At 63.2% G+C, this 56,684-nt stretch carries 54 protein-coding genes (1 of these 54 running past the window's edge); 19 read left to right on the top strand and 35 right to left on the bottom strand.

The annotated features are described in order from the left end of the window. Window positions 1–1,864 carry the 3' portion of an ArnT family glycosyltransferase gene (locus tag ACN0X9_RS10545; protein ID WP_417487558.1) on the top strand. It extends 32 nt beyond the left edge of the window, so the window shows 1,864 of its 1,896 coding nt (coding positions 33–1,896); its start codon lies beyond the left edge, outside the window; it ends in the stop codon at window positions 1,862–1,864. Next, the gene (locus tag ACN0X9_RS10540; RefSeq protein WP_417487557.1) at window positions 1,848–2,759 is read left to right on the top strand and encodes a hydroxymethylglutaryl-CoA lyase; all 912 of its coding nucleotides are present in this window, start codon (window positions 1,848–1,850) and stop codon (window positions 2,757–2,759) included. Before ACN0X9_RS10545 ends, ACN0X9_RS10540 begins: the two co-directional genes overlap by 17 nt. On the opposite strand, the gene ACN0X9_RS10535 is transcribed toward ACN0X9_RS10540, so the two are convergent. From ACN0X9_RS10535 to cysS, 7 genes are all read right to left on the bottom strand, one after another. Further along, window positions 2,722–3,795 (bottom strand): glycosyltransferase family 2 protein, encoded by a 1,074-nt coding sequence (locus ACN0X9_RS10535; RefSeq protein ID WP_417487556.1) that lies wholly within the window; start codon window positions 3,793–3,795, stop codon window positions 2,722–2,724. The two genes, ACN0X9_RS10540 and ACN0X9_RS10535, sit on opposite strands and share 38 nt — an antisense overlap. Beyond that, window positions 3,720–4,946 (bottom strand): O-antigen ligase family protein, encoded by a 1,227-nt coding sequence (locus tag ACN0X9_RS10530; protein ID WP_417487555.1) that lies wholly within the window; start codon window positions 4,944–4,946, stop codon window positions 3,720–3,722. Before ACN0X9_RS10530 ends, ACN0X9_RS10535 begins: the two co-directional genes overlap by 76 nt. Window positions 4,947–4,961: 15 nt before the next feature. Beyond that, window positions 4,962–6,896, bottom strand: a complete 1,935-nt coding sequence (thrS, locus tag ACN0X9_RS10525) for a threonine--tRNA ligase (RefSeq protein WP_417487554.1) — start codon at window positions 6,894–6,896, stop codon at window positions 4,962–4,964. 2 nt (window positions 6,897–6,898) lie between these two features. Continuing rightward, window positions 6,899–7,267: a membrane protein insertion efficiency factor YidD gene (gene yidD / locus ACN0X9_RS10520; protein ID WP_417487553.1), complete on the bottom strand. Its 369-nt coding sequence runs from the start codon at window positions 7,265–7,267 to the stop codon at window positions 6,899–6,901. A gap of 148 nt (window positions 7,268–7,415) precedes the next feature. Continuing rightward, window positions 7,416–7,880: an iron-sulfur cluster assembly scaffold protein gene (locus tag ACN0X9_RS10515; RefSeq protein ID WP_417487552.1), complete on the bottom strand. Its 465-nt coding sequence runs from the start codon at window positions 7,878–7,880 to the stop codon at window positions 7,416–7,418. 69 nt (window positions 7,881–7,949) lie between these two features. Next, window positions 7,950–8,219, bottom strand: a complete 270-nt coding sequence (locus ACN0X9_RS10510; protein WP_417487551.1) for a hypothetical protein — start codon at window positions 8,217–8,219, stop codon at window positions 7,950–7,952. 4 nt (window positions 8,220–8,223) lie between these two features. After that, entirely contained in the window at window positions 8,224–9,609 is a 1,386-nt protein-coding gene (cysS, locus tag ACN0X9_RS10505) for a cysteine--tRNA ligase (protein ID WP_417487550.1), read from the bottom strand. A 233-nt stretch (window positions 9,610–9,842) separates the two neighbouring features. Between cysS and folE the strand changes: the two genes are divergently transcribed. The 5 genes from folE (at window position 9,843) to ACN0X9_RS10480 (ending at window position 13,450) form a co-directional block, all read left to right on the top strand. After that, the gene (gene folE, locus ACN0X9_RS10500; RefSeq protein WP_417487549.1) at window positions 9,843–10,460 is read left to right on the top strand and encodes a GTP cyclohydrolase I FolE; all 618 of its coding nucleotides are present in this window, start codon (window positions 9,843–9,845) and stop codon (window positions 10,458–10,460) included. Between the two features lie 208 nt (window positions 10,461–10,668). Beyond that, window positions 10,669–11,205, top strand: coding sequence for a ubiquinone anaerobic biosynthesis accessory factor UbiT (gene ubiT / locus ACN0X9_RS10495; RefSeq protein WP_417487548.1), 537 nt, complete (start codon window positions 10,669–10,671; stop codon window positions 11,203–11,205). Next, entirely contained in the window at window positions 11,206–12,207 is a 1,002-nt protein-coding gene (ubiU, locus tag ACN0X9_RS10490; protein ID WP_417487547.1) for a ubiquinone anaerobic biosynthesis protein UbiU, read from the top strand. It begins immediately after the preceding gene. After that, complete coding sequence (gene ubiV / locus ACN0X9_RS10485) at window positions 12,204–13,103, top strand: ubiquinone anaerobic biosynthesis protein UbiV (RefSeq protein ID WP_417487546.1); 900 nt, start codon at window positions 12,204–12,206, stop codon at window positions 13,101–13,103. The genes ubiU and ubiV overlap by 4 nt, the downstream gene beginning before the upstream one ends. Beyond that, window positions 13,100–13,450 (top strand): chorismate mutase, encoded by a 351-nt coding sequence (locus ACN0X9_RS10480; protein WP_011644340.1) that lies wholly within the window; start codon window positions 13,100–13,102, stop codon window positions 13,448–13,450. The genes ubiV and ACN0X9_RS10480 overlap by 4 nt, the downstream gene beginning before the upstream one ends. Here ACN0X9_RS10480 and ACN0X9_RS10475 read toward each other — a convergent pair. Beyond that, window positions 13,413–15,113, bottom strand: coding sequence for an alkaline phosphatase D family protein (locus ACN0X9_RS10475; RefSeq protein ID WP_417487545.1), 1,701 nt, complete (start codon window positions 15,111–15,113; stop codon window positions 13,413–13,415). The two genes, ACN0X9_RS10480 and ACN0X9_RS10475, sit on opposite strands and share 38 nt — an antisense overlap. Window positions 15,114–15,271: 158 nt before the next feature. After that, the gene (locus tag ACN0X9_RS10470; protein WP_417487544.1) at window positions 15,272–17,632 is read right to left on the bottom strand and encodes a TonB-dependent receptor; all 2,361 of its coding nucleotides are present in this window, start codon (window positions 17,630–17,632) and stop codon (window positions 15,272–15,274) included. Window positions 17,633–17,796: 164 nt separating this feature from the next. On the opposite strand from ACN0X9_RS10470, the gene ACN0X9_RS10465 reads away from it, so the two are divergent. The 4 genes from ACN0X9_RS10465 to ACN0X9_RS10450 all read left to right on the top strand — a co-directional run bounded on the left by ACN0X9_RS10465 (window position 17,797) and on the right by ACN0X9_RS10450 (window position 21,624). Beyond that, complete coding sequence (locus ACN0X9_RS10465; RefSeq protein WP_417487543.1) at window positions 17,797–18,804, top strand: RluA family pseudouridine synthase; 1,008 nt, start codon at window positions 17,797–17,799, stop codon at window positions 18,802–18,804. A 4-nt stretch (window positions 18,805–18,808) separates the two neighbouring features. Next, the gene (locus ACN0X9_RS10460; RefSeq protein ID WP_417487542.1) at window positions 18,809–19,465 is read left to right on the top strand and encodes a TetR/AcrR family transcriptional regulator; all 657 of its coding nucleotides are present in this window, start codon (window positions 18,809–18,811) and stop codon (window positions 19,463–19,465) included. Between the two features lie 97 nt (window positions 19,466–19,562). Next, complete coding sequence (locus tag ACN0X9_RS10455) at window positions 19,563–20,324, top strand: cupin domain-containing protein (RefSeq protein WP_417487541.1); 762 nt, start codon at window positions 19,563–19,565, stop codon at window positions 20,322–20,324. 106 nt (window positions 20,325–20,430) lie between these two features. Further along, the gene (locus ACN0X9_RS10450; protein ID WP_417487576.1) at window positions 20,431–21,624 is read left to right on the top strand and encodes a M24 family metallopeptidase; all 1,194 of its coding nucleotides are present in this window, start codon (window positions 20,431–20,433) and stop codon (window positions 21,622–21,624) included. Here the strand turns inward: ACN0X9_RS10450 and ACN0X9_RS10445 are convergent. The 16 genes from ACN0X9_RS10445 to ruvC all read right to left on the bottom strand — a co-directional run bounded on the left by ACN0X9_RS10445 (window position 21,621) and on the right by ruvC (window position 35,589). After that, window positions 21,621–21,959, bottom strand: coding sequence for a DMT family transporter (locus ACN0X9_RS10445; protein WP_417487540.1), 339 nt, complete (start codon window positions 21,957–21,959; stop codon window positions 21,621–21,623). The two genes, ACN0X9_RS10450 and ACN0X9_RS10445, sit on opposite strands and share 4 nt — an antisense overlap. 5 nt (window positions 21,960–21,964) lie before the next feature. Beyond that, window positions 21,965–22,606 carry a glutathione S-transferase family protein gene (locus ACN0X9_RS10440; protein ID WP_417487539.1) on the bottom strand — a complete coding sequence of 214 codons (642 nt, stop codon included), beginning with the start codon at window positions 22,604–22,606 and terminating at the stop codon, window positions 21,965–21,967. After that, entirely contained in the window at window positions 22,607–23,437 is an 831-nt protein-coding gene (gene folP, locus ACN0X9_RS10435; protein ID WP_417487538.1) for a dihydropteroate synthase, read from the bottom strand. Window positions 23,438–23,626: 189 nt separating this feature from the next. After that, a complete protein-coding gene (gene ftsH / locus ACN0X9_RS10430; RefSeq protein ID WP_417487537.1) occupies window positions 23,627–25,513 on the bottom strand; it encodes an ATP-dependent zinc metalloprotease FtsH in 1,887 nt (628 codons plus the stop codon). 103 nt (window positions 25,514–25,616) lie between these two features. Then, complete coding sequence (gene tilS / locus ACN0X9_RS10425) at window positions 25,617–26,969, bottom strand: tRNA lysidine(34) synthetase TilS (protein ID WP_417487536.1); 1,353 nt, start codon at window positions 26,967–26,969, stop codon at window positions 25,617–25,619. Between the two features lie 2 nt (window positions 26,970–26,971). Beyond that, window positions 26,972–27,853, bottom strand: a complete 882-nt coding sequence (gene ybgF / locus ACN0X9_RS10420) for a tol-pal system protein YbgF (RefSeq protein ID WP_417487535.1) — start codon at window positions 27,851–27,853, stop codon at window positions 26,972–26,974. Window positions 27,854–27,961: 108 nt separating this feature from the next. After that, the gene (pal, locus tag ACN0X9_RS10415) at window positions 27,962–28,483 is read right to left on the bottom strand and encodes a peptidoglycan-associated lipoprotein Pal (RefSeq protein ID WP_417487534.1); all 522 of its coding nucleotides are present in this window, start codon (window positions 28,481–28,483) and stop codon (window positions 27,962–27,964) included. A 133-nt stretch (window positions 28,484–28,616) separates the two neighbouring features. Beyond that, a complete protein-coding gene (locus tag ACN0X9_RS10410) occupies window positions 28,617–29,978 on the bottom strand; it encodes a Tol-Pal system protein TolB (protein WP_417487533.1) in 1,362 nt (453 codons plus the stop codon). Between the two features lie 27 nt (window positions 29,979–30,005). Next, the gene (locus ACN0X9_RS10405) at window positions 30,006–30,821 is read right to left on the bottom strand and encodes a hypothetical protein (protein ID WP_417487532.1); all 816 of its coding nucleotides are present in this window, start codon (window positions 30,819–30,821) and stop codon (window positions 30,006–30,008) included. Between the two features lie 13 nt (window positions 30,822–30,834). Further along, window positions 30,835–31,269: an ExbD/TolR family protein gene (locus tag ACN0X9_RS10400; protein WP_417487531.1), complete on the bottom strand. Its 435-nt coding sequence runs from the start codon at window positions 31,267–31,269 to the stop codon at window positions 30,835–30,837. Between the two features lie 4 nt (window positions 31,270–31,273). Next, complete coding sequence (gene tolQ / locus ACN0X9_RS10395) at window positions 31,274–31,942, bottom strand: protein TolQ (protein WP_417487530.1); 669 nt, start codon at window positions 31,940–31,942, stop codon at window positions 31,274–31,276. Window positions 31,943–32,112: 170 nt separating this feature from the next. Next, complete coding sequence (locus ACN0X9_RS10390; RefSeq protein WP_417487529.1) at window positions 32,113–32,667, bottom strand: hypothetical protein; 555 nt, start codon at window positions 32,665–32,667, stop codon at window positions 32,113–32,115. A gap of 221 nt (window positions 32,668–32,888) precedes the next feature. Further along, window positions 32,889–33,341 (bottom strand): tol-pal system-associated acyl-CoA thioesterase, encoded by a 453-nt coding sequence (gene ybgC / locus ACN0X9_RS10385; RefSeq protein ID WP_417487528.1) that lies wholly within the window; start codon window positions 33,339–33,341, stop codon window positions 32,889–32,891. Beyond that, window positions 33,338–34,396, bottom strand: a complete 1,059-nt coding sequence (ruvB, locus tag ACN0X9_RS10380; RefSeq protein WP_417487527.1) for a Holliday junction branch migration DNA helicase RuvB — start codon at window positions 34,394–34,396, stop codon at window positions 33,338–33,340. The genes ybgC and ruvB overlap by 4 nt, the downstream gene beginning before the upstream one ends. Before the next feature lie 54 nt (window positions 34,397–34,450). Beyond that, on the bottom strand, window positions 34,451–35,092 hold the full coding sequence (gene ruvA, locus ACN0X9_RS10375) for a Holliday junction branch migration protein RuvA (RefSeq protein ID WP_417487526.1): 642 nt from the start codon (window positions 35,090–35,092) through the stop codon (window positions 34,451–34,453). After that, window positions 35,089–35,589 (bottom strand): crossover junction endodeoxyribonuclease RuvC, encoded by a 501-nt coding sequence (gene ruvC, locus ACN0X9_RS10370; protein WP_417487525.1) that lies wholly within the window; start codon window positions 35,587–35,589, stop codon window positions 35,089–35,091. Before ruvC ends, ruvA begins: the two co-directional genes overlap by 4 nt. Window positions 35,590–35,918: 329 nt before the next feature. Between ruvC and ACN0X9_RS10365 the strand changes: the two genes are divergently transcribed. The 5 genes from ACN0X9_RS10365 (at window position 35,919) to ACN0X9_RS10345 (ending at window position 40,154) form a co-directional block, all read left to right on the top strand. After that, on the top strand, window positions 35,919–36,254 hold the full coding sequence (locus ACN0X9_RS10365) for a hypothetical protein (protein WP_417487524.1): 336 nt from the start codon (window positions 35,919–35,921) through the stop codon (window positions 36,252–36,254). A 101-nt stretch (window positions 36,255–36,355) separates the two neighbouring features. Further along, complete coding sequence (locus ACN0X9_RS10360) at window positions 36,356–36,916, top strand: hypothetical protein (RefSeq protein WP_417487523.1); 561 nt, start codon at window positions 36,356–36,358, stop codon at window positions 36,914–36,916. 62 nt (window positions 36,917–36,978) lie between these two features. Continuing rightward, window positions 36,979–37,545, top strand: coding sequence for a hypothetical protein (locus ACN0X9_RS10355; protein WP_417487522.1), 567 nt, complete (start codon window positions 36,979–36,981; stop codon window positions 37,543–37,545). 143 nt (window positions 37,546–37,688) lie between these two features. After that, entirely contained in the window at window positions 37,689–38,873 is a 1,185-nt protein-coding gene (locus ACN0X9_RS10350) for a cupin domain-containing protein (protein WP_417487521.1), read from the top strand. A gap of 132 nt (window positions 38,874–39,005) precedes the next feature. Then, the gene (locus ACN0X9_RS10345) at window positions 39,006–40,154 is read left to right on the top strand and encodes an SMP-30/gluconolactonase/LRE family protein (RefSeq protein WP_417487520.1); all 1,149 of its coding nucleotides are present in this window, start codon (window positions 39,006–39,008) and stop codon (window positions 40,152–40,154) included. A gap of 22 nt (window positions 40,155–40,176) precedes the next feature. Here the strand turns inward: ACN0X9_RS10345 and tkt are convergent, their stop codons facing one another. The 10 genes from tkt to metF all read right to left on the bottom strand — a co-directional run bounded on the left by tkt (window position 40,177) and on the right by metF (window position 52,958). Continuing rightward, window positions 40,177–42,159 carry a transketolase gene (gene tkt / locus ACN0X9_RS10340; RefSeq protein ID WP_417487519.1) on the bottom strand — a complete coding sequence of 661 codons (1,983 nt, stop codon included), beginning with the start codon at window positions 42,157–42,159 and terminating at the stop codon, window positions 40,177–40,179. Between the two features lie 27 nt (window positions 42,160–42,186). After that, entirely contained in the window at window positions 42,187–43,740 is a 1,554-nt protein-coding gene (gene pgi / locus ACN0X9_RS10335; protein ID WP_417487518.1) for a glucose-6-phosphate isomerase, read from the bottom strand. Between the two features lie 54 nt (window positions 43,741–43,794). After that, complete coding sequence (locus ACN0X9_RS10330) at window positions 43,795–44,955, bottom strand: AGE family epimerase/isomerase (protein ID WP_417487517.1); 1,161 nt, start codon at window positions 44,953–44,955, stop codon at window positions 43,795–43,797. A gap of 23 nt (window positions 44,956–44,978) precedes the next feature. Next, on the bottom strand, window positions 44,979–45,740 hold the full coding sequence (locus ACN0X9_RS10325; RefSeq protein ID WP_417487516.1) for a YebC/PmpR family DNA-binding transcriptional regulator: 762 nt from the start codon (window positions 45,738–45,740) through the stop codon (window positions 44,979–44,981). A gap of 92 nt (window positions 45,741–45,832) precedes the next feature. After that, a complete protein-coding gene (locus ACN0X9_RS10320; RefSeq protein ID WP_417487515.1) occupies window positions 45,833–46,915 on the bottom strand; it encodes a mannose-1-phosphate guanylyltransferase/mannose-6-phosphate isomerase in 1,083 nt (360 codons plus the stop codon). 37 nt (window positions 46,916–46,952) lie between these two features. Further along, window positions 46,953–47,222 (bottom strand): hypothetical protein, encoded by a 270-nt coding sequence (locus tag ACN0X9_RS10315; protein WP_417487514.1) that lies wholly within the window; start codon window positions 47,220–47,222, stop codon window positions 46,953–46,955. 205 nt (window positions 47,223–47,427) lie between these two features. After that, window positions 47,428–48,243 carry a TIGR00282 family metallophosphoesterase gene (locus ACN0X9_RS10310; protein WP_417487513.1) on the bottom strand — a complete coding sequence of 272 codons (816 nt, stop codon included), beginning with the start codon at window positions 48,241–48,243 and terminating at the stop codon, window positions 47,428–47,430. A gap of 82 nt (window positions 48,244–48,325) precedes the next feature. Beyond that, window positions 48,326–50,983: a methionine synthase gene (metH, locus tag ACN0X9_RS10305; RefSeq protein ID WP_417487512.1), complete on the bottom strand. Its 2,658-nt coding sequence runs from the start codon at window positions 50,981–50,983 to the stop codon at window positions 48,326–48,328. 11 nt (window positions 50,984–50,994) lie between these two features. Continuing rightward, window positions 50,995–52,053: a homocysteine S-methyltransferase family protein gene (locus ACN0X9_RS10300; RefSeq protein WP_417487511.1), complete on the bottom strand. Its 1,059-nt coding sequence runs from the start codon at window positions 52,051–52,053 to the stop codon at window positions 50,995–50,997. Beyond that, complete coding sequence (gene metF, locus ACN0X9_RS10295) at window positions 52,050–52,958, bottom strand: methylenetetrahydrofolate reductase [NAD(P)H] (protein ID WP_417478924.1); 909 nt, start codon at window positions 52,956–52,958, stop codon at window positions 52,050–52,052. The genes ACN0X9_RS10300 and metF overlap by 4 nt, the downstream gene beginning before the upstream one ends. A gap of 249 nt (window positions 52,959–53,207) precedes the next feature. On the opposite strand from metF, the gene metK reads away from it, so the two are divergent. The 3 genes from metK to ACN0X9_RS10280 all read left to right on the top strand — a co-directional run bounded on the left by metK (window position 53,208) and on the right by ACN0X9_RS10280 (window position 56,450). Next, on the top strand, window positions 53,208–54,374 hold the full coding sequence (gene metK / locus ACN0X9_RS10290) for a methionine adenosyltransferase (RefSeq protein ID WP_417487510.1): 1,167 nt from the start codon (window positions 53,208–53,210) through the stop codon (window positions 54,372–54,374). A gap of 72 nt (window positions 54,375–54,446) precedes the next feature. Then, a complete protein-coding gene (gene ahcY, locus ACN0X9_RS10285) occupies window positions 54,447–55,856 on the top strand; it encodes an adenosylhomocysteinase (protein ID WP_323761766.1) in 1,410 nt (469 codons plus the stop codon). A gap of 111 nt (window positions 55,857–55,967) precedes the next feature. Then, window positions 55,968–56,450 carry a hypothetical protein gene (locus ACN0X9_RS10280; RefSeq protein ID WP_417487509.1) on the top strand — a complete coding sequence of 161 codons (483 nt, stop codon included), beginning with the start codon at window positions 55,968–55,970 and terminating at the stop codon, window positions 56,448–56,450. Window positions 56,451–56,684 lie beyond the last annotated feature (234 nt).

Below are 56,684 nucleotides of genomic sequence, written 5' to 3'. Positions count from 1 at the left end.
GTGGATTGTCGGCCTGTTGGCAGCGCTCTCGGCCCTGGCCGGCGTCTTCACCCTGCCGCCCATTGACCGGGACGAAAGCCGCTACGCCCAGGCCACGGCCCAGATGCTGGAGACGGGTGATTTCGTCGAAATCAATTATCTCGACGAACCGCGCAACAAAAAGCCGGTCGGAATCTACTGGCTGCAGGCCGCCGCCGTCGCGCTGACGTCTGACGCCGGTGACCGCCAGATTTGGGCCTACCGCCTGCCATCGGTGCTCGGAGCGATCCTGGCCGCATTGGCCACCTTCTGGGCCGGGCAGAGACTGGTCGGCCGCGAAGCCGCTTTTGCCGGTGCCGCCCTGCTGGCGACCACGGTCCTGTTGGGCATAGAAGGCGGGATCGCCAAGACTGACGGGGTGTTGGCCGGCGTCACGACGCTGGCGATGGCCGCCCTGGCCAATGCGCGCAGCGGTGATCGGCCCGGCTGGCGAACGGCGCTCCTGTTCTGGTCAGCCATCGGACTGGGCGTTCTGATCAAGGGCCCCGTCACCCCGATGGTGGCCGGCGTGACCGCCCTCACCCTGGTCGTCTGGGAGCGCAAGATCGCCTGGCTGAAACCGGTCCTGGTCTGGTGGGGACCGATCCTCGCCGGCCTGATTGTCCTGCCCTGGCTGGTCTCGATCCAGATCGCGACCGATGGCCAGTTCCTGCGCGATGCGCTGGTCGGAGATCTCGGTCCCAAGCTGGTGTCAGGCCATGAGCGACATGGGGGTCTTCCCGGCTATCATCTTCTGGTTCTTCCCATCGTCTTCTTCCCGGCGACGCTTTTCCTGATCCCCGGCGTTGGACGCGTTGTGGCGGCGCTTCGTGGTCACGACAACCGGATGGCCGGCGCCGCCCGTTTCCTGATCGCCTGGGCGGTCCCGACCTGGATCCTGTTCGAGCTGCTGCCGACCAAACTGCCTCACTATGTGCTGCCGCTCTATCCGGCGTTGGCGCTGGCGGCGGGCTGGGGGCTGGTCGAGCTGGGCAAGGCCGCGCACTGGCAACGTTGGGCTGGCTGGGCCCTGTTCGCGATCGGCGCGGGCGTGTTCGCGATCTTTCTTCCCTATGTCTTCATCACCTATGGCAATAATGCCAGTTGGGACGCCATCCGCCTCGCCCAGGCCGGCTTTGAGGGCGGTTTCCAGCTGGGACTGGACCCATATGCCGCCGCCTGGGTGTTCGGATCGGGCGCGCTCTTCCTGGCCCTGTCAGCTGCGACCCTGACCACCGACCGCCTGCGCCCCGGCGCCCTGGCGCTGGTCTTCGCCGTCCTGTCCGGTCTGGGCTGGCATGTTGCGGCGCGTTCGGGGGCGTTCGCCGAAGCTTATGCGGTCCGCCTGGCCGATCAGGTACGTGCCGCCCGGGCCTATTCGGAGACGATCACCGGCCTGTCACCGGACGAGATCGTGACAGCGTCCAGCTATACCGAACCCAGCCTCGCCTTCTCGCTGGGTACGGACACGGTGTTGGGGACGGCGGAGGAAGTGCTGGCGTTCGCTGAAGGCCGGGACGAGCCAACGATGTTGGTGCTGGATTTGTCACGGGATGCGGAGCTACGGGCCGATCTGAGAACCGAGGCGCGTTCGGTCTATGAGTTGAGACTGGAAATGATCGCAACCGAATGGCGGCCTGAATTCTCTTCCCCTGTCCCGCAAGAGCCGCCTTGGATGGCGGCAGACCGCCTTCGCGGCGAGCGGCTCGCCTGGATGAGAGAATTGGGTGCCTGCCACCACACGCTTGCATCCGGCACCAACTACGCGCGTGGAACCAATACCGTGCTGGTTATCCTGTTCACCCGCTGCGCCCCAGAGGACACCGCCAATGACCCGCAAGATTGAAATCGTCGAAGTCGGACCGCGCGACGGGTTGCAGAATGACCCGGCGATGATGTCGACGGATACCAAGATCGAATTCATCGAGCGCCTGATCGCAGCCGGTGTGCGTCGCATGGAGGCGGCGAGCTTTGTCCATCCCAAGCTGGTCCCGGCGATGGCCGACAGCGATGCGGTGATGCAGCGCGTGCCGCGTCAGGACGGGGTGAAATATATCGGCCTGGCGCTCAATGAGCGCGGCATGCGGCGGGCGCTCGAGAACGGCTGCGACGAGGTCAATTACGTCATGGTCGCCTCGCCCGGCTTCGGGCTGAAGAACCAGAACGCCACGCCGGAGCAAACGGCCGACCTGTTCGACCGCATCGCCGTTCTGGCCCATGACGAAGGCGTGCCGGTCTCGGTGACGGTGTCGGTGGCTTTTGGTGATCCGTTTGATGGCGAGGTTGATGCCAACGTCGTGGCGCAACTGGCGGCCCGAGCAAAAGCGGCGGGGGCCGTCGAGTTCGCCATGGGTGACACCATCGGCGTTGCGGACCCCTGGGCGGTTCGCCGGATGCTGGACCTTGTCCGCGCGCAAAGCGGCGACATGAAGATCCGCATGCACTTCCACAACACGCGCAATACGGCGATGGCCAATATCCATGCCGCGATCGAGGCGGGCGTCGATGTCATCGACGCCTCGGTCGGCGGCATTGGCGGCTGTCCGTTTGCGCCGGCCGCAACCGGCAATGTGGCCACCGAGGATGTGGTCTACATGCTCGAACGCGGCGGCTTTGACACCGGGCTGGACCTGGACAAGCTGATCGAAACGGCCAAATGGCTGGAGACCGACGGGCTGAAACACCCGGTCGACAGCGCCCTGTCTAGAGCGGGCGGGTTTCCGAAACCGGCGACGCGCTAGACGGGTTCGACGGCCGGGCATCCGCAGGGCGGCTGACCCGGTGGTTCTCCAGGCGACGCAAGCGGGCAAAGGCCCTGCGACGACGGGCGAGCAATCGAATCCGGTTGCGGAGCTGAAGCAGCACCACCCGGCCCCAAATGGCACCGAAAATTGGTCCCATCATCGCCATGGTGGTCAGGCGTTCGAGTGCGCCCGGATAGTATTTCCAGAAATACTTGATGAATCCGAGAGCCTTGTGGGTCTCGACGAAGAACGGGCTGGACTGGCTGGTACCGCCATAATGGACGATCGACGCCCGCGGTTCGAACCACACCGTTCCACCGCACTCCCGCACCTTGCGGCAAATGTCGACATCTTCGACATGCAGGAAATACCGCTCGTCAAATCCACCCATCTGCAAAAAACCGCGACGTGGCATCAGCATGGCGGCGCCGGACACAACGGGGACCGGCACGATCGTATCCGGTAGCGCCTCGGTCTCGAGGTGCAGGCCCTTGAACGCCGGAATGAAGTGATCCAGTCCCAGAAAGGTTATCAGCGCCGACCAGGGCGTCAGCTCCCCGCGTCGTCCGCCTCTCTGCTCACTCCCATCCGCGTTGACGATCCGCGCACCGATCGCCCAGATGCTGTCGCCCAGTTCCCTGGCCGACGCCTTCAACCGGCTGGCCACCCCCTTCGCCAGGACGGCGTCCGGGTTGAGGAAGAAGACGAGATCACCACTCGCCCGTTGCGCGCCGATATTGCATCCGCGAGAAAATCCGAGATTTGCGCCGGTTTCGATGAGTACGAAATTGTCCTTGTCCGCGGCCATCGCCCGCAGGGACTGGATCATTTCCGGAGGATTGCCGTGATTGACGAGGACAAACTCATCGACACCGGGTGCAGCCAGAATTGACGCGACCGCCTCGACCAGGCGCGGTCCGGTTTGCCAGGAAACGGTGACGACACTCAGACGTGGCTCTACGGTCGCCCCGGTTTCCGGGCCGCGAGGAAGAACACGCTCGTTGCTGCCAACGCCACTGTCCCTTGGTGCCATTCTTGCCAGACCCCATAGGAGAATACGATCAAAGTCACATAAACCACGACCACCCAGGCCACGCCAACAGCCTGCAACCGCGACAGCTGTTGTGCGGCGGCGATCCGTCCCCCCAAAGCGACAAGTACGCCAGCCAATAGCGCGGCTCCGACCGCCCCGGTCTCAAGCCAGACGTGCAGAGTGGCATTGTGTGGGTGCAACGGCAAGACCTCGACATTATGCAGGCGGCCGAAAGCAAAGACTTCGGCCTCTCCGCTGAGCGGGCGCGACGCGTCGAGGCCATAGCCAATCCACGGCTGTTCGCGGATCAGATCACCCGTGTAGCTCCAGATCTGGAGCCGCCATTCGAAGGAGGCAGGCAGCGCCGCCCGCCAGCTGTCGGGGAGGACATCGATGAGGCCCGGCAGGATAAGCGGCAGCACGATGACACTTCCGGCCAGAAGCCCGAACAGGCTGGCCATCATCGTTCGCGGCCAGAATGCTGCCAGCGCCGCCGCGATCGACCCCAGCACGAAGGCAACCATGTTGACTTCGGTATCGAAGCTGAAGGATGCAACGGCGCCCAACAAGAGCACGAAAACGCCGATGACCGGTCCACCCTCGCGCCAGCTGATCAGGGCCACCGGCATACACATCAGCAAGAGCGGCACGGTGGCGTGACCGAGGCTGCGATTGACCAATATGTTGATTCCGAATTCGGATTGATCAGGATTGTCTTCAGCGGCGAGCTTGAAGCCGCGTGTTGAAGCGCCGTCAAACACCGCCTCCGATAACAGGAACAGGCCCAAGGCTATGACCATGAACAACATGGCCGCCTCGATGCGTCGCTGCCAGACCCGGTCCACCTGCCCGACCCGGATCGCGAACAGGATGTAAAGCGGCACACCGAGCCCGGTGCGCCAGATCTGGCCGGGGTCATCATGCGGCGACCAAAGATAGCTGACCAACGCCCATCCGAGAAAGGCCGCCACCCCATACAGCGCCCAGGGTGTCCGCTCGGGGCGCCAGAATGGCGCGTGAACCGGGAAGGCAAGGATTGCGAGGATCGACACCCAGGGCGCGATCATCAAACTGCCAGCGACCCCGAACGGGAATGCGAAGGCAAAGGCCAACAAGCCTGCCCATCCCGCACGGGTGTCGCCGCGCTGCATCGCGGTATCCTGTACCTAAGCGCGCTTGAGGTCGGGCGCCTTGGCGTCCTCGCTCAAGCGGGCAATGGCGTCGTCCAGCGACATGATTTCCTGGGTCTTGCCGCCTTCACCGAGGAAGCGCAGGGCCAGCGTGCCCTCTTCGGCTTCCTTGCGACCGACAACGGCAATGACCGGAACCTTGCCGACGGAATGTTCGCGGACCTTGTAGTTGATCTTCTCGTTGCGCGTGTCGGTCTCGGCGTGGAGACCGGCCTTGAGCATCGCCGCCTTGACCTCTTCGGCATAGGCGTCGGCGTCGGAGGTGATCGTGGCGATCACGACCTGACGCGGAGCCAGCCAGAATGGCAGCTTGCCGGCATAGCTCTCGATCAACACACCGAGGAAACGCTCCAGAGAGCCGAGGATGGCCCGGTGCAGCATGACCGGGCGATGCTTCTCGCTGTCATCGCCGATGAAGCTGGCGTCGAGACGCTCCGGCAGGTTGAAGTCGCACTGGATCGTGCCCGTTTGCCACTCACGGCCGATCGCATCCTTGACCACAAAGTCGAGCTTGGGACCGTAGAAGGCGCCATCGCCCGGATTGTACTCATAGTCGAGACCCGAGGCTTCAGCCGCGGCCTTGAGCGAGGCTTCGGCCTGATCCCAGACCTCGTCCGACCCGACCCGCTGTTCCGGGCGATCGGAGAATTTGATCCGCGGCTCCTCAAAGCCGAAATCGGCATAGACGGATTTCAGCAGCTCACAGAAATCGCTGACTTCCGCCGTGATCTGGTCGCTGGTGCAGAAGATGTGGGCGTCGTCCTGCACAAAGCCGCGGACCCGCATCAGCCCGTGCAGGGAGCCGGATGGCTCATAGCGGTGGCAGGAGCCGAACTCGGCCATGCGCAGCGGCAGGTCGCGATAGGACTTCTGGCCCTGGTTGAAGACCTGGACGTGGCAGGGGCAGTTCATCGGCTTCACGGCCAGGACTTTTTCTTCCTGGTCGATCGAGGAGATGAACATGTTCTCGCGATACTTGTCCCAGTGGCCTGACGCTTCCCAGAACTTGCGATCCATCAACTGCGGCGTCTTGATCTCGACATAGCCGGAGGCCTCGAGACGGCGACGCATATAGCTGGTCACCGTGCGGTAGAGCCGCCAGCCATTGGGATGCCAGAACACCTGGCCCTGGGCTTCTTCCTGGAAGTGGAAGAGTTCCATCTGCTTGCCGAGTTTGCGGTGGTCGCGCTTCTCGGCCTCTTCGATGCGATGCAGATGCGCCTTGAGCTGTTTGTCATCGGCCCAGGCCGTGCCGTAGATCCGCTGCAGCATGGCGTTGCGATGATCGCCGCGCCAATAGGCACCGGCCACTTTCATCAACTTGAACGCCTTGCCGATCTTGCCCGTCGAGGGAAGATGCGGCCCGAGGCAGAGGTCGAACCACTCGCCCTGGCGATAGATGGTGATCGTCTCGTCTTCCGGCAGGTCGCGGATCAGCTCGGCCTTGTAGGCCTCGCCCATCTCCTCGAACTTGGCGATGGCGTCATTGCGGTCCCATACCTCACGCTCGAAGGGCAGGTCGGCATCGACAATGGCCGCCATGCGCTTCTCTATGGCCTCGAAATCGTCCGGCGTGAACGGCTCGTCGCGGGCGAAGTCGTAGTAGAAGCCGTCCTCGATGGCCGGGCCGATCGTGACCTGGGTGCCGGGGAAGAGGTCCTGTACCGCCTGGGCGAGAATGTGGGCCGTGTCGTGGCGGATGACCTCGAGGGCCTTCTCGTCCTTGCGCGTGATGATGGCCACCTGGGCGTCACCATCGAGCGGTCGTTTGAGGTCCCAGTCCTGACCATCGACCTGGGCGATGATGGCCGCCTTGGCGAGGGATTTGGAGATATCCGCCGCGAGGTCCAGCGGGGAAGCCCCATCGGGCAGTTCGCGTTTGGATCCGTCGGGAAGCGTCACATTGATCATTGTCACATGTCCTTGTCGTCGGCGCGGTCTGCCGGCGGAAGCCTGTCATCCGTCATGCGTCCCGGTTTCGATCTGAATCGCCAGACCGCCCACCAGGGCGCTTCATTTTGTTCGCGCGGGGCCGGATCGACACCGAATGTGCCGCCGGGCCGGCAGCGGCCCAGCCGCCCCAGCGTCAACCAGCCGCCGCGCCAGGGTCCCTGGGCGCGGATCGCGTCCATGGCATAGTGCGAGCAGGTCGGTTCATGCCGGCAGCGGATGCCGAGAGCATAGAAGACCGGTGACAGGCTCAGCTGATAGACACGAAGTCCGATCAGCATGATGCCGGATACCGGGCCTTTGAGCCCCCATTTCCGTCCGCGTGAACGCATATGGAATCAAGCCTTTTAACGCCGCCGTGCGCGCTGTCCACTGTGGACATGAAGCGCGTTTCGCGGACCGCAGTAAAGTATCGGGGTGAGGTTGCTTGCCTTGCGGACCGTCCATCGCACCCTGCCGGCGTGGCAGGCGCGGACGGCCCTAGCCAGTCAGCGGGGTGTTTTGCGGTGTGGTCGCCCGGCCGCGCGTCGCGGTGGCGGCGGCATCGACAACCGCCTCGAAGGCCAGCATGACCGACTGGTGCCGGGCCGGATAGGCGCGCGCGCTTTCCAGCAGGGCCAGTTCGGCGAAGCGGCCCTTGGGTGCCGGCTTGCCCTCTTTCAACATGGCCTTGAGCTGATCGCGCGCCATGACGAGGTCTTTCTGCGACGCGCCGATCACGTGGCGACCGAGAATGGCCGCCGAGGCCTGTCCCAGTGCACACGCCTTGACCCGCAGCGCCAGGTCACCGACCCGCGTTCCAGCCATCGCGATATCCACCTCGATCTCCGATCCGCACAGGCGCGAGACCTTGCGTGCAGACGCGTGCGGCCGGGCGAGACGCCCAATGCGCGGAATATCCGCCGCCAGCCGCAGGACGGCATTGGAGTAGAGGTCATTGCTCATGTCAGGGATAATCTAGGGAGGAATGCGCCACTGCGCCAGTGCCCGTGCCCGCGAGGCGAGACGGCCCGATCAATCCTCCTCGTAATCTTCCTCGTCGAGATAGGTCGGCTCGGTCCGGCCCAGCACTTCGGGGATGTCGCCCAGCGGCGCGTCGCCCTCTTCCGGCTCCGGCTCCCAGGCATCCTCGATCTCGACCGCCCAGAAGCCTTCCGACAGGGCCGCGCCCTCGGCCAGCTTGGCGGCGGCATCGGCATCGGCGGCGACGACACCGTAGGAGACAAAACATTCTCCCACGGCATCTTCGGCCTGAAGCATCACGTTGAAGCCCTTGAGTGCCATCGCCCTAGCCCAGCTTGCGCCAGGTCGAGCCTTCCGGCCCGTCATCGACCTGGACCTTCAGCGCGTTGAGCTCGTCGCGAACCGCGTCGGCGGTCGGCCAGTCCTTCTCCTCACGCGCCGTTTGACGACGGAGGATCAGATCATCGATCTTGGCCCGCTCGGCCGGATCAAGATCGGTCAGACCGAACCAGGCATCCGGATCCGCCTGGCCGAGACCGAGCATGCCGGCCGCAGCCAGCAGCTCACCCTTGGCGCGGGCCTTCTCGACATCGCTGGCAGCCTTGTTGGCATTGCCGGCAAGCTGGAACAGCTCGGACAGGGCCTTGGGCGTATTGAGATCGTCGTGCAGGGCCTCGAGGAAGGCCGCGGGCACATCACCCGGCGTCGCTTCAACATCGCCCAACCGGCGCAGCACGCCATAAATGCGGTCGAGCGAGCGCCGCGTCTTGGCCAACAGGTCCGCCGTCCAGGTCAGCGGTGCGCGGTAATGCGCTGTCAGCAGGGCATAGCGCAGCACTTCGCCGGGATGATCCTTGATCAGCTCATGCACCAGCTGAACATTGCCCAGCGACTTGGACATCTTGTCGGTGCCCATGGTCAGGAAGCCATTGTGCAGCCAGTAATTGGCCATCGGCGCGCCCTTGTGGGCGCAGACCGACTGGGCGATCTCGTTCTCATGGTGCGGGAAGACCAGGTCGGTGCCGCCGCCATGAATGTCGATCGTCTTGCCGAGATGCTTCTCGCTCATGGCCGAACATTCGAGGTGCCAGCCCGGACGGCCACGACCCCAGGGACTGTCCCAGCCCGGCTCGTCATCCTTGGCCGGTTTCCACAGCACGAAATCAGCCGGGCTGCGCTTGTAGCTGGCCACCTCGACCCGCGCGCCGGCGATCATGTCGTCGAGATCGCGATTGGAGAGGCGCCCGTATTTCTCATAGGACGATACATCGAACAGGACATGACCGTCGGCCTCATAGGCGTGACCGCTATAGACGAGGTTCTGCACCATGCCGATCATCTCGGGAATGTGGTCGGTCGCATGCGGCTCGATGGTCGGCAGGGTGACACCCAGCGCGCCCATGTCGGCCCGGTAAATGTCGGCATAATGCGAGGTGATGTCCTCGATCGGCTTGCCGCTTTCACGCGCCGTCTCGATGATCTTGTCGTCCACATCGGTGATGTTGCGGGCATAGATCACCTGGTCCTCGCCATAGAGGCGGCGCAGGACGCGGAACAGCGTGTCGAAAACGACCGCCGGGCGGGCATTGCCGATATGGGCGTAGGAATAGACGGTCGGTCCGCAGACATACATCGTCACCCGGCCGGGATCGGTCGGTTCGAAGTCGCGCTTGCGGCGCGCCATCGTGTCGAAAAGGGTGAGCGAAGTCATGGGGAAACCCGTCTTTGGTCTGGTGTGATACTGAAAAATTTTGTGCCGCATGCGACCCAATCATTGGAAACCGCGCCGCCAGCGCCTAAATAACGCCGTGCGCGCAGGCGCAATAGCACAGGAATACAGGTCGCGGCAGGTTTCATCTGTCATCAATATCCGCGATCCGGAAACCGGAACTACGGTTTGCCCGTAAATGGCAGGCCGACCCGTCAACGAAAGGATCCGCAAGGATGGACGCCATGACCCCTGACGCTGCCCGCTTGGCAGCCGCCTCCAAGACCAAGCCAAGCCGCGAAGAAGCCGAAGCCGCCGTACGGACCCTGATCTCCTGGGCCGGCGATGATCCGACCCGTGAGGGCCTGCTCGACACGCCCAAGCGCGTGGTCAAGGCCTATGAGGAATGGTTCTCCGGCTATGACGCCGACCCGCTCAAGGCACTCGGCAAGACCTTCGAGGACGTGCAGGGCTATGACGACATGGTCATGCTGACCAATATCGATGTCGAGAGCCATTGTGAACACCACCTCGCCCCGATCATGGGCGTGGCCCATGTCGCCTATCTGCCGTCTAAAGCCGTGGTCGGCATCTCCAAGATTGCCCGCGTGGTGGAAATTTTCTCCAAGCGCATGCAGACGCAGGAGACGATGACCGCCCAGATCGCCGACGCGCTGACCGAGGCGATGGAACCGCGCGGCGTCGCCGTGCTGGTCGACGCCAAGCACCAGTGCATGACCACGCGCGGTGTGCACCACCCGAATGTCTCGACCATCACCACCACCTTCACCGGCGAATTCCGCAATGACCGCGATCTGAAAGATCGCTTCATGCGCCTGCTCGAACGCGCCTGATCGTCACAGCATCGCAAACACTGAAAAGCCCCGCAGCCAGGCTGCGGGGCTTTTTGTTGCGTGTTGGTCAGGCCTTTCACAGCCCTTGCAGCCTGTTCGATGTGCGCGTTTGTCGCATCTCCAAGACTTGATAATTATCAATTAGTGAGTGTATCGATGAGGTGACAAGGGCGTGAAACGTCAAAGCTCCCATAGAGATTCCCAAACCATGCCAGCCCGACGAAACGTCCACGCCCGCCCTCGTCTGCCCAGCCTGCAGGACGTGCACTCGAGCCTCGTTCAGAGCGCATGCGGCGTCATGCTGTTGCCGCTGTCACTGGGACTGTCGGCCGCCTTGCGTCGGATCCTCCGCAAGCGGCCCGATGTCTTTGACCGGATGGACCTGTCGCAACACCGGACCGTCTGCATCGCGCCAACGGACATGCCTGTCAGCTTCCAGATCTCGCTGGGAGGACTCGATCCGCGTGTCCGGGCCATCGCCTGCCGCGCCCCCCGGCCGAGTGATGCGAGGATTGAGGCGCCGATCCGGACCTTGATCAATGTCTTCGAAGGTCGCGAAGACGGCGATGCGGTCTTTTTCTCGAACGACCTGTGGATCGAAGGCGACACCAGCCTGATTGTCGGCTTGCGCAATGCCCTGGAAGAGGCCGAGCTGACACTCGCCGATCTTCTCCCCCTGGCTCTTCCGATCCTGTCCGCCCGACAAGCCGGACCTGACGGTCCCTCCCGGCAAGGAGCACGATGAATGCAGCCTCCCCCCTTCGAACTGGTGGCACCGGCCGGCACACCGGCAACACTCAAGGCGGCAATTCGCGCGGGTGCGGACACCGTTTACTGCGGCCTGCGTGACGAAACCAATGCCCGCAACTTCCCTGGTCTCAACTTCTCCGAAGCCGAGCTGAGGGACGCCGTCGAATTTGCCCATGCGTTCGGCGCCCGCGTCATTGTCGCCATCAATACATTCGCAGCCGCAGGGCATACAGGGCCGTGGAAAAATGCTGTTCGCTGCGCCCGGGAGGCGGGCGCGGACGCAATCGTCGCCGCCGATATCGGTGTGCTTGACCATGCGGCAGAGCGCTATCCCGATCTGCGCCTCCACCTGTCCGTTCAGGCCGCTGCCGGGACTGCCGAGGCGGTCGAGTTCTACGCCCGCCGCTTTGGCGTCAAACGCGTGGTTTTACCGCGCATTCTCAGCATTCCCGAAATCGGCAACCTCGCCGCTGAGGTGAATGTCGAGATTGAAGCCTTTGCGTTCGGCGGCCTGTGCGTGATGACCGAAGGGCGCTGCCACCTGTCGTCTTTCGTCACCGGGCGGTCACCCAACCTGTCGGGCGTCTGCTCGCCAGCAGAGGCTGTCAGTTACACCCGCGATGCCGAGTACAAGTCAGCGCGACTGTCAGGCCTCACCATTCAACGCGAAAACCACAACAAACCAATCGGCTACCCGACCTTGTGCAAAGGCAAGTTCAGTGCAGGCGGCCAGACAGCGCACCTGTTCGAGGACCCGGTCAGTCTGAATACGCTCGACGTCCTTCCCGAGCTCGCCGATGCGGGGGTCACAGCCTTGAAAATCGAAGGGCGCCAACGCGGAAAGGCCTATGTCGAACGGGTCACCCGGGAGTTTCGCAACGCCATCGATCGGCTGCAAGCAGGAGATAGCAATTGCGTGTCGCAAGCCGCGGCCTTGGACCACATGACGGAGGGGCACCGGTCGACAACCGGCGCTTACAGGAAGACGTGGCGATGACCGCTCCCATTGAACTCACGCTCGGCCCCCTGTTTTTCAATTGGCCGGTCCAGACCCTGGCCGATTTCTACGCGCGCATTGCCGACGAATCCGTCATCGATCGCGTGTACGTTGGCGAGGTTGTGTGCGGCAAGCGCAGCCCGCTCGTGGAATCCACGCTGGTGGATGCCGCGGAGCGGCTGGAACGCGCCGGCAAAACAGTGGTTTGGTCGACGCTTTGCTCGCCGACCAACAAGCGCGAAAGAAGCGCCACCGCATCCCTGTCCACCTTTGACGCCGAAATCGAGGTCAACGATATCGGCGCGCTGGCCGCGAGAAATGGAAGGCCTTTCACAGCAGGCCCGATGCTCAACATCTACAACGAGACCGCCCTCGCTGCGCTACAGGATGAAGGCTGTACACGTTGGTGCCCGCCGGTTGAAATGTCACTCGCTGCGATCCGCGCCGTCCATGCCGCCCGCCCGGACATGCCGATAGAGGTGTTCGGCTTTGGTCGATTGCCACTGGCACATTCCGGTCGCTGCTACCACGCGCGTTTTCACAGCCTCAACAAGGACAGTTGCCGCTATTTCTGTGAAGAAGACCCGGACGGAAAAACTGTCAGCACTGTCGACGGCGCCCCGTTCCTTGCCTTTAACGGCTTGCAGACCCTGTCCGACGGCGTTCACCTGGCGACGACACCCTCGTTCGACCTGCGGCGCGCCGGCATCGCCGCGGTGCGTCTGTCACCACATTCGGTTGACATGGTTCGGGTCGCCGCAGCATTCCGGCATTTTCTAGACGATCAAATCGCTCCTTTGGAGCTCAAGAATGCGCTGAAAGCCGATGTACTCGACCGCCCCGTGATCAACGGATATCTCGGCGGGCGACCCGGGATGGAATGGTCGACGCAATGACACGGTCTCCGCTTGATCGTGTCCGACAGGAAATAGACACCGTCGACGCGGCCTTGGTCAGCCTGTTGGCCCGGCGGCACCGCCTGGTGACCCGGGCGGCGCGACTGAAGTCGTCGTCAAACCTTGCTGTCGTCGATGCCAACCGTCAGGAGGCGGTGCTATCCAACGCCCGACGGTCAGCAGAACTGCACGGCCTGGCGATCGACCTCATCGATCGGATCTGGCCTGAAATGATCGACTTCTGGGTGACCTACCAAAACAGCCTGTCCGACCAGTCGGGCATGCTGCCACCCGCGTCTGGCACCCGCCTCAACCAACTCGTTCAACCGCAGGAACCTCACCATTGACCGCCGGACGCACCCGCCACTGGCTCTCGATACCGGCCCGATAGTCCCGCGTGAGAATGTCGCTGACCTTGATGTATTCAGCGTCGGCCGCGTCGGGTGTCAGGGTCAGGCGGATATAGCCGTGATCTTCCATGTTGCAGTGGCCGACATCGGCGTTCGCGTCGATCATCATCTGGCCGTAGTCAACGCCGGGCGCCTTGAAGCTCGAGAACGGGGACGGGCTGGTCACCGAGGCCGCGACCAGTTCGGTGCCGATCCGGGTGCCGTCGCCATCGACCAGGTCATTGGTCCAGAAGGAGTGCACATCGCCGGTGATGGTGATGATGTCGGCATCGACCTCGCGCAAGGCCGCGTAGAGCCGCTCGCGTTCCGCCGGGTAGCCGTCCCACATGTCGAGACCGAAGGGGACGCCAAACCGCGTACTCATGATGAAATTGCGGGCGAACTCATTGTTGCGCGTTGCCCACCAACGCAGCCAGCCGGGCATTTCCGTGGCAAAGTTGGGGAAGTCGACGCGGCTCATGATGACCTGGTTGGCAAGGATGCGCCACGGCTTGCCGGCTGCCTTGGAGGCACCGCAGGCGGCCTGGATATCATTGATCTGCTCGCCGCCCAGCAAGGTCCGGTCTTCGTCGCCGATCACGTCCCGCTTCCAGGCCGCGACGGCTTCCAGATTGGCCGGATCCGTCTCGTCGGCATCGGAGGCCAGCGGGAAGGAATCGAGCCCGACCTGCTCATCACGGGCAATCAGGCGGCTTTCCAGCAGACACAACGTGGCCAGATCACCGATCTCGAAATGCCCGCGCCGCTGGCGCAAATCACCATCCGGCTCGCGGACCGGCTGCCAGTCATACCAGGCGCGAAGTGCCGCCTGCCGTCGGTCAGCCCATGCGCCCTCGCCCTCGTCATGGTTCTCGGCGCCGTCACGCCACGCATCATTGGCGGTTTCGTGATCATCCCAGCTGATGATCCAGGGAGCCGCTGCGTGCAGGGCCTGCAGGTCCGGATCGGATTTGTACTGGGCATGGCGCTCGACGTAGTCAGCGTGGCTGATGATTTCGTGCACCGGTGCGGGCACGCGGTTCATCGCCTCGGAATTTCCGGTCGCATACTGGCCGGCCCCGTATTCGTAGAAATAGTCACCCAGATGCACGACCAGATCGAGATCGCCATTCTCGGCGGCTTCCCGATAGACGTTGAAATGCCCGGCCGGGAAATTGGAACAGGAGAAGACGCCAATCCGGTATTGATCCAGCGCGCCTTCGGGCAGGGTGCGGGTGATGCCGACCGGTGAGTATTCGTCGTTCAACCGGAACCGGTAATAGTAGGTCGCACCCGGCTCGAGGCCGGTGGCCAGGATTTTCAAGGTTCCGAGCGGCTGCACCGTCACATAGGCGATCGAGTCACCCTGCTCGAACACAATATCGGTAAAGCCCTCATCCCGCGCCACTTCGACACCGCGATAACCGCCACCATCATCGGTCAGGGCTGTCCACAACATGACACTGGACTGGTCCGGGTCACCGGAGGCCACGCCATGGTTGAAGCTGCCATTCTCGACCGGATGGAACACGTCCGGCGACTGCGAACAGGCGGATACGGCGAGGCCGGCGCCCGCAGCCCCGATCAGGGCGGTCCGGCGTGTCAGATTGGTCTTGGTCATGATGTCCCCTCACCGCGCCACATGCGGCGCCTACTTCGCAACGTGTTCGCCACGCTCTCATGCCTCATCACTAGCGCGTTTGCCCGACAGTTTCACCTGCGCCGGTGAAGGCGGTGCGGAGCGCGTCGCAACGCTCCGCACCATGCCAGTCGATCCGACTAGAAGTCGGCGCCGACCCGGACACCCCACAGCAGGGGCGGTCCGGCAATGAAGGTCGGAATACCGAACGACCCGCCGGTATTGCCGGCATCGATCAGGTATTCGTCATTGGTCAGGTTCGAGCCGTAGATTTCGGCATGATAACGCTCATCGCGGCTCTCATAGCGAAGGCGGGCATTGAACAGGCCGTAGGAGGATTGCTGCAGCGCGCCGCCGAAACGGTCATTATTGTTGTCGAAGTAGAATTTCGACTGCCAGGACCAGGTCGGCAAAAGACTGACAGAACCCCAATCGCCGCGCGCGACCTGCCAGTCCAGCCCCATCGAGAGCGAATGCTCGGGCGCGTAACGGAAGCGGTTGCCCGCCAGTTCCAGCGCATTGCCCTGGCTGTCGGCATCGTCGAACGTGGCATGGTTGTAAGCATAGCTGACGAAAAGATTGGCCGTCTCCGCCAAATCGAAATCACCCTGCAACTCGAGACCATACTGGGTCGCATTGCCGGCATTGTCGGTGATGAAGCTGACCGTGTTCGGGTCGAACCGAGTGGTCTGGAAATTCTCGTATTCAGAGTAGAAGACCGAACCCGACACCGTGCCGCGGTCAAAGGTGATGAAGCTGCCGACTTCCAGCGAGTCGACAATTTCCGCCGGTGCGTTGGAGAAGAAGCTCGGCGAAGCGGTATCGACCGAAATCACGTCGGGACGACGCCCACGGGCGAAGCTGGCCCAGGTATTGATGCGATCGGTCACCGCGTAGGACGCGGCCAGCCGCCAGGTCCAGTCGTCGAAATCGCCGCTCTGGCTGACTTCGGCACCGTTGGGCGTATAGGGCACGATCAGCGTGTCGCCGAAGGTGACAAAGTTGGGGCCCGACAGTGAACGGCCATAGCCGGCCGAGGTCTTGTCCTCGGCTGTATAGCGAAGACCGGCGGTCAGGGTGAGACGGTCGGTGACGGCATAGGACGCATCGGCGAACACGTCCCACGACGTGGTCTCGGCGCGGTTGGAGGCTTCTTCCAGATAATAGTCACGCAAGGGCACGAGCTGACCCTGGCCCAGAAGGGCTGCGACCGAATAAGGGAAGGGATTGAACGGATTGTCCAGATCAACGCCCGGAAATCCGCCAAGCGCGAGCAGGCCTTCGAGCTGCGCCACAGAGGCGCCGAAACCGGCGGCCAGGGTCGGCGCGAGGAAGGCCTGGGCGACCCGCTCGTCGAGCGCGATCGGAATGCGCTGCTCGCCCTGCTCGGTGAACCAGAGGGCGCCTGCCGAACCGGTCAGGCGACCGCCATTATCATAGGACAGGCGGAATTCCTGGGAGAATTGCTCGCCGGCCGCGTCTTCTGCGATGGCCAGGAAGGGCAGCACCGTGCCGTCCGGATCGAACACTTCAACCGCCGTGAAATCGCGCCAGCCGGTGATCGAGCTCAGCGTCCAGGCATCATTGATGGCATAGTCGGCCAGAAGCGTGACGCCGCGGACTTCCCGGTCGAGACCCAGCGGGGCGCCGCCTTCAAAGCCGCCGAACGTGCTGAGCGCGGCCGGTGAATGGGGATCAGTATCGCCACCCGGTGCCGGGATGCTGCCAGACTTGAAGGACGTGCCCGGCGGGGTGTCCTGCTGGTAGTTGGCAATGACATCAAAGGTGAAGCGTTCGGTCGGCGCGCCGGACAGGACCATGCGGAAAGCCTGGGTGTCACGGCCCTGCAAGTCCTCGCCGCCCAGCGCATTGTCGATATAGCCGTCGCGCTGGCGGCTGACGGCGGCAAAGCGCAAGCCGTAGTTTTCGCCGAGCGCGAAATTGACATGACCGCGCGCTTCGACCTGGCCTTCATTGCCGGCGCCGACCTGCACCGAAGCAGAGAATTCGTCTTCGGCCTTGTTCTGGATGATGTTGATGCCGCCGATCAGGGCGCCGCGACCGAACAGGGTCGGCTGCGGACCCTTGGCGACTTCCACGCGCTCGATATCGAACAATTCGACATAAGAGCCGCGCGAGCGGGTGATCGAGACACCGTCCTGGAAGACGGCCACACGGGTTTCCGAGGTCGCTTCGCCGCTGTCAGTGGTAATGCCGCGGATCGAGTAGCCGGTATTGTTCGGGCTCTGCTCCTGCACGACGAGGCCCGGAGTAAAGACGGCCAGATCCTCGAAATCGACAATGTCGAGCGCTTCCAGGCGTTCGGCATCAAAGGCAGAGACATTGATCGGCACATCGGCCAGTGACTGTTCGCGGAACTGGGTTGTCACCCGGATGACATCGGTCGGTTCATCCGTAGTGTCCTGGGCGAAGGCGGCAGGCGCGGTGAGAGCCAGGGCGCCGAGCGCGGCGGCGGTCAGAAGGCGGGACTTCAATGTCATGGGTTACTACCTCGAACGCGCGCGGCCCCCTCGACCGCGCTTGATCCGGCGTGCTTATGCGCTGGCCATGACGCTTTGCCCACAGACTGGTGACAGCTAAATGACGCCCTGCATCAATCTGCGTGCACGTTGCATTCAGGCATCAGCTGGGAGAATGTCGCCGCATGACCGATATCGCCGAAACCCGCACACTGGAAGCAACCGAGGAAGATGCGGGGCAGCGACTGGACCGTTGGCTGGCGGCCTCGGTGGAGTCCCTGTCGCGCTCGCGCCTGAAGGCGCTGATCGAAGCCGGACAGGTGGCGGTGGATGGCGTCGCCGTGACCGACCCCTCCGCCAAGGTCCTTGCCGGTGGTGAATATACGGTCGGCATCCCGGAACCGCGGGCCGATACACCGGTACCGGAACCGATGGATCTCGAAGTCCTGCACGAAGACGACCACCTGATCGTGATCAACAAGCCGGCCGGGCTGTCAGTCCATCCAGCGGCCGGCAACTGGACCGGGACGCTGGTGCACGGCCTCCTGCATCACTGCGCCGGGTCCCTGTCCGGCATAGGCGGGGTCGAACGCCCCGGCATCGTGCACCGGCTCGACAAGGAGACCTCTGGCGTCATGGTCGTGGCCAAATCGGATGTGGCGCACAAGGGGCTCAGCATCCAGTTTGCCCGCCATTCGGTTGAGCGCGCCTATATCGCCTTCACCCGCAATGCCCCCAGCCCGAAGGCCGGCCGCATTGCGACCCAGCTGGCTCGCTCCTCGCGCGACCGCAAGAAGTTTGAAGTCCCGCACGATCCCAATTCGGAAGCCGGCAAGCATGCGATCACCAATTACACGACGCTGAAACGCTTCGGTCAGGCCGAAGGCGCGGCGATCGGCACCGGCATGGCGGCCAAGGTCGAGTGTCGTTTGGAAACGGGGCGCACCCACCAGATCCGCGTCCATATGGCCCATATCAACTGCCCGCTGCTGGGCGACCCGGTTTACGGGCAGAAGCGCGGTCGGCTGCTGGAATATGATGATAACAGCGGCACTCTGCGCGCCTTTCGCCGGCAAGCGCTGCACGCCGCCATTCTGGGCTTTGAGCATCCGGTGACCGGCGAGGCACTGCGGTTTGAAAGCGAGCTGCCCGACGACATGAAACGCGTCGAGGCGATCCTGGAAACGCTTTGAGACGATGGTCGCTTCGCCCACCAAACCCGAGCGTCCACCGCGGCGGCGCAATGCCGAAGCCACCAAGGCTCGGTTGATGGCGGCAGGCGAGGCCTTGTTCTCGGCCCATGGGTTCGGCGGCACGACGCTGGACGCCATCGCTGAACAGGCCGACGCCAACAAGGCCATGGTGCGCTATTATTTCGGCGACAAGGACGGACTCTATACCGCGATCATCGAGGCCATCATTGATGATGTACTGGCCCATCTCGAAGGTGAGCTGGCAAGTCCCACCGACCCGGTCACCGACATGGGCGACTTCATTGAGGTCTTTGCGCGGGCCATCATCAGCCGCCCGAGCTTTCCCCGGATGGTCCTGAGAGACTATCTGGACGGCGACATCATGACCCGCGAAGGGCCGGCCAACAAGCTCCGCGGCTTCATGGAAACCACCCGCCGCCACTACATTGCGGGGCAGGTTGCGGGCCGGTTCCGCGAGGTCGATCCACACATGCTGCACCTGTCGATTGTTGGCGCCGCGATATTTTTTTCGGTCACGCGTCGCATCCGATCGGCCATTTCGACGCATCAGGGAATGGCAGACTTCGAGATTGAAGCTGCTCCGTTTACGCGACACCTGCGCGATCTGGTGCTTTCAGGCATCACCTCATCGCAGGGCTGATACAGGGATTTGGGGGGCGACGCGCCCTCATAATTATCTATCTGGATAGTTAAAAGCGTAACGGGTTGATCAATAGAGACCAAAGGGACTTGAGACGATGAGAAAATGGATCAAATACGGCTTGATCGGTCTGTCCGCGAACCTGGCACTGCCACTCGCCGCGCAAGCTCAGGACAGCGGCACGGAAGCGATATTGACCCGCTTTGCTGCCGACTATCTGGCCGACCCGACCTTCCAGGCCAGTACCGAATTCGGTGTCGTTGTGGACGGCGACTGGTGGACCGTATCCTTCAACCACGACGCCGCCAGTTTCTCGGTCAGCCATGGCGAGCCGGCCACGCCGACCTTTTACTACACCGCAGAAGCGGACACCCTGGCCCAGGTCGACCGCGGCGAGATCGCGGCCCTGACCGCGATGGGCAAGGCCTTTTCCTCGGACTACGCGCCGATGGATATCGAACTGATGGATGGCGCCGGTTTTAACCCGGCCATCCTCGCCCTCACTTTCCATTTCTGGACCCGTGGCACGCCGGAAATCATCAACTGGCGAGACCAGGCCACGCGCGAAGTCCATGGTGGAAATGTCGGCATCATCTACTATCAGCCGGGCTTCCGCAGCGGCTTCGGGCAGGTCATGCCGGGCCAGCACGTCAATGAAGATCCGCGCAGCCGCACCAATGGGTTTCCGACCCTGCTCGTCTTCACCGGGAATCGAGCCATAGCCCGGATCGATGGTGTTGATCAGGAGGTCAGCAATGGTCAGATGATCCTGATCCCGGCCGGTGTGAGCCATGAAATCCTCAACCCGTTCGACGAACCGGCAGAGTTTCTGCTCTTCATGTTCGGCGACGGCGCCTGAGGCCCTGAACCTTGCACTGGCACCTGCAGCGGCGGCGTTGTGCGTATCGACTCCGCCGCCTAGCCTGCCCACTCCTATAACGGAGGCGAAAATGGCGGGCAGCATGATGACCAAAGGCGTGGGCGGATCGAACGCCGGGGCGGAGCTGGCGAAGCTCACCGATCAGCTCAGCCATTGTCAGCCGATATCGGCCGACCGTCTCACCGAGCGTCTCGACGGGCTGCGCGAGCGCATGAAAGCCAACGGGCTGAATGCTGTCTGGCTCAATGCCGGCACCAATCTGACCTATTATACCGGCCTGCGCTGGCGCGCGTCGGAGCGTCTGGTTGGCGCCCTTGTCACCGCCGATGGCGGTCTGACCTATCTCGGCCCTGCCTTCGAGACCGGTACGCTGGAAGCCTTCATGCACCTGCCCGCCCCGCTGGCCGTCTGGGAAGAGCATGAAAGCCCGTTCACGCTACTGGCCGGCCTCGACGGCGCCAACGGCCGGCTCGGCCTCGACCCGACCACACCGCTGGTGACCGCCAACGCCATTGCCGCGGCCTGCCCGGGCGAGATCGGCGATGCCAGCGAGCTGGTCCTGTCAGGCCGGATGATCAAGGACGCCGAAGAGCTTGCCCTGATGCAGGCGACCAAGACGGCGACACTGGACGTCCACGCTGCGGTCGCGCGCATTCTGCGTCCCGGCATTTCCACAGGCGAGGTCACGGACTTCATCCACGCAGCCCACAAGGCCGTCGGCGCACCGGGTGGTTCGACCTTCTGCATCGTCCTTTTCGGACCGGACACAGCCTTCCCGCACGGTGTCGCCAATCCAAAGACGCTGGATGAAGGCGACGTGGTCCTGATTGACACAGGCTGCGCCATCCATGGCTATCAGTCCGACATCACCCGCACCTATGTGTTCGGTGAGCCGACCGATCATCAGCGCGAGATATGGGAGGCCGAGAAGGCCTGTCAGCTGGCAGCCTTCCAGGCCGCTCAGATCGGGGTCGCCTGCAGTGCGGTTGACGCAGCCGCGCGCGACGAGGCCGCGCGACGCGGCCTCGGTCCCGACTATACCCTGCCCGGCATCCCGCACCGGACCGGTCACGGCATTGGTCTGGACATCCATGAAGGGCCCTATCTGGTCGGCGGTGATGACACGCCGCTGGAGGCCGGCATGTGCTTTTCCAACGAGCCGATGATCTGTGTACCGGGTGAATTCGGCATCCGGCTGGAGGATCATTTCTACATGACGCCAACCGGACCGCGCTGGTTCACCGAGCCGTCGCACTCGATCGATGATCCGTTCGGCTAAGTTTCACCGCTGACGGCTTTCAGGCCGATGATGCCGACCAGGATCAGGGCGAGGAAGAAGAGCCGCATATGTGTGGCCGGTTCGTTGAACACGAGAATGCCCAACGTGGCCACACCGAGCGCTCCGATCCCGGTCCACACGGCATAGGCGGTCCCGGCCGGCAATGACTTCATCGCCATCCACAACAACGCCATCGACGCCGCGAGCACGGCCAATACCGCCGCATGCTGCCACCAGGGCGCGTCGCTGCGGACATATTTGAACCCCAGTGCCCAGCCCATCTCGCAAATGCCGCCAAGCACCAGCAGCGCCCAGGGATTGGTGAGAAACGCCATGCCGGTCAGCCTTGCTGCTGGAAATTGCGGGCCCAGACCTCGGCGATGACCGGATCGGCCTCGGTCGCCTCGACAGCCGAAAGGAGCGTCGGCGCCGCAGTCGCGAAGGCGGCCCGGCCCGGGTCCCAGCGGCTCATCATCGCCACATAGACATCCAGCAGGCTCATGCGGTCGCCCAGCAGGAAGCGGCCCGGCATGCCATCGAAGGCGTCGTTCATCAAAGTCCACAAGTCCATGCGTCGTGTATTGGCCATCGCCAGCAGGGTGTCGTGGGTGCGGCTGTCCGGATGGAAGCGATCCGGCCCGTCGGTCAGGGTGAAGGTCGAATAGATGGCCGAGGCGCAGAACAACAACCAGCGCAAATACTCGCTGCGCGCGGGCGCATCCGGCGGCGGGGCCAGACCGGCTTGCGGGTAGCGGTCTCCCAGCCAGATCAGGATGGCGGCACTTTCGGTCATGATGCTGTCGTCGGGCAGAATCAGCGCGGGGACCTGCCCGGCCGGATTGACGGCCCGCACCCGGCGTTGCTCGCCGGCATCACCCAGCGGGTCCGCCTCGACGAACTCGTAGTCGGCACCAACCAGCTCAAGCGCCGCCTCGACGCAGACCGAACCGAAACCCGCCTTGCCATAAAGCGTATACCCCATTCAGGCGCGCCCTTTTCCGATCGCCGCCTGTACCTTCAGCGCCTGCACCGTCATGCGCACATCATGCACACGAACCATCGCCGCGCCGGCCGACGCCGCGCGCAGGGCCGCGGCCAGGGATCCGCCCAGACGCTCCATCTCGGCCGCGCCCTCGTCGATCGCAGCAATGAAGCGTTTGCGCGAGGCGCCGAACAGGACCGGATAGCCCAGCCCGATGACCTGATCGAGATCGTGCATGAGCGCGAGGTTGTGATCGAGCGACTTGCCGAAACCGATGCCCGGATCGAGCCAGATACTGTCGGCACTGACGCCCTTGGCCATGGCGATGTCGGCGCGCTCGGTGAGGAAATCACAGACCTCCGACACCACGTCCTCGTATTGCGGATTGGCCTGCATGGTCTGCGGCGTGCCTGACATGTGCATCATGATCACCGGCACGCCCAGCTCGGCCGCCGCCTCGACCGCGCCGTCAGCGCGCAGAGCCATCACATCATTCCAGATATCCGCCCCGGCCTCGATCGCGGCTCGGGCCACGACCGGCTTGAACGTGTCGATTGAAATGCGCGCCGCGGTGCGCTCGCGCAGCGCCTTGATGACCGGCAGGACGCGGCGCATCTCTTCCTTGTCGGTAACCGGTGACGCGCCCGGCCGGGTCGACTCGCCGCCGACATCAATGACGTCCGCCCCGTTTGCCAGCATCTCAAGACCGCGCGCGACCGCTGCTTCCTGGTCGATGAAATCGCCACCATCGGAAAAACTGTCCGGCGTGACATTCAGCACGCCCATCACGAAGGGCAGACCGGATTGGCGACGGGAACGGAATTTGGCCATGTCGTAGCGTTTCTCGGCGACAGCGGAGCTACTGCCTGCCCCTGATATACGCTGCACCGCCACGCCGCGACAATTGAAAAGCCCCGGCGTGTATGCAGCTTGGTGACCCGGCGCCGGCATATTCATCGGCGCAAGAAAAACCCCGGACCTTGGCAGGTCCGGGGCCTTGTCTCGTCAATTGTCCGCCGATCAAGCGCCTTGCGGTTCCGGACCGGTGTCCGGCTCCTCGTCCGTGCTCGGCACGGCACTGCTCGGCGTGTCGCTCGGCGGCGGCGTGGTCTCGTCCGGACGTTCCGGCCGCTTGCCATCGAGCAGGTCCTTGACCTCCTGGCCCGACAGGATCTCGAATTCCAGCAGGCCTTCGGCCAGCGTATCGAGATCGGAACGACGCTCGGTCAGGATACGGCGCGCCGTCGTCTCGGCGTCCTCGATCAGGGAGCGGACCTCCTTGTCGATCAGCTCGGACGTATCCGGAGAAATCGCCGGGGCTTCGTAGGAGCGGTTTTCATAGCGCACCCGGCCCAGCGTTTCAGACATGCCCCATTCCATCACCATGGCCCGCGCCATGCCGGTGGCCTGCTGGATGTCACTGGTCGCACCATTGGTCACATTCTCAGGGCCCAGCGCGATGATCTCGGCTTCGCGGCCACCGAACAGGGAGGCCAGCCGGGACACGCAATACTGGCGCGAATAGCTCAACCGGTCCGACTCCGGCAGGTTGAAGGTCACGCCAAGGGCGCGGCCACGCGGAATGATGGTGACTTTGTGCAGCGGGTCATGCTGCGGCATGTTGAGGCCGACAATCGCGTGACCGGCCTCGTGATAGGCAGTCAGCTTCTTCTCGGCATCGGTCATGACCATGGACCGGCGCTCCGGCCCCATCATCACCTTGTCCTTGGCGTCCTCGAACTCCTGCATGGCGACGCGGCGCTTGTTGCGACGGGCGGCGAGCAGGGCGGCCTCATTGACCAGATTGGCCAGGTCGGCGCCGGAGAAACCGGGCGTGCCACGGGCGATGACCTTGACGTCGACATCCTCGCTCAGCGGAACTTCACGCATGTGGACCTTGAGGATTTTCTCACGACCCAGAATGTCCGGATTGCCGACCACGACTTCGCGGTCGAAACGGCCCGGACGACGCAGGGCCGGGTCGAGCACGTCGGGACGGTTGGTCGCGGCGATCAGGATGATGCCTTCATTGGTCTCGAAACCGTCCATCTCGACCAGCAACTGGTTGAGTGTCTGTTCGCGCTCGTCATTGCCGCCGCCGATACCTGCGCCGCGTGAGCGGCCGACCGCGTCGATCTCATCGATGAAGATGATGCAGGGCGCGTTCTTCTTGGCCTGTTCAAACATGTCGCGGACACGGCTGGCGCCGACACCGACAAACATCTCGACAAAATCGGAACCGGAGATCGAGAAGAAAGGCACATTGGCTTCACCGGCCACGGCACGGGCCAGCAGCGTCTTACCGGTACCCGGAGGGCCGACCAGCAGCGCACCCTTGGGGATCTTGCCGCCCAGGCGCTGGAACTTTGACGGGTCTTTCAGAAACTCGACAACTTCCTGCAGTTCTTCCTTGGCTTCATCGACACCGGCAACATCGTCAAAAGTCTTGCGACCATGATGCTCGGTCAGCAGACGGGCCTTGGACTTGCCGAAGCCCATCGCACCGCCGCGTCCACCGCCCTGCATCTGGCGCATGAAGAAGATCCACACACCGATCAGCAGCAGAAGCGGGAACCAGTTGAACAGCATGGACAGGAAGATATTGCCCTCTTCGGAAGGTTCCTCGACGCGGATGTTCACATCGGCTTCGCGCAAAATGCCCACTGTCTCGGTATCGGACGGTGGCAGGACCACTTCGAAACGCTCGCCGGACGCTGTCACGGCGAAAAGCGTATCGCCCTGAATGGTCGCGCTTTCGATTTCATTGCGCTCCACCCGGTCCAGAAAATCCGAGTAGGATGGCCCGCGTGGGGTCGCTGCCGGATCAGCCGAGCGGCCGACCATCTGCACCAGGACCATCACCAGGACGAGGACCACGGCCCAGATCGCAATATTTCTCATAGGCATGCGTTTATCCGTTCAATCATTCGATCATTCACGACCAGATATGGGCATTCCGACGCCCCGGCGCCAGTCGGGCTAGCAGCCCTGCGACTTCAGGCCGCGTCATTCAGGCCAATTCAGGCTCATCAAACCATCTGACCGCCGGCTGCGAAAGCAGACGCCTGCAAAATCTGTGCGCGATCAGCGGACGGACAATCCGTTCTTCCGGCGCCGCGCCGTTCTCGCTCTGACCAAGCCCGGCGATCTTCACAACCTGCCCTGCATCGCGTGCGACCAGCAGGCCAGCGCGGGCAGCACCCGGTACGGAATCCAATATAGCGCGGGATGGCAGGCCGTCATACGTCTCGCCAAGAATTCCCCAATCAAGTTTGCGTGCATCGGGGGCGATCTCGAACCGGCCGTCAAAGACCCTGGAGCCGTCGCCTTCGTCTTCCCAGGGATCGGGGCTGGCATGGTCAACCCGGCCCATAACCGCTCCGCGGTCACGGATCAGCCAGGCGGCATCGCCGGATCCAGCCAGCAATTGGACACCGCACCCGGTTGCCGGATCGCCAGCCGGGATGGCTGCATCGATCGCCTCCAATCGGCCACGGGGCGGGCTGACGGCCTCGCCGGATACCGAGGTGACCAGGGCATCGAGCACGGTGAGCCGGACCGCCCGAGCCATCCGCGACCAGGCTTCCCGGCCGATTGTCGCGCCGCCCCAGTCGTGAAAGGTCACTGAGTGCCCGGCGAGCTCCCACGCCACACGACGTTCGGCAATGCGGACGGATTGGAGTTGACCCGCCAGCGCGGCCAAACGATCTGCCTCGAAGCCGGCATCACCCAACAGGCAAAGATCAGTGCGGGCTCGGATTCGGGCATAGCGGCGGTCTTCGTTTGACGGATCATTGACCCAGCTGAACCCCGCTTCAGTCAGGACATCACGCAGCTCAGCTCCGGTCACATCCAGGCAAGGCCGCAGCAGATCAAGGTCGCGTCCCTCGGGCCAGGCAGGCGATGGTGCGCGCTCGAACATCGCCGCAGCGCTGCGCCAGCTGCCACCGGCCGCAAGCCGCAGCCAGACGGTCTCGGACTGGTCGTCACGGGTATGGGCCAGCGCCAGGCCTGTCAGGCCCTGTTCTCGGCAGGCCTTTGCCAAAAGCCTGTGGCGAGCCGCGCGGGCACGGGCCTGTACCCCTCCGCCTGCGCGAGGATTGTTCCAGTCGAGAATGGCGCAGGGCCAGCCCAGGCGGCCTGCAGTATTGGCAACGAAAGCGGCCTCATCGGCACTGGTCGTGCGCAAGCCATGGTCAACCGTCAGGACATGAAGGGTGCGGCCGCTCGCCCGGGCCCAGTCCGACGCAATCACCAACAGCGCGAGACTGTCACCGCCACCGGAGCAGGCGATTCCGATTGGCCCCTCACCGGCAAGCCGGTCGAGCGCTGACCTGACGGTTTCGATGGCCCGCGCGGTCACGCCTAACGGCAGTTGGCGCGCACCGATTCCCGGGCTGCCCGCGCTTGCGACGCCGGGGCGGCATTGGGGAATTGGCGGCCAAACTGGGCCAGCGTCGAACACGCATCCTCCGTCCGCCCCATTCCATGCAGCGAGGCTGCCAGACGCACCAGCGCGTCCGGCGCCTTTTCACCGGCCGGCTGCAGGCGCAGCGAGGCAATGAATGCGTCCGCGGCCTGTGTGAAGTCGCTGCGGACATAGAAGGTTTCGCCCAGCCAGTATTGGGCCTGCGCCGTCAGGGCATGATCGGGATTGTCAGCGATGAAGGTTTCGAACCCGGCCTGCGCCCCGATGAAGTCGCTGTCGACCAATCGTGCCCGCGCCGCCTCGAATGTGACAGCGGGATCGACCCGATCCATCTCGGGCTCGGACGGCGAGGACGTCACATTGCTGCCCAGCACGCCCGTCGCCGCAGCGCGGGCTTCGGCATGAGGATCATCCGGGTCAACAATTGCCAATGAAGCGCCATCGACGTCCGGATCACTGCCGTCCAGTCCTTCATTCATCCAGGCAACCGCCGCATCGTCCATGGCCGGTGCAGGCGCCTGCTGACGGGCTGCGGCCTCGGCTTCGAGGATGTCGAGTTGCTGGCGCAACTGACGATTCTCGAAACTCAGACGTTCGGTCTCTCCGGTCAGCGCCTGGACCTGGTATTCAAGCTCGTCCATGCGCCGGATCAGGGCTTCGGCGACCGGGTCGCCGGCCATGAATTCCGATTCCAGATTCCCGATCCGCACTTCGGTGGCGTCAATGCGTTCGGCGAGTTCCCGGCGCGACTGGGCTTGGGCAGGAGCGCTGAGGGCAATCGCCGCAGTCAGCGCAGAAAGGCAAAGAAATCTGATCATGGGAACGCACCTATCGGAAGAGGACGGCGAAAATACGGCCTGGGGCCGGAATTGAAAACGCCCGCGACGATGAAGTCACGGGCGTTTCCTGTTTCATGCGAAAGCGGACTAGTTGGTATAGCCGCTCAGCAGGGTCGTGGTGGCGTTACGATTGACCGCCCAGCAGCTTTCCGAAGACTGCGTACAGGACGGGCGTTCCTTGCCGTAGGAGGTCGTGGAAATCCGCGACGGATCAACGCCCTGGCTGATCAGGTAGGTGCGGGCCGCGCTGGCACGACGGGCGCCAAGCGCCAGATTGTATTCACGCGTGCCGCGCTCGTCGCAATTGCCGGCGACAAGGATGCGGGTGCCCGGATAAGAAGCCAGCCAAGCGGCCTGGCGGCGCAATGTGGCACGCGCTTCATCCGAAAGATCGTGGCGGTCGAGACCGTAGAAGACACGGTCACCGGCTGTTGCGACAAAGTCGCCCGGCGAGCCAGCCATCGGGCCGGTTTCAACCGGCTGGGTAACTTCAGCGGGCGGATCGACAGGGCGTGTGTCCCGAACCGGTGCGGTATCTTCGACCGGCGTCGACGCACAAGCGGTCGCAAATGCCCCAAGCGCCGCAATAGCAAACAGTTTGATTTTCATAATGTTACACCCTCATCCAGCCCAAGCACACAAGGCCTGTGACTTACTCCCAATCACGACACGCGTGATATCGAACCGACGACGGCCCCCCCAATGGTGCCGCTTACCAGACAAAACGTTACGCAGAAATCCTTCACTCAATCAAGGGCGACCATGCGGGATCGGACGCCATGCCGCCTGTTGCCAACCGTCGCAGATTGAAACCGGCAAGGTCGACGCTCCAGATTTCGTAGCGCGTTCCATTGGCGCGCTGCTCTCCCCGGGTGAACAGCAAAACCCGTCCATTGGGCGACCAGGCGGGCGTATCAACGAAGTAGCCCTCATACAGGATCCGCTCGATCCCGGATCCATCCGCGCGGACAACGCCGAGCAAAAATTGTCCGCCAACCTGCTTGGTAAAGGCAATCAGGTCGCCGCGCGGAGACCAGACCGGGGTCGTATAGCGACCCGATCCGAAGGTGATCCGCTGAACATCGCTGCCGTCACGATTCATCACATAGAGCTGCGAGCCTCCGCCGCGAGCCGATGAAAACACGATCCGCTCGCCATCAGGCGCAAAGGACGGCTCGACATCATCCGCCGGGTGCTGGGTCAGACGCTGGAGATTGCGGGTCTGCAGGTCGAACAGGTGGATGTCATGTCCCGACCGCGTCTCGATCGACACCGCCAGTTCCGAGCCATCCGGCGAGAAACGCGCTGACAGGCTCTGCCCGTCCGGATCGACCTGGCTGGCAGCGCCGGCACCGCCAGAGGCGAACAGGGCCTCCTGTCGACCGGTTTCCAGATTGTAGAGATAGGTCGTCGCCTGGCCGTCGAGGAAGGAGACATAGGTGATCTCCTGGGCGCTGGGCGAATAATTGGGCAGCAGGGCCATGTAGGAGCGGTCTGTCAGGAAGGACGGGTTGGCGCCATCCTGGTCCATCAGCGCCAGCTGGCGGATCGGTTCGCCCTCGATCCCGCGACCTTCGGAAACATAGACGATGCGCGTGTTGAAATAGCCGGTCTCGCCGGTCAGGCGTTCATAGACGGCATCGGCGAGGCGGTGCGCGACCCGACGCCAGTTTTCCGGCGCGGTGCGATATTGCAGGCCCAGAAGCTGTTCCTCGAGGCGGGTGTCCCACAGGCGGAAACCGACGACCAGACGGCCATCCTCCTGGATGGTGACGCTGCCGACCAGAAGCGCGTCGGCATTGATGACCCGCCAATCGGAAAAGCGCGGGCGCAGATCGATATTGGCGATGTCTTCGATGAAGGCTTCCTGGTCGACCGGCGCGAACAGGCCGGAACTGGCCAGGTCATTGGCGACCACGCGGGTGATGTCAGCGCCGCGGCGCAGGGCCTCGTCCGACGCGCCCACAAAATCTGGCACGGCGATCGGCATCGGGTCGAGATTGCCCTGGGTCACATCGACCCGCAGCGGTTCCTGGGCATCGGAGGCTGCCGACCAGCCAATCAGGGCGAGAAGCGCAGCGAACAGGACGAGAATTCGGGTCATGGGACAGGGTCTCCGGGACGAATGTGACTAGCCACCGTATAAGGACGGCGAAAAATTGACCTCAATTTGACGCCACTCGGAATAGGCTTCCGGCGGCAGCGGATAGGGTTGGCACTGAACGGCCGCACGCAGGGCCCGTTCACCAGCCACGCGCAGGTAGGGATTGGGCGAATTGAGGATGCGGGCCTGATCGGTCAGGCGCGGCGGCCCGGTCAGCTCGCCGGACCGGTCGAGATCAAGCACCAGCTGGACCGCCAGCTCATCCGGCTCGGGCGCATCCAGCGATGCGCGCCAGCAGCGCGACAGGTGGGAGCGCAGCATGGCCTGCAGGGTCGCCGTCATCTGTTCGCCGTCGCCGACCGCCGCACGCAACGGGCCTTCGTCAGCGGCCTGGGCATCGCGCGTTTCCGCGACACTTCTGGACAGATCACCCAGCATGTCATTCAGGGACGGCTCAGCCGGGCGGGCCTGCGGTTCAGGGCGCTGCGGCTCGGGCTCGGGCTCGGGATCAGGTGTTTCTTCGACCGGCTCAGGCTCGGGGGCAGCCGGCGTTTCCGGTGCTTCGTCGATGATTTCAGGTTCGGTCTCGACAGGCTCGGGTTCGGGAACCGGAGCGGGTTCCGGCTCGTCGATCTCGTCATCGATGGTTTCAGCCGGTTCGTCCTCAATCACCGGCTCGGGATCGGGACGCGCGGCGCGAACATTGGTTGTCTCACCCAGGGTCACCAGCTCGATCGGGACAACGGGCGTTGCCTCGAACACGCTGGTCATGCGGGGCAGATAGACCAGCCCCGCGGCGATGATGCCACCGTGTACGAAAAGGGAGAGAACAAGACCACGCACCAGATTGTCGCCGTTACTGCTGCACCGGGTCCGTCACCAGGCCCAGATTGGAGAAACCGGCCGCGTTGATCCGCGCCATCACGCGCGCCACATCGCCATAAGCGGCACCGTCATCGGCGCGAATATAGATGCGGGCGTCAAACCCTGTACCGGCAATGGCGCGCAAACGCGGCACCAGCTCGTCCAGCGGCATTTCAGTTTCCTGGAGATAGATCAGCCCGTCGGCATTGACGGTCACCGTCAACGGCTCCTCACCAGCTGGCAGGTTGCGAGCCTCGGTTTCCGGCAGATTGACCGGCACACCGACCGTGAGCAACGGCGCCGTGATCATGAACACGATCAGCAGGACTAGCATTACGTCCACGAAGGGCGTGACGTTGATTTCGGCCTTTGGCTTCCAGCGGGCCCGGCCGCGACCGGATCCACCACTGTCGAGTGACACCGCCATCGGCCTAGACCTCGTCGCGGTCGGCCAGCGCCGACAGCTCGTCGACAAAGCCATCGAGGCGGGAGCCGTATTTGGCGAGATTGGCGGACAGCGCGTTGAAGAAGATGACGGCCGGGATAGCGGCCAGCAGACCCAGCGCCGTGGCGAAAAGCGCCTCGGCAATGCCGGGAGCGACGACGGCGAGGTTGGTATCCTGCGAGGCGGCGATGGAACGGAAGGCGTTCATGATGCCCCAGACCGTGCCGAACAGACCCACGAAGGGCGCGGCCGACGCGATCGTCGCGAGGATGCCCAGCCCGCCTTCGGACTCGGTCATCTGACGACCGGCTTCGGCGCCCGCAGCCTTGGAGACACGCCCGCCCGGGCTGTCACCCTTCCATTCACGCAAGCCCGCTGCGAATACGCGTGAAAACGGCTCGCGGGCATTCTTGGCGAACTGGTCGGCCAAGGCATCCAGCGACCGGCCGGACCAGAATTCGCGCTCAAACTGCCGGCCTTTCGAGTGCAGGCCACGTAGTTGCAGCGACTTGTCGATTGCGATCGCCCAGGACCAGATCGACATGAAGGCGAGAATGCCCATCACACCTTTCACCACCCAGTCGGCGCGCATGAACAAGGCATAGAAGGAGAAACCCTCCACGACCTGCGCGATTTCGACGACAGAAGACTCCATGACGCTCACCCTTGCGCTTCGGACCCACGCACGCGGTTCCGATACCGTGTTTCACAAACCATCCGACGCCATGCAGACTCCGTGCCTGCGCTGACGCGTTCCGCCCGGAACGGTTCCTGCCTATCGAATACGGCAAATTTCAGGAGGTGATAACCGCAAATACTGCGTGTTCACGTCTCGTCGTTGTGCGCAACCGAGTGTGCGGCGACGGCTTCGACCACATCCCAGTGCTCGGCGATGCGTCCGGCTTCCAGGCGCATGAGGTCGCAGGCCCGATAGGTTTCGCCGTCCATGTCGAAGCAGGAGAAGACCGCAACATAGGCGCCCTCGCCCACAATGTCGTCAACGCCATGATAGACGAGGCCCGGCCGAGGACGGCGACGGGCCACCAGTGCGTCGAGCCCCTCGGGCCGACAGCAGGTGCCCGGCGTGTGGGTGACAAAACGGCCCCGGTCGATAAAGGCATCGCGGTGCTCGGACGAGCCGTCACGCACGACCAGCTGGATAAACGCTTTGACCTGCGCCTTGTTGAGTGCGGCTTCGTCTTTGAGGTTCCGGTCAGGCTCGGCCGCCGTCGAAACGGCACAATATTCGCCATCAGGCGAGAAGCGGGACGATACCTGCCGCTGGACATTCATCAATCCGGCCGCCGTGCGTCGGATCAGGCTCATCGTGACCCAGACTTCACCGCCCTTCTCCGATTCATGCACCGAGTGCATGAACATGAAAGGGCCATCCTGGAGGACGCGAGCGACACTGAATTCAAAATTGGGAGGAGGCCCCAACCGGCTCGCTACGGGTCGCTTCGAACGCTCCGATGATTTCCAAACCTCAGCCAATAGTATCCCCCCTATCAACTACAGGGTTAATTGCCGCGCGTCCGTCCGGCAAGACATAGCCACCGTGATACTGGCCGATGGGTTGTAATTGTTAATGAGCGTGGCTCTCAGTCGAGCAGATAGCTGCGCCATCGATCTCGCATCCACGCCGGCGGTCGCTTTGCGCGGCCGCTGCTGTCTATACAGACGGCTTCGACCGTAGCCGACGCGACCAGCTCGTCAGCACGATGGATGGTTTGCTCCATCATCAACCGCGCTCCGACTTGCGGTCTGAAGCCGGTGCCGACCACCAGCACATCATCGACTCGGGCCGCACGGACGAATTCAACCGACATGCGACGCACGGCAAATGCCAGCGAAGGCGTCATCGCGGCCAGCTCGGAATGATGGATACCACAGGCCCGAAGGCTCTCCGTTCGGCCACGTTCAAAGAAGTGGAGATAGCGGGCATGGTAGACGACGCCTGAAAAGTCGGTGTCCTCGTAATAGACCCGAACCGGGAGCCTGTGGATGTGGTCGGGCCCGATCGATCCCGCGGCAGGCGTCAGCAAATCGCTCATTTCCCGAACAGGCCTCCCGGTGCGGGGGCCGGTCCGCTCTGGGGCGGCACCAGGCCCAGATGCTCCCAGGCCCGGCCAGTCGCCAGTCGGCCTCGAGGGGTGCGTTGGATGAAACCCTGCTGGATCAGGAACGGCTCGACCACATCCTCCAGGGCATCTCGCGCCTCGGCGAGGGCCCCCGCCAGCGTTTCAACGCCAACCGGGCCACCGCCAAAGCTCTCGGTCAAGGCTCGCAAATAGCGCCGGTCGAGGCTGTCCAGACCGATCGCGTCAACCTCCAGGCGTTTCAATGCCCGGTCAGCGACCGCCTCCGTAATCTGCTCGGCGTTTTCCGATTCGGCGAAGTCACGCACGCGCCGCAGCAGGCGACCTGCGACCCGCGGCGTGCCCCGCGCGCGGCGAGCGATTTCCCGTGCTCCGTCCGGCGTGGAACCGATCCCCAGCTTGGCGGCAGCCCGCGTCACAATGAATCCGAGCTCTGCCTCGTCGTAGAATTCCAGTCGTACGGGAACACCGAAACGGTCGCGGAGCGGCGTCGCCAGCAAGCCGGCCCGTGTCGTCGCGCCGACCAACGTGAACGGTGGCAGTTCGATCCGGACCGTCCGCGCCGAGGGACCTTCGCCGATCACCAGATCGAGACAAAAATCTTCCATGGCCGGGTAGAGGATCTCCTCGACCGCAGGCGCCAGACGATGGATTTCATCGATGAAAAGCACATCACGAGGTTCGAGATTTGTCAGAATGGCGGCCAGATCGCCGGCCTTTGCGATCACCGGGCCGGATGTGGCCCGAAAACCGACACCCATCTCTCGCGCCACAATCTGCGCCAGCGTGGTCTTTCCCAAGCCGGGTGGCCCGGAGAGCAGGACATGGTCGAGCGCCTCGTCCCGCCGCCGCGCCGCATCGACAAAGACCTTGAGATTGGCGATTGAGGACTTCTGGCCAACGAAATCAGAGAATGACAGCGGGCGCAGGGCGCGATCCCGACCGTCACCGGCCTGCAGGTCGCGGTCCACCAACCGATCGGGGTCTGTCTGGTCGAAGGCATCAGTCATGATGTGCCGGGTCTAGCGCGATCCGATCACCGGCGTCCACGCGGTTGCTGACGGTCATGCCGAGAGTTCTTTCAGGGACAGCCGGATCACATCACCCAACGGGGCTTCCGAACCCGCGTCGCGAAGGACTTTGGCCACAGCCTGCCGCGCCGCGCTCTCATTGTAGCCGAGATTGACAAGCGCCGAGACCGCATCCTCCCGGGCGAGACTGTCGCCTCCTGTCGGCTTTGCCGGCTGCGAACCATTCGCCAGGTCATCTTCATGTACGGGCAGGCCGATCGAGAAACTGCGACCGGTTGGCGGTGCCTTGTCCTTCAATTCAGTCGCGATCCGGGTTGCCAGTTTCGGCCCGACCCCCTTGGCCCGGGCAAAGGTCGATTTGTCGCCAAGAGCGGCTGCATTGGCAATTTCACTGACCGGCACTGTATCGAGGATTGCGAAAGCAGCCTTGGCACCGACACCCTGGATATTCTGCAGATGGACGAACCAGGCACGGTCAATATCGTCGAGAAAACCGAACAGCTTGAAAGCATCTTCCCGAACATGGGTTTCGATATGCAGGACAACAGCCTGGCCCGGCTCCAGGCGGGACAGGGTGCGGGCACCGGCTCCGACCAGATAGCCGACGCCGGCGACGTCCAACACCAACTCGTCCGCGCCCAGCGCCTCAACCTTGCCCTTCAACATGCCGATCATGCCGCACTCCCGAAACTTGCCGCGCGGCGGTGATGGGCGTGGCAGATCGCGATTGCCAGCGCGTCAGCCGCGTCGGCAGTCGCCTTGGTGCCGGGCAACAAAATACTGATCATGGCCGCAATCTGGGACTTGTCCGCGGCACCGGTTCCCACGACCGACTTTTTGACCAGGCGCGCCGCATATTCGGCAACAGGCAATCCGGCTTTTGCGGGGGCGAGCAGGGCTGCCGCCCGGGCATGGCCGAGCTTGAGAGCCGAAGCAGCATTGGCAGCCATGAATGCCTCTTCAATCGCGGCTTCATCCGGCCGATGCTCACCGACGAGATCACCGACGGCATTGAAGATGTGGATGAGCCGCTCGGACAATGGCGCCGAGGTCGGTGGCGTTACCACGCCATGTGCAATCGCACTGAGACGTGATCCCTCGACTCGAATCATCCCCCAGCCCATTCGCCTCAAGCCAGGGTCAATTCCCAGAATTCGCACGGATAATGCCATCAGCCCCTCCCGGACCCGTCAAGCTAACACCAGTCCGGGGAGCGGAACAAGACAAGAACGACAGCCCGGACAAAGCTGCAGCGATCACCCCTCCATGCCTGAGAACAACTCGCATTCTCTATCTATACATCGTGCAAACCATTCTCATAGTCATTTTTATTGCGGATCATTATCATGAATACTCCTATACAATTGTTTTTGAACAATATTTTTTATACAGCTTTCAATTGCTCAGCGATGCCGGCCCGCCTAGACTCAGCACCAGTTTGATTGGGTTCGGGAAATCCGATCCCGCCAGTTCTTTTGCTGATCCAGGGGGAAACACAGACATGGCCAAAAAAGGCAAACTCAGCCGTCGCTCATTCCTGACGCGCGTCGCAGGCGGAACCATCGCCACCGGCGCCATCGCCACCGTTGCCGGTGCCGCTGTCGTCCAACGCTATTCGGATGCCGACCCGGTTGATGGGGTCGCCCGGACCGGTATCACCGACTCGGACCCGAATGATTACGCCAACCACGGCACGAGCAGCACCGGGCGCACCGACAGCGACAGCGGATCATGCGCTGACCAGGCCGGCTACGGTCGCGGCAATACCGGTTACACCGACTCTGACAGTTCCGGCTGTTCCGACCCGGGCGGTCGCGGACGCGGCCCGAGCCTGTAAGACATCAACAGCGGCGCCTCAGGGCGCCGTTGTCATGTTCAATCGTGAGGGACTTCGAGCAGTTCGTGGGGGATTGCCGAACACGATAGAGAGGCATCTTCATGGCCAAAAAAGGAAAGCTCAGTCGCCGCTCGTTTCTGACGAGAGTGGCTGGCACCGCAATCGCGACGGGCGCTGCGGGCGCCGTATCGGGCGCAGCCAGCGCCCAGAACCGCACCGGTCGTACCGACAGCGACACGGGCAGCTATGCTGACCGTGCGGGCTATGGACGCACCGGAGCCACCGACAGTGATGGCGGCGCCAATGCCGACCGCGCCGGCTATGGCCGCGGAAGCACCGGAGTCACGGACAGCGACACCGGGGCCTATGCAGACCCGGCGGGCAATGGCCGCGGGCGCTCTGGCATTACCGACAGCGATTCCGGCTCCTATGCCGATCCCGCCGGCAACGGCCGCGGGCGGCGCTCCTCCGGCGTCACCGACAGCGACACCGGGGCCTATGCGGATCCAGTGGGCAATGGACGCGGACGCTCCGGCGTTACAGACAGCGACAGCGGGGCCTATGCGGATCCCGCTGGAAACGGTCGTGGCCGACGCTCCTGTTCGGACAGTGATTCCGGCACCTACGCGGATCCGGGTGGCCGTGGTCGACGCTGCCGCTAAGCGACACGCTGTACGGGCCTGACCGCATCCGGTCAGGCCCGTCGCCGCACAAGGAGGCTTCAATGGCCAAACGTGGAAAACTCTCCCGGCGTTCATTCCTGACCCGGGTCGCCGGCGCAGCCATTGCGACCGGAGCGGCCGGCACTGTCGCCGGTTGCGCGACCACCGGATACACAGACAGTGACACCGGACGCTATGCTGATCCCGCCGGTGGCGGACGCGGCGGCCGTGGCGGACGCGGTTCAACCGGCATCACCGACAGCGACACCGGACGCTATTCAGACCCGATCGGCAATGGCCGGGGCGGCGGCGTGACGGACAGCGATTCCGGCCAGTATGCAGACCCGGTTGGTGGCGGACGCGGTGGCGGTGTTACCGATTCAGACTCCGGCGCATACGCCGACCCGGCTGGACGCGGGCGCGGCAGCAGCGGCATAACCGACAGTGACAGCGGCAGCTACGCCGATCCGGCCGGTCGCGGTCGTGGCGGCAATTACCGTGGCACGACCGACAATGATTCGGGGCGCTATGCTGACCCGGTCGGCGGTGGTCGCGGCGGAGGCCGCTCGTGTACGGACAATGATACCGGCAATTATGCTGATCTGGTTGGCGGAGGCCGACGCTGCTAGAAGCGACGCGCCGATGAACAACCCCTCCCGCTCCGGCGCGAGGGGTTTTTCATGCCTGCGACACAATTGTGCACACCCAGGCAGGCGACAAGCGTACCGGGCGCCGCTAACATTTTTTCGAACACTCGGGGGAGACCTTCACTATGACCGCACCGCTCTGGCTGACCGATCCGTTTCGCGCGATGATCGATCCGATTGATCGCGAAACCTTTTTCCGTGACTACCATGAGAAAAAGCCGCTGATCGTGCATCGGGAAGACCCCGGCCGGTATGCAGGCTTGCTGTCGATCGCCCGCATCGACGACATTGTCTCCAGCATAGACCTGCGTGAGGGCACACTGGACATGGCGCGGTCCGAGCCCCAGGTGCAACGCGAAGACTATATGTTCGATACCGGCTATGTGGACCGTGGTGGCGTCGCCAACCAATACCGACAGGGCGCGACCATCATCCTGCCGCAACTCCACATGATGGATGCCGTACTGGGCGAGTTCTGCCGCGCGGTCGAGTCGCTGCTGAGCTGCCACGTTCAGACCAACATCTATCTCACGCCGCCGGACAATCAGGGGTTCAATACCCACTATGACGATCACGATGTGTTCGTCATGCAGATCGAAGGCGAGAAGCTGTGGCGCTTCTACGAAACCCCGGTCGAAAACCCCTACCGGGGAGAGGGTTTCAGACCAGACGCCCACGAAGCCGGCGAGACCGTTGCCGAGTTTGTCCTCAAAGCCGGCGAATGCATCTATGTGCCGCGTGGCCTGATGCACGACGCGCGAACCCATGGCGACACAGCCTCGCTCCACATCACGCTCGGCCTGATCGTAAAGACCTGGGCCGACCTGATGCTCGAAGCCGTTTCAGAAGTCGCCTTGCGTACACCGGCCATGCGGCACTCGCTTCCGCCCGGCTTTGCCCGGCCTGATTTCGACCGGACGGATGCCGAGGCACAGTTCAAGGCCATGGCTGAAATGCTGGCCCGCGAGATGAGCGTCGACGGGGCGATGGACTTCTTTGTCGACAGCTTTATTCGCTCCCGCGTGCCCAATACCCGTGGCGCGATCAGCAACTACCTGGCCCCGGCGACGCCGGGGCAGGCCTTCCGGCTCCGACCATTCGTGCCATGGCGCTTTGCCGGCGATGACAAAGAGAACGTCATCATCACCGCAGGCGGCGAGGTCCGGTTCGCCGCCGAGGCCGAGGCTGGGCTCCACACCCTCCTCGATGGCGGCACGGTGACCGCCGCGAGTTTTGTCGGTCAGGATGAGGCTGCAGCGATTGAAACGCTGGGCAAACTCCACGCGTTCGGACTGGTCGTACCCGTTTGATCATGGCCGGTATTCTCGTCTGGTTATAATTCACAACCCGCGCCTGCCTTGTCTGCAGGATGGTTAAAACCGTACATGCGCCCCTTTGAAGCGGCCTGACGTCCCAGGCCGCAGCTTCACCGGCGGGCCGGCATGCGATTGCGTATTGGAGTGATCACAATCAGTCTTGCAGCGGTCTTCGCTGTCCTGTGGCTGATGTGGCCTTCCCCCATCAACCCGGTCTACTGGGATGAACCGGATCCGCCCGCCATGACCGGCGTGCTCGCTCCCAATTCGGGCTTGCAGTCAGCCCAGTTTTTCGAATTGGGCGATCCGGGTTCGGCGCGTTCCCTCGCGCTGGGCGAGGCAGGCACCGTCTATTACGGCAACACCGTTGGCGAAGTCGTGCGGATAGATACGGCTGGCGCGACCCCGTCTTCCGAGGTGGTCATCGATTTCGGTGAACAGCCCGTGTTCGACCTGGCCTGGATCAATTCCAACACGCTCGGCGCGACCACCCAGGATGGGCTTTTCGCAGTCAATGTAACCACCGGCGCATCGACCCGTGTGAGTGTCGGCGTACCGGGCCACCCATTCGGATATGCCAATGATCTCGCCATAACCAGCCGGGGCGAAATATTCTTCACGGACCCCTCCGTCCTCCTTGGCGACGGCAGGCCTGATCGCGGGCATGTGCTCGACATGTTCGAAAACCGTCCGCACGGCGCGCTGTATGTCTGGGACCCACGTACCCACCAGACCCGGCTCGCGGCAGACAGGCTCTATTTCCCCAACGGGGTCACGGTCGCGTCGGACGGACAGTCGGTCTATGTTTCCGAAACTTTCCGTTATCGTATATTGCGCCACTGGATCGACGGCCCACGGAGCGGTGAAACAGAGGTCTTTGCCAGCAATCTGCCTGGCTTGCCTGACGGTTTGGCGATCGACAGTTCAGGACATTTGTTTGTTGCCATGCCCGCCGGGCGCAGCGCGACCCTGCGCATGATCCGGAGAAACCCGTGGTTGGCCCGGATCACTGCCCGCCTGCCCGCCTGGCTTCGCCCGGATGGCGGCGCACCACATCCGTTCATAGCCGTGCTCGACGAACAGTCCGGCGCGATCATTGCGTCCTTCCATGACCCGGAACAGCGGATCTGCCATGTGTCGAACATGGTCCTCGCCGGGGATCAGGACCTCTGGTTCGGATCGTCTGACTGCAGCTATATCGCCCGGCTTCCGCAGTCAGCGATTCAGGCAGCCCTGCAATCGCCGCGCACGACAGGCCTCGCTGTCAGCGACTGACCGCATCGCCGCCAAGGCCGGTTCAGGCCAGGCTGGCCTCGGCCTGCTCGACGATCGCCGTCGCCGTTATCCCGAAATGTGCGTAGAGGTCGTCGGCCGGGGCGCTCGCCCCGAAGCCGGTCATGCCAACGAACCTGCCCTTGCGACCAATCACCTGGTCCCAACCAAAGCGCAGCGCCGCCTCACAGGCGACCACCGGTATATCGGCGGGGAAGATCTCATCGAGATAAGCTTCACCCTGATCCAGCAACAGGTCGAGGCAGGGAGCGGAGACCACACGGACCTTGCGTCCATTGCCCCGCAATATCCCGGCAGCCTCGACTGCCAGGCAGACTTCCGAGCCGGTACCGACCAGGACAACGTCCGGCGTGCCGGCATCGTCTGACAGGATATAGGCGCCGCGGGAGGACAGATTTTCCGTGCCATCATCAGAACGCAGGAATGGCAGTTTCTGACGGGACAGCGCGAGCACGGACGGTCCGTCAATCCGGCGAAGGGCCAGATCCCAGGCCTCGGCGGTTTCCAGTGCATCGGCCGGACGGAAGACATGCATGTTCGGGATGGCCCGAAGCGACGCCAGGGTTTCAACCGGCTGGTGGGTCGGTCCGTCTTCACCCAACCCGATCGAATCATGGGTCATGACGTAGACTACGGGCTGGTGCATCAGGGATGACAGGCGCATCGACGGGCGGCAATAGTCGGCGAAGACCAGGAAGGTCGCGACATGTGGCCGGAAACCGCCGTGCAGGGACATGCCATTGGCACACGCGGCCATGCCATGCTCTCGCACACCGAAATGGATGTACTGGCCGGCATAGTCGCCGGCTTTCACGATACCGACATCGGGTGTCTTGGTGAGGTTGGACCCGGCAAGGTCCGCCGATCCACCCGCCAGGCTGGGCCAGTCGCCGATGATCGCGGCAAGGGTCTGGCCTGACGCTGCACGCGTGGCCAGAACCGGCTTGTCGGCGGCGACTTTACGGCGCCAGGCGTCGAGCGCTGCGATCTCGGTCTCACCCGGCTCACCGGAAATCTGGGCCACGAAGTCGTCGGCCCGATCCGACCCGGCCAACCGTTCCTGCCAAGCCTGGTGGGCATCGGCCGAACCGGTCGCCCGCCATGCATCCACAATCTCCGCCGGGATCTCGAATGGCGCAGCGGTCCAGCCGAGCGCCGCACGCGTGCCGGCGATCTCTTCGGCGCCAAGCGGCGCGCCATGACTGCCAGCCGTCCCGGCTTTGGTCGGTGCGCCATAGCCGATCGTGGTCCGACAGGCGATCAGGACCGGCTTGTCCGATGAGCGGGCCGCCTGCAGGGCGGCGTCGATGGCAGCCGGGTCATGCCCGTCAATACGCGACACCGCCCAACCGGCAGCATCAAATCGCTCGAGCACGTCTGTGCTCTCGGACAGGTCGGTCGGTCCGTCGATGGAGATTTCATTGTCGTCCCAAAGGACACACAACCGGTTCAGACCGAGATGCCCGGCCAGCGATATCGCTTCGTGGGAAATGCCTTCCTGCAGGTCACCATCCGAGGCGATGACCCAGGTCCGGTGATCGACGAGATCATCCCCATAACGCGCATTCATCATGCGCTCGGCCAACGCCATTCCGACCGACATCGAGATACCCTGCCCCAGCGGCCCGGTTGTCGCTTCCACACCCGGCGTGTGACCGTATTCCGGGTGGCCCGCGGTCAGGCTGTCGAGCTGGCGGAAGTTTTTCAGCTCATCCATGCTGATGTCCTCGAACCCGGCAAGGTGCAGGATCGAATAGAGCAGCATGGAGCCATGACCGGCCGACAGGATGAAGCGGTCACGATCCGCCCAGGCCGGCGCGGCCGGGTCGAATTTCATGTGCTTCGACCACAACACGGTGGCAACGTCGGCCATGCCCATCGGCATGCCGGGATGGCCTGAATTGGCTTGCTGGACCGCGTCCATCGACAGCGCCCGGATGGCATTGGCCATGTCGGACATCGAAACTGGGTTTGAAGGCGTGGTCATGAAGCGTCTCCTGCGCCGGGCCGGTGGCTAGCCGGATATCAGGCCTGTCCTTGCAAGCAAGGCTTTTGTGGAGGCGTCATAGCTGGATATATCGCCGTCCAAAATCCCCTTCGTCAGCACTTTGCCCAGCTCGACACCCCATTGGTCGAACGGATTGATGTCGTACAGGACGCTTTCGACAAAAACCTTGTGTTCATGCAAGGCGATGAGCGCGCCGAACACTGCCGGGGTCAGATCATCCATGAGCAGGCTCGCCGAGGGGCGGTTGCCAGGCATCGACTTGTGACGGGCCAGCTCGGGCTCGCTTGTCGCATCGACCTTGCGTCCATCCAGCAGTGCGGCACCCTGTGCGGCCATGTTGGCAGCGAGCGCCCGCTCCCGCGGATCAGAACTGGAGAAGTGACGGGCCACACCGATGAAATCCACCGGCACAACATCACCGCCCTGATGCAGCCATTGGAAAAAGGAGTGCTGGATCTCGGTGCCATTGCCGCCCCAGACCAGCGCCCCGCCGGGCGTCGGTCCGGGCTGACCGTCCACGGTCACGGACTTGCCGAGTGATTCCATCTCCAGCTGCTGGAAATAGTCTGCCAGCTTGCCGAGCCGGGCCGAATAAGCGGCAACGCACCGTGCAGGATAGCCCATCCCGATCCGGTTCCAGACATCGACCAGTCCCTTGAGAACCGGCATGTTGCGTTCGAGCGGCGCCGAGGCAAAGTGTCTGTCCATCTCCCGCGCACCATCGCGGAACGCCTGGAATACTGACGGACCCATGCCAATCTCGAGCGCCAGACCGACCGCACTCCAGACCGAGTAGCGACCGCCGACCCAGTCGGGAAAGTCAAACACCATCGACGGATCAATGCCGAAGGGCTTCGCCTTTTCCGGAGCCGCCGAGGCCGCCGCAAAATGGGCGCCTGCGCGCGCGGCGCCGACATGGCCCGCCAGCCAGTCACGCGCCGCTTCGCCGGACATCAGGGTTTCCTGGGTCGAAAAGGATTTCGAAGCCACAATGAAAAGGATGGCTGCCGGATCCGCGCCGGCCACCGCGTGTTTCAGATCGCTCGGGTCAAGACTGGCGACAAATCGCAGCTCCGGGCCGCTTTCGGCGTGATCGGCCAATGCATCGGCGACCAGACGCGGGCCGAGGTCCGAGCCGCCAATGCCGATATTGACCACCCGTGAGATCGGCACGCCCGAGGGCGCGTAATCGCCGGACCGGACCCGTTTTGCGAACTCACGGGTCTCGGCCTGCGTCCGGCTTACCACCGCGGCCGCTTCGCTACCGGACAAATCTCCGCCTTCCCGGTACGCCATATGGAGCGCCGGACGGTTTTCGGTAGCGTTCACAATTTTACCCGAAAGCAACGCATCACGCTTGCTTTCAAGCCCGCTCGCGCGAGCGCGGGCGAAGAGAGCTTCAAGCGCGGCCTCGTCCAGACGCTGTTTGGTGGCGTCAAACTCGAGGCCGGCAGCTTTAAGGATCAGCGCCTCGGAGCGACCACCCCCGGCTTCGACCAGCGTGCGAAGGGAGGTGCCGGACAGACGGACGGCATGAGCGTTCAATTCGGTATCGGACACGGGGCTTCCTGCACTCTCAATAGAAAGTGACAACCTATTGGCAGCTACCCGGCTTCACAAGACTTTCGCGGCGCTTTCCACGATGCCGGCATCGGCCTGATGGGCATCCACGACGGCGCCCAGCACATGATAGAGGGTGCTGGCCGGCATGCGATCAGCGACACGATGGCCCGCAGCGTCGATCTGGTCGATCCAGCCTCCCGGAATGGCAGGGTCCAGATGATGCGTGAACAACAGATCACACACCGTTTCCAGTTCGGCAGCGGCAGACGCATGGCCGGCGCGATGGCGCGCTGCCGCGGCGCGCAGCCACTCGGTCTGCATCCAGGTCCGCGAACCCGCGTCGAGAGTCTGGCCATCCGGCCGGACCGTGGCCACCAGGCAACCGGTCTCCCGGCTGCGGCCGATCCCGGTGCCGTGCGCATGCAGGAAATCGAGAATGGTCTCGTCGACACTTGCACCATGGTCACGGTAGGCATGGAGCAGCCAGATCCACTCGACTTCATGACCCGGTTCGACAACCGCGCCGGCCGGATCGGCGGTGACCTGCCAGTCAGCGTCGAAAAATTCGTACAGGACACCGGCCTCACGGTCGAGGAAACGGGTCGAGAACAGCTGGTAGATGGCCTCGATGCGGGTCAGGAAAGCCGCGTCTCCAGTCGCATCATACCAAGCCAGCAATGCTTCGAAGAGGTGCATGTGCGGGTTTTGGCGACGCGGCAGTTGAGCCGCACCGATCGCCTCGGCATAGCCACCCTGTGGCCGGGTCAGGTGGGTGTCGAGATAGATGAGGATTTCATCGGCGAGCTGGCGATAGTGGCTGTCATGGGTGACCCGGTGCAACCATGACAGGGCCAGCAGGATGAAGGCGTGATCGTAGAGGTCGCGTGCCGGGCTTTCGATGTCGCCACTGGCGGTGAGGGTATGAACCCAGCCGGGTGTTCCATCCGGCGCGTGCGCGCGGCGCTCGAGCAATTCGAAGCCCTCGACCGCCAGATCCAGCCCGTCACACCAGCCGGCATGATGGGCCCGCGCGAAAACGTAAATCTGCCGGGCCTGGGTCCGCACACGACGGCTGTCGCCGGTAACCGGCTGGCCATCCAGGCTGAGCGATTCCAGAAAGCCGCCCGAACGCTTGTCCCAGGCGCGCTCTGCCCAGAATGGCAGGGCGGTGTGGACGCCCCATTCCCGCAGTCTCGACGCCCAGTCCGCCATTCGCCCCGCCTGTCAGATGCCCATCAGTCCAGTTTCGCCATATCCTCGTCTGAAATGTCGAAATTGGCGTAAACATTCTGCACGTCGTCGCTGTCTTCCAGCATTTCCATCATTTTCATCAACGTGCCGACCTTGTCGCCGGTCACCTCGATCAGGTTCTGAGGACGCCAGATCAGCTTGGCAGAAGACGGGTCTTCGAAGGTCGCGGACAGGGCGCCGACAACCTCCATCAGGTCCTCGCGGGCGGTGTAGATGACATGTTCGCCTTCATTGTCCTCATCGCCCGGCTCGGCAGCAACGTCTTCGGCGCCGGCCTCGATCGCGGCTTCCATCATCGTGTCTTCGTCGGCCTTGGAGAGCGGATAGCGGATCTCGCCGACATTATCGAACATGAAGGCGACCGAGCCGGTCTCGCCCAGATTGCCGCCATTCTTGGCGAAGGCGGTGCGGACTTCGGCAGCGGCACGGTTCTTGTTGTCGGTCGAGACCTCGACGATCACGCCGGTTCCGGCCGGGCCGAAGCCTTCATAGCGGATGTCTTCATAGGACTCGTCATCACCGCCCGACGCCTTGTCGATCGCGCGCTGGATATTGTCCTTGGGCATCGACTGGCCCTTGGCATTGGAGACAGCGAGACGAAGGCGCGGATTGGCATCAACGTCCGGTCCACCCAGCTTGGCAGCGATGGAGATTTCCTTGGAGAGGCGGGAGAACAGCTTTGAACGCAGCTTGTCCTGACGGCCCTTGCGGTGCTGGATATTGGCCCATTTGGAGTGTCCGGCCATGATCGGGATCCCTGTTCCTGCGGATTCGAGGCGCCTTCCTTACCCAGATTGGACGGCAAACGCCACACCTTGCGCCACATCGGGCGCGTCAACTAAAGCAAATCGCTACGGCCTTCGGCCTTGAGTTGCTCGACCACCGCCTTGATGGCCTGGCTGTCATTGCGGTCTGCGACAAGGACTGCGTCTCCGGTCTGGACCACGACAAGGTCCCGCACACCACACAGGACGACGCGGGCATCGGTCGCGAATCCGAAACATCGACGACTGTCGAGGAAGTCGACATCGCCGGTACCCGCATTGCCGGCCTCGTCCTTGTCACGGATCTGCCAGAGCGCATCGAACGAGCCGACATCGGACCAGCCTATGTCCGCCGGGACAACAGCGGCGCGATCTGTGCCTTCCATCACGGCATAGTCGAACGAGATCGACGGGCAGCGTGCGAAGGCCTGGGCATCGAGATCGAAGCGTGCCCCGTCACTGACACCGTCATTGATCGCCCGGCGAACCGCCAGCAACACATCGGGGCATTGCCGCTCCATCTCTGCGGCTACCGCATCGGGTGCGAACAGAAAAATGCCGGCATTCCAGTAGAACCCGCCGGCGCGCAGAAAGCCCGCCGCGGTCTCCGCGTCCGGTTTCTCGGTGAAGGCCTGCACGTTGTAGCCCGGGCCGCTGGCGTCGCCGCGCCGGATATAACCATACCCCGTATGCGGCTGATCGGGCTCAATGCCGAACGTCACCAGCCGACCGTCACGCGCCAGCGCGCTACCCTGTCCGATGGCGGCCCTGAATGCCGGGACATCCCGAATGAAGTGATCAGCCGGCAGCAGCAGGACCAGGTCGGCGCCATCCGTCGCTGCCGCAAGTTCCGCCGCAGCCGCGGCGACGGCCGCCGTGTTGCGCCCAACCGGTTCGACCACGAAACGGGCGTCAGGAAATGAATTGTCCGCCAGTTGAGCGCGGGCGGTATCGGCCTGCTTGGCATTGAGGATGACCAGCGGCGGCAGGAACTCAATGCCATCACCCTCGCCCGCCACGCGCCGCGCCGTCTCGACCAGCATGCTGGTATCAGAGGTCAGCGCCTGCAGCTGTTTGGGCATGTCCTCGCGGGACAGGGGCCAGAGACGTGTGCCGGATCCACCCGACATGATCACTGGCAGGATACGCGTTGTCATGTCCAGTCTCCCCGCAGCCGCCCGGCTGCCGGGGCGATCAATTGCTCATCGCGCCCCGAAGCGGTTCGGCACGCGTTGCAGGCGGGAAGTTACGCATTGAGAGATAGTTCAACAAGCGCCCCAACATCTGCGCGCTGTCAGTCTGCACAACGCGGATATGGGCCCGGTCATCCTGAAGGTGGGTCGTGAACAGGCAAGCATCGTCTTCGTCGGTTCCGCTTTCACAGGATCGCAGAAACTCGACCATGTGATTGTCGAATACCAAAGCATCCTGCGCGCGCTCAAAGCGGATGGTTTGCTTGAACATCTTTCCCCCTCCCTCCATCGCGCCTGACCGAATTCGACAGGGCGCGCGGACCAATCTCCGGCAAGCCTGCCGCTGATTGCGCCCGAAACACTGTGAACGCCGTCACAGCACTACTGACATTCACGCTAGCGACACGGTGAAGGGGATCAACCGGTTGCAGCGGCGAACCGCACGCTTTGTGTTGCGTCGCAGCAAAATTGTCACATCAAGTCGGGAAGCATTCCGGAAGCTGCCCGCCCAGCCGGATCGGCTCACAACGAAGCGCCAGACCCGTCGCGTCATCGGTCTCGACAAAGACGCCACACAGGGTCGCCTCGCCCGTGGCCGGCTCGAAGCGGGCGGACCGCATCCGGGTCGTGAACCGGCGCATCGGCTCTTCCTTGTCCATCCCGATCACACTGTCATAGTCGCCGCACATGCCGGCATCGGTCTGGTAGGCCGTTCCGCCCGGCAGCACCCGGGCATCAGCGGTCGGGACATGGGTATGCGTGCCGACCACGAGACTGGCCCGCCCGTCACAAAAGGCGCCCATCGCCATTTTCTCGCTGGTGGCCTCGCCATGAAAATCGATGATCGCGGCATCAGCGACCATGCCGAGAGGTGCGGCGGCAAGCTCGCGCTCCACGACGCTGAACGGGTCGTCCAGCGACTCCATGAAGAGATTGCCCATGACGTTCATGACGAAGACGCGCCGCCCGTCCGGCAGGTCATAGAGGTTGGCGCCGGCGCCCGGCGTGGATCCGACCGGGTAGTTGGCCGGTCGCAGCAAGCGCGGCTCGCGGTCGATATAGCTCAGGGTTTCCCGCTGGTCCCAGGCATGATTGCCCAGGGTGAGCACATCGGCGCCCAGTTCGAAAAGCTGATTGCAGATCTTTTCGGTGACGCCAAAACCGGCGGCCGCGTTCTCGGCATTGATGACCACGAACTCCGGCTTCAGAGCCTCGCGCACCCGTGGCAGGTGATCCTCGATCGCACGGCGACCGGACTTGCCGACAATGTCTCCGAAAAAGGCCAGACGCATGAAAAGAGCTCCGTCAGCGGGTTGGCCGACGGATATGGCGCATCATGGCGCGAAAGTCCAAGTCATGACTGATGCGAACAAACTAGGCCGCGCTTTGGACACCTGGCACATAGTCCAGGATCGGAGCCAGACACCGCTCGGCATCGGCCACCGTCCAGCCCTTGCGGGCGGCGTAGTCCTCGACCTGGTCACGCAGGATCCGGCCCACCGCAAAATAGTGACTGTCAGGGTGCGAGAGATAGAGACCGGAGACCGACGAAGCGGGCGTCATCGCGAAGGAATTGGTCAAACCGATCCCCGCCGTCTCCGGGGCATCGAGCAGGCCGAACAGGGTACGCTTTTCGGAATGATCCGGCTGCGACGGGTAGCCGGGAGCCGGGCGGATGCCGGCATAGGCCTCGGCGATCAGCTCGCGATTGGTGAAGCTTTCATCTGGCGCATAGCCCCAGTGATCGCGGCGCACGCGCGCATGCAGCCACTCGGCCGCGGCTTCGGCAATGCGGTCGGACAAGGCCTTGAACAGGATGGCGTTATAGTCGTCCTTGTCCGCTTCGAAACGGGCAACCAGATCGGGATTGTCACCAGCGGTCACGGCGAAACCGCCGATCCAGTCCTCATGACCGGTCGGGGCCAGGAAATCGAACTGGCACAGTTGGGCGCGGTCATTGTCCTTCGCCGCCTGCTGACGCAGACCATAAAAGCGCGCCAGCTCGCTGGTCCGCGTCTCGTCAGTAAAAAGGACCGCATCATCGCCGACCCGGTTGGCGGGCCAGAAACCAACCACCGCGCGCGGCGCCAGCCAGTCTTCCTCGACAATGCGCGCCAGCATCGCCTGGGCATCAGCGAACAGGGAACGCGCCGCCTCCCCCCGTCGCGGGTCATCCAGGATCGCCGGATAACTGCCTTTCAGTTCCCAGGTGAAAAAGAAAGGCGTCCAGTCGATATAGCCGATCAGCTCCGACACGGTCGGTGTGAGCGTTGTGAGACCAAGCTTGGCCGGGCGCGGCGGAACATGGCTGTTCCAGTCGCACTGCCACGCCTTCGCCCGGGCCTGTTCGAGCGGCAGGCGGGCCTTGGCCGATCGGGCCGCCAGGCGGCGCTCGCGGATCCGCGCCAGGTCAGCCTTGACCTCGCCGGCATAGTCCTCGCGTTGATCGGACAGGAGTTTCGACACCACCCCCACAGCCCGACTGGCGTCCAGCACATGGATGACAGGTGCCACATTGATCGCCGGATCGATCTTCACCGCCGTGTGAGCCGGACTGGTCGTCGCCCCGCCGATCAGCAGCGGGATATCGACCTGCAGACGCTCCATCTCCGAGGCCACAAAGACCATCTCGTCGAGAGACGGGGTGATCAGGCCGGACAGCCCGATGACATCAGCCCCTTCGTCCCGCGCGGTTTGGAGAATTTTCTCACACGACACCATCACGCCGAGATCAACAACGTCATAGCCGTTACACTGGAGCACCACGCCGACAATGTTCTTGCCGATATCGTGGACATCACCCTTTACGGTCGCCATCACGATCTTGCCGTTCGATTTGCCCTCATCGCCGGTGAGCGCCTTCTCCTCCTCCATGAAGGGGATGAGATGGGCGACGGCCTGCTTCATCACCCGGGCCGACTTGACGACCTGAGGCAGAAACATCCGGCCATCACCGAACAGGTCGCCGACGACATTCATGCCGTCCATCAACGGTCCCTCGATGACATGCAGTGGCCGGTCGAAGGATTGGCGGGCCTCCTCGGTGTCATCGACGATGAATTCGTTGATGCCGTGCACGAGGGCATGACGGATCCGGTCAGCAACGGGGGCCTCGCGCCATTTCAGGTCACGGACCTTGGCCGGACCGGCACCCTGGCCACGATAGCGTTCGGCGGCCTCGAGCAGGCGATCGGTCCCGTCGTCGCTACGATTGAGGATGACATCCTCGACCAGCTCACGCAGCTCCGGCTCGATATCGTCATAGATGTCGAGCTGGCCGGCATTGACGATCCCCATATCCATACCCGCCTTGATGGCGTGATAGAGAAAGACCGAATGCATCGCCCGTCGCACGGTCTCGTTGCCGCGGAAGGAAAAGGAGATGTTCGACAGCCCGCCCGAGACATGACAGCCAGGCAGGTTTTCGCGAATGCGCCGGGTCGCCTCGATGAAATCGACCGCGTAATTGTTGTGCTCCTCGATCCCGGTCGCGACGGCGAAAATATTGGGATCGAAGATGATGTCTTCCGCCGGGAAGCCGATCTCGTCGACCAGTATCTTGTAAGCCCGCTCGCAGATTTCATACTTGCGCGCGGCCGTGTCTGCCTGGCCGGTTTCGTCGAACGCCATCACGACGACAGCCGCACCATAGGCCAGGCATTTGCCGGCCTGTTCGCGGAACTGGGCCTCGCCCTCCTTGAGGCTGATCGAGTTGACGATCGCCTTGCCCTGCGTGTTCTGGAGACCGGCCTCGATCACCTCCCATTTCGAACTGTCGACCATGACCGGCACGCGGGCCACATCGGGCTCACCGGCGATCAGGCGCATGAAGCGGGTCATCGCCTCGACACTGTCAAGCAGGCCCTCATCCATGTTCACATCGATGATCTGGGCGCCGTTCTCGACCTGCTGCCGGGCGACAGACACGGCTTCGGCGTAATCGCCCTCGGTGATCAGTTTGCGGAAACGGGCCGAGCCGGTGACATTGGTACGCTCGCCGACATTGACGAAGCTGGGGATTGAAACGGACATTGGATCGGGCCTCAGGACGCCAGTTCGAACGGCTCGAGGCCGGACAGCATCATCGCGCTCTTGTGTTTGACAGGCTGACGGGGCGACGCCGATTTCGCCGCGGCTGCGATGGCCCGGATATGATCGGGCGTGGTGCCGCAGCAACCACCGACAATATTGACCAGGCCGGATGACGCCCACTCGCCCAGATGCCCGGCGGTCTGGTTCGGCGTCTCGTCATACTCGCCCATGTCATTGGGCAGGCCGGCATTGGGATAGGCGATGATGCGGGTGTCGGCGATGCGAGCCAGCTCACTGACATAGGGCCGCATCTCGTCAGCCCCCAGCGCGCAATTCAGACCGACAGCCCAGGGCCGGGCGTGGCGAACCGAATACCAGAATGCCGATGCCGTCTGCCCCGACAGGGTCCGTCCGGACCGGTCGGTGATGGTGCCGGAAATGATGATCGGGATCGCCTCGCCGGTTTCGGCCCGCAGATCAAGCAGCGCCTTGATCGCGGCCTTGGCGTTGAGCGTGTCGAAAATCGTCTCGATCAGGAAGAAATCGACGTAAGGCGCCATCGCACCCGCTTGCTCGAAATAGGCCTGGCGAACCGTCTCGAAGTCGACATCGCGATAGCCGGGATCATTGACCTGCGGCGAAATCGACAAGGTCTTGTTGGTCGGTCCGATCGCCCCGGCAACGCCTCGGACCGTCCCGGTCCGGCCTGCCACCTCGTCCGCCGCTTCACGGGCCAGACGCGCGCCTTCGCGGGCAATATCAACGGCGACTGACTGCATGTCGTAATCGGCCTGGGCGATGGTGGTGGCCGAGAATGTATTGGTCTCGACGATGTCGGCACCGGCCTCGAAATAGGCGCGGTGGATCGCCTTGACCGCGTCCGGCGCGGACAGGTTGAGGATGTCGTTGTTGCCCTGGATGGGACAATGCCAGTCGGCGAAACGCGCCCCGCGATAGCCGGCCTCGTCCAGTTTCAGGTCCTGGATCTGCGTGCCCATCGCGCCATCGAGGATCAGGATGTGCTCGCGAGCCTTGGCGCCCAGGGCAGCAATGCGATCAATGCGCGTCATGATGCGACCGCCTGGAGTTCGCGATCACCCGCCTTCACGCCCAGGAGCTGGCAGGTCGACAGCGCCAGCTCGGCCCGGTTGAGGGTGTAGAAATGGAAGCCATCGACACCACCATTGCGCAGCTTGCCGCACAGCTTGGCAGCGACGTGCGCTGTCACCAGCTGACGGGTCCCGGCGTCCTGGTCGAGACCTTCATAGGCCTCGTGCAGCCATTTCGGCAGGCTGGCGCCGCACAGGCCGGCGATCCGCTTGAGGCCATTGAAATTGGGTTGCAGCATGATGCCAGGCACGATCGGTATGGTGATTCCGGCGGCCCGGGCCCGATCGCGAAAACGGAAATACACATCGGCATCAAAGAAAAACTGCGTGATCGCCCGGGTGGCTCCGGCGTCGATCTTGGCTTTCAGCAGATCAATGTCGAAATCGGCATTCGGGCTCTCCGGATGGATCTCGGGATAGCAGCCGACCGAGATTTCGAAATCACCGATGTCGGAAATACCGCGTGCGAGTTCGGCAGCATTGGCGTAGCCGCCCGCAGGGGGCACATAGCTTCCCCCGATCGCGTCAGGCGGATCACCGCGCAACGCCACGATGTGACGCACGCCGGAATTCCAATAGTCACGGATGACGCCATCGACTTCAGCTTTGCTGGCATTGACACAAGTCAGATGGGCGGCCGGCGGGATCGAGGTTTCCTCGACGATCCTGTGGACGGTGCGGTGGGTCCGGTCTCGGGTTGATCCACCGGCGCCATAAGTCACGGATACAAAGTCCGGACGCAGCGGCTCGAGACGCGAGATGGACTCCCACAGTGTCGCTTCCATCGCATCGGTTTTCGGCGGGAAAAACTCGAACGAGACGGACAATCCATCCGGCTTCCGCGCTGCCTGGCCGTGCTCACCCATGGGACACCTTTACCCGCTGCTGCTCTGGCGCAGGGCCCTCGAGGGCCACCTCGCACCGCGACATCACAATCACATCAGGACATAAAGATATCTTTATATGATATGATTGGCTAGGGGTGATCTGGTTGTTTAGACAGCGCCGCCTATATGGGTTGGTGAAATTTTCTTCAAAGCGGACCAGACTTGCATCCGCCCGTCACATCTGGTCTACCCGACGATATAAAGATTTCCTTATATGAGGATTCCACAGTGAGCCGTTCTTCCTACATCTTCACGTCCGAAAGCGTTTCCGAAGGCCATCCGGACAAGGTGTGCGACCGCATCTCCGACACGATTGTCGACTTGTTTCTGGGCAAGGACCCGGAGGCCCGTGTCGCTTGCGAAACCCTGACCACGACCAACCAGATCGTGTTGGCGGGTGAAGTCCGCTGCGCGGCACCGATCGACGATGCAGAGATCGAAGCCGCCGCGCGCGAAGCGGTTCGTGACATCGGCTACGAGCAGGACGGCTTTCACTGGAAGACAGCAACGCTTCAAAACTTCCTGCACGAGCAATCCGTTCACATCGCCCAGGGCGTCGATGCCAGCGGCGACAAGGATGAAGGCGCGGGCGACCAGGGGATCATGTTCGGCTATGCCTCTGACGAGACGCCGCAACTCATGCCGGCGCCGATCACCTATTCGCACCAGATCCTCAAGCGCATGGCCGAGCTGCGCAAATCCGGTGCCCGGCCGGAATTCGAACCGGATGCCAAGTCGCAGGTCACCATGCGCTATGAAAATGGCGTGCCCGCCGGTGTCACCTCGGTCGTCGTCTCGACCCAGCACAAGGACGGGCTGACCCAGGACGATATCCGCGAACTGGTGCGCCCGGTCGTGGCTGACGTCCTGCCCGATGGCTGGTTTCCGCCGGAAGACGAGTTTTACGTCAACCCGACCGGCACCTTCGTAATCGGTGGCCCGGACGGTGATGCCGGTCTGACCGGTCGCAAGATCATCGTCGACACCTATGGCGGGGCCGCGCCGCATGGCGGCGGCGCCTTCTCCGGCAAGGACCCGACCAAGGTCGACCGTTCGGCCGCCTATGCCTGCCGCTGGCTGGCCAAGAATGTCGTCGCCGCCGGGCTGGCCAAGCGCTGCACCATCCAGGTCTCCTACGCGATCGGTGTCTCCAAGCCGCTCTCGCTCTATGTCGACCTGCACGGCACCGGCCGCGTCGACGAGGCCAAGCTGGAGGACGCACTGCGCCAGCTGGCTGACCTCTCACCGCGTGGCATCCGCACCCGGCTGCAATTGAACAAGCCGATCTATGCCCGCACCGCTGCCTACGGACATTTCGGCCGCACGCCGACCGAGGATGGTGGTTTCTCCTGGGAGCGGACCGATCTGGCCGACGAGCTTCGCTCGCTCCTCTGATCCTGATATGCACGGCGCTCAATCGCTTCGCCCTGCCACTTTACGAACGCCGAACAGAAGGACCTGATGGTCATGACGCAATTTGCTGCGGACAAACCCTATATCGTCAAGGACATGTCGCTGGCCAAATGGGGCCGGATCGAGTTCGACATGGCCGAGATTGAAATGCCAGGCCTGATGGCGCTGCGCGAAGAGTACAAGGACAGCCAGCCGCTCAAGGGCGCGCGCATCGCCGGCTCGCTGCACATGACCGTGCAGACCGCGATCCTGATCGAGACCCTCACCGCGCTGGGCGCAGAAGTCCGCTGGGCCTCGTGCAACATCTTCTCGACCCAGGACCACGCTGCCGCGGCGATTGCGGAAACCGGCGTGCCGGTCTTCGCCACCAAGGGTGAGACGCTGGAAGAATACTGGGATTATGCCGACGCCATCTTCCATTGGCCGAACGGCGAGACCGCCAACATGATCCTCGACGATGGCGGCGATGCCACCATGTATCTGATCCTTGGCGAGAAGGCGGAAAACGACCCGTCCATCCTCAACCACCCCAAGTCCGAGGAAGAAACCTTCCTGTTTGCGCAGATCAAGAAGCGCATTGCCGCGACCCCGGGCTGGTTCGCCAAGGCCAAGGCCGCCATCCAGGGCGTGTCCGAAGAGACCACCACCGGCGTCATGCGTCTCTACCAGATGCAAAAGCGCGGCGAACTGCCCTTCCCGGCGATCAACGTCAATGACAGCGTCACCAAGTCGAAATTCGACAACCGCTATGGCTGCCGCGAAAGCCTGGTCGACGCCATCCGCCGCGGCACCGACGTGATGATGGCCGGCAAGAAGGCCCTGGTCTTCGGCTATGGCGATGTCGGCAAGGGCTCGGCGGAATCGCTGGCGGGTGCCGGTGCCCGTGTCTATGTGACCGAGATTGACCCGATCTGCGCCCTGCAGGCCTGCATGGACGGTTTCGAAGTCGTCCGGGCCGAGGACGTGATCGGCGAGATGGACATCTTCGTCACCGCGACCGGCAACAAGGACATCCTCACCGTCGACCACATGCGCGCCATGAAGGACATGGCGATCGTCTGCAATATCGGCCATTTCGACAATGAAATTCAGGTCGAGAGCCTGAAGAACTACCAGTGGACCAATGTGAAGCCGCAGGTCGATCTGGTGAACTTCCCGGAAGGCCACCGCATCATCCTGCTGTCGGAAGGCCGCCTCGTGAACCTGGGCAATGCCACCGGCCATCCGAGCTTCGTAATGTCGGCCAGCTTCACCAACCAGACGCTGGCCCAGATCGAGCTGTGGACCAAGGGCGAGAACTACACCAACGAGGTCTACATCCTGCCCAAGCATCTCGACGAGAAGGTCGCGGCCCTGCACCTCGACAAGCTCGGCGCCAAGCTGACCGTGCTGTCGGAAGAGCAGGCCGACTATATCGGCGTGCCCCAGCACGGCCCGTTCAAGGCCGAGCACTACCGCTACTAGGACGACGCACCCGAACAAGGAAGGGGCGCCTTGCCAGCCGGCGAGGCGCCCTTTTTTATCACTCGTGACGCAGAGCGGGGAATCGTCCAGTCTCGCGGTGGGGGAACCGTCATGACATTGAACGATGCCTATCTGATTTCGCAGATCGTCGCGGTCCTCCTGGTCGGGCCGACACTGCTATACTTGGCCCTGCAAGTCCGCCAGAACACCAAGCAATTGCAGGCCGCCGCGCGCTACCAGTTTGTCGAAGCGACAGGGCAGATGCATTCGCTGACAGTGGGCAGCAAGCCGACCGCTTCAATGTTCAGACGCGGCATCGAGTCCTACGCCCAGCTCGACCCGGACGAGCGGCTGCAGTTTAGTATCCTCATCGGGCACTTTCTACAGATCTACAGCGTCATGTTCGAGCTGCACGCCGACGGCCTGTTGCCAAAGAGCCAATGGCATGCCGTCCTCAAGGACCTCGAATTCATCCTCAACTGCGATGGCGGCAGAGAGATCTGGGAATCGTTCGGCAGGGTTGGCTTGTCACCGGACTTCGTCGCTTACGCGGACGCCATTTTTCACGAAACACCCGGCTCCTACAAACTCTAGCATCAACAGCGCGCCAGACCGCCCGAGCCGCCAGCGGCGTTGGCAGGTCGGCGCGCGCTGAGCCCCAATGCGGCGGGCTGTGGCAGGCGGTGGCAACCAGACGCGTAGCCCGTGTGAGGCCATACACCTGCGTCTTCGGCCGCGATTGCGCCAAAGGATGGGAGGGAACGGGATGTCGGCGGACACCGGGGTGTCCTGGTGGTGGTCTGCGGTGTCCGTGATGTCCTCGACATC

Source organism: Maricaulis sp. (assembly GCF_048268525.1).
Lineage (GTDB): Bacteria > Pseudomonadota > Alphaproteobacteria > Caulobacterales > Maricaulaceae > Maricaulis.
This window is presented reverse-complemented; position numbering and strand designations above follow the sequence as displayed.

Coding starts and splice junctions, on each gene's coding strand:
- pal (WP_417487534.1), bottom strand. CDS start 28,483: ATGAAAATCAAACTGTTTGCTATTGCGGCGCTTGGGGCATTTGCGACC.
- ACN0X9_RS10515 (WP_417487552.1), bottom strand. CDS start 7,880: ATGAGCAATGACCTCTACTCCAATGCCGTCCTGCGGCTGGCGGCGGAT.
- ACN0X9_RS10345 (WP_417487520.1), top strand. CDS start 39,006: ATGCGATTGCGTATTGGAGTGATCACAATCAGTCTTGCAGCGGTCTTC.
- ACN0X9_RS10400 (WP_417487531.1), bottom strand. CDS start 31,269: ATGGCGGTGTCACTCGACAGTGGTGGATCCGGTCGCGGCCGGGCCCGC.
- ACN0X9_RS10390 (WP_417487529.1), bottom strand. CDS start 32,667: ATGTTCATGCACTCGGTGCATGAATCGGAGAAGGGCGGTGAAGTCTGG.
- ACN0X9_RS10460 (WP_417487542.1), top strand. CDS start 18,809: ATGGTCGCTTCGCCCACCAAACCCGAGCGTCCACCGCGGCGGCGCAAT.
- ruvB (WP_417487527.1), bottom strand. CDS start 34,396: ATGACTGATGCCTTCGACCAGACAGACCCCGATCGGTTGGTGGACCGC.
- ACN0X9_RS10535 (WP_417487556.1), bottom strand. CDS start 3,795: ATGGCACCAAGGGACAGTGGCGTTGGCAGCAACGAGCGTGTTCTTCCT.
- ACN0X9_RS10450 (WP_417487576.1), top strand. CDS start 20,431: ATGACCAAAGGCGTGGGCGGATCGAACGCCGGGGCGGAGCTGGCGAAG.
- ACN0X9_RS10455 (WP_417487541.1), top strand. CDS start 19,563: ATGAGAAAATGGATCAAATACGGCTTGATCGGTCTGTCCGCGAACCTG.
- ybgC (WP_417487528.1), bottom strand. CDS start 33,341: ATGAGCGATTTGCTGACGCCTGCCGCGGGATCGATCGGGCCCGACCAC.
- ACN0X9_RS10315 (WP_417487514.1), bottom strand. CDS start 47,222: ATGTTCAAGCAAACCATCCGCTTTGAGCGCGCGCAGGATGCTTTGGTA.
- ruvC (WP_417487525.1), bottom strand. CDS start 35,589: ATGGCATTATCCGTGCGAATTCTGGGAATTGACCCTGGCTTGAGGCGA.
- ACN0X9_RS10440 (WP_417487539.1), bottom strand. CDS start 22,606: ATGGGGTATACGCTTTATGGCAAGGCGGGTTTCGGTTCGGTCTGCGTC.
- ACN0X9_RS10470 (WP_417487544.1), bottom strand. CDS start 17,632: ATGACATTGAAGTCCCGCCTTCTGACCGCCGCCGCGCTCGGCGCCCTG.
- ACN0X9_RS10465 (WP_417487543.1), top strand. CDS start 17,797: ATGACCGATATCGCCGAAACCCGCACACTGGAAGCAACCGAGGAAGAT.
- ACN0X9_RS10540 (WP_417487557.1), top strand. CDS start 1,848: ATGACCCGCAAGATTGAAATCGTCGAAGTCGGACCGCGCGACGGGTTG.
- ACN0X9_RS10330 (WP_417487517.1), bottom strand. CDS start 44,955: ATGGCGGACTGGGCGTCGAGACTGCGGGAATGGGGCGTCCACACCGCC.
- ACN0X9_RS10320 (WP_417487515.1), bottom strand. CDS start 46,915: ATGACAACGCGTATCCTGCCAGTGATCATGTCGGGTGGATCCGGCACA.
- ACN0X9_RS10325 (WP_417487516.1), bottom strand. CDS start 45,740: ATGGCCGGACACTCCAAATGGGCCAATATCCAGCACCGCAAGGGCCGT.
- yidD (WP_417487553.1), bottom strand. CDS start 7,267: ATGCGTTCACGCGGACGGAAATGGGGGCTCAAAGGCCCGGTATCCGGC.
- ubiT (WP_417487548.1), top strand. CDS start 10,669: ATGCCAGCCCGACGAAACGTCCACGCCCGCCCTCGTCTGCCCAGCCTG.
- ybgF (WP_417487535.1), bottom strand. CDS start 27,853: ATGATCAGATTTCTTTGCCTTTCTGCGCTGACTGCGGCGATTGCCCTC.
- ACN0X9_RS10530 (WP_417487555.1), bottom strand. CDS start 4,946: ATGCAGCGCGGCGACACCCGTGCGGGATGGGCAGGCTTGTTGGCCTTT.
- ACN0X9_RS10355 (WP_417487522.1), top strand. CDS start 36,979: ATGGCCAAACGTGGAAAACTCTCCCGGCGTTCATTCCTGACCCGGGTC.
- ACN0X9_RS10510 (WP_417487551.1), bottom strand. CDS start 8,219: ATGGCACTCAAGGGCTTCAACGTGATGCTTCAGGCCGAAGATGCCGTG.
- thrS (WP_417487554.1), bottom strand. CDS start 6,896: ATGATCAATGTGACGCTTCCCGACGGATCCAAACGCGAACTGCCCGAT.
- ACN0X9_RS10280 (WP_417487509.1), top strand. CDS start 55,968: ATGACATTGAACGATGCCTATCTGATTTCGCAGATCGTCGCGGTCCTC.
- ACN0X9_RS10480 (WP_011644340.1), top strand. CDS start 13,100: ATGACACGGTCTCCGCTTGATCGTGTCCGACAGGAAATAGACACCGTC.
- ubiU (WP_417487547.1), top strand. CDS start 11,206: ATGCAGCCTCCCCCCTTCGAACTGGTGGCACCGGCCGGCACACCGGCA.
- ACN0X9_RS10365 (WP_417487524.1), top strand. CDS start 35,919: ATGGCCAAAAAAGGCAAACTCAGCCGTCGCTCATTCCTGACGCGCGTC.
- ACN0X9_RS10300 (WP_417487511.1), bottom strand. CDS start 52,053: ATGACGCGCATTGATCGCATTGCTGCCCTGGGCGCCAAGGCTCGCGAG.
- metH (WP_417487512.1), bottom strand. CDS start 50,983: ATGTCCGTTTCAATCCCCAGCTTCGTCAATGTCGGCGAGCGTACCAAT.
- ftsH (WP_417487537.1), bottom strand. CDS start 25,513: ATGCCTATGAGAAATATTGCGATCTGGGCCGTGGTCCTCGTCCTGGTG.
- ruvA (WP_417487526.1), bottom strand. CDS start 35,092: ATGATCGGCATGTTGAAGGGCAAGGTTGAGGCGCTGGGCGCGGACGAG.
- ACN0X9_RS10310 (WP_417487513.1), bottom strand. CDS start 48,243: ATGCGTCTGGCCTTTTTCGGAGACATTGTCGGCAAGTCCGGTCGCCGT.
- ACN0X9_RS10410 (WP_417487533.1), bottom strand. CDS start 29,978: ATGACCCGAATTCTCGTCCTGTTCGCTGCGCTTCTCGCCCTGATTGGC.
- ACN0X9_RS10360 (WP_417487523.1), top strand. CDS start 36,356: ATGGCCAAAAAAGGAAAGCTCAGTCGCCGCTCGTTTCTGACGAGAGTG.
- ACN0X9_RS10445 (WP_417487540.1), bottom strand. CDS start 21,959: ATGGCGTTTCTCACCAATCCCTGGGCGCTGCTGGTGCTTGGCGGCATT.
- cysS (WP_417487550.1), bottom strand. CDS start 9,609: ATGACTTCGCTCACCCTTTTCGACACGATGGCGCGCCGCAAGCGCGAC.
- tkt (WP_417487519.1), bottom strand. CDS start 42,159: ATGACCACGCCTTCAAACCCAGTTTCGATGTCCGACATGGCCAATGCC.
- ACN0X9_RS10350 (WP_417487521.1), top strand. CDS start 37,689: ATGACCGCACCGCTCTGGCTGACCGATCCGTTTCGCGCGATGATCGAT.
- ahcY (WP_323761766.1), top strand. CDS start 54,447: ATGACGCAATTTGCTGCGGACAAACCCTATATCGTCAAGGACATGTCG.
- folP (WP_417487538.1), bottom strand. CDS start 23,437: ATGGCCAAATTCCGTTCCCGTCGCCAATCCGGTCTGCCCTTCGTGATG.
- folE (WP_417487549.1), top strand. CDS start 9,843: ATGGACGCCATGACCCCTGACGCTGCCCGCTTGGCAGCCGCCTCCAAG.
- metF (WP_417478924.1), bottom strand. CDS start 52,958: ATGGGTGAGCACGGCCAGGCAGCGCGGAAGCCGGATGGATTGTCCGTC.
- ubiV (WP_417487546.1), top strand. CDS start 12,204: ATGACCGCTCCCATTGAACTCACGCTCGGCCCCCTGTTTTTCAATTGG.
- ACN0X9_RS10475 (WP_417487545.1), bottom strand. CDS start 15,113: ATGACCAAGACCAATCTGACACGCCGGACCGCCCTGATCGGGGCTGCG.
- tolQ (WP_417487530.1), bottom strand. CDS start 31,942: ATGGAGTCTTCTGTCGTCGAAATCGCGCAGGTCGTGGAGGGTTTCTCC.